Source organism: Microvirga puerhi (assembly GCF_020089865.1).
Taxonomy (GTDB): domain Bacteria; phylum Pseudomonadota; class Alphaproteobacteria; order Rhizobiales; family Beijerinckiaceae; genus Microvirga; species Microvirga puerhi.
Genome location: NZ_JAIRBM010000004.1, coordinates 281,809 through 337,323, shown reverse-complemented (window position 1 = coordinate 337,323; position 55,515 = coordinate 281,809). Strand labels below are relative to the sequence as shown.

General features: G+C 60.1%; 54 protein-coding genes, 2 tRNA genes and 1 pseudogene (1 of these 57 only partly in view). 27 read left to right on the top strand and 30 right to left on the bottom strand.

The window, feature by feature from the left end:
• From K9B37_RS07850 to K9B37_RS07840, 3 genes and pseudogenes are all read left to right on the top strand, one after another.
• A pseudogene (locus K9B37_RS07850) lies at positions 1–126 on the top strand (integrase core domain-containing protein); the annotation flags it as partial.
• 1,095 nt (positions 127–1,221) lie between these two features.
• Positions 1,222–1,620 (top strand): hypothetical protein, encoded by a 399-nt coding sequence (locus K9B37_RS07845; protein WP_224312504.1) that lies wholly within the window; start codon positions 1,222–1,224, stop codon positions 1,618–1,620.
• Between the two features lie 104 nt (positions 1,621–1,724).
• Entirely contained in the window at positions 1,725–2,039 is a 315-nt protein-coding gene (locus K9B37_RS07840; RefSeq protein WP_224312503.1) for a hypothetical protein, read from the top strand.
• Between the two features lie 160 nt (positions 2,040–2,199).
• Here K9B37_RS07840 and K9B37_RS07835 read toward each other — a convergent pair whose 3' ends face one another.
• Together K9B37_RS07835 and K9B37_RS07830 are read right to left on the bottom strand one after the other, a co-directional pair.
• Positions 2,200–2,487, bottom strand: coding sequence for a hypothetical protein (locus K9B37_RS07835; protein WP_224312502.1), 288 nt, complete (start codon positions 2,485–2,487; stop codon positions 2,200–2,202).
• A 194-nt stretch (positions 2,488–2,681) separates the two neighbouring features.
• A complete protein-coding gene (locus tag K9B37_RS07830) occupies positions 2,682–3,641 on the bottom strand; it encodes an IS1595 family transposase (RefSeq protein ID WP_224312501.1) in 960 nt (319 codons plus the stop codon).
• 1,574 nt (positions 3,642–5,215) lie between these two features.
• Here K9B37_RS07830 and K9B37_RS07825 point away from each other — a divergent pair.
• The gene (locus tag K9B37_RS07825; protein WP_224312535.1) at positions 5,216–6,874 is read left to right on the top strand and encodes a SulP family inorganic anion transporter; all 1,659 of its coding nucleotides are present in this window, start codon (positions 5,216–5,218) and stop codon (positions 6,872–6,874) included.
• A 97-nt stretch (positions 6,875–6,971) separates the two neighbouring features.
• On the opposite strand, the gene K9B37_RS07820 is transcribed toward K9B37_RS07825, so the two are convergent.
• Both K9B37_RS07820 and cax read right to left on the bottom strand, forming a co-directional pair.
• The gene (locus K9B37_RS07820; protein ID WP_369414248.1) at positions 6,972–7,397 is read right to left on the bottom strand and encodes a potassium channel family protein; all 426 of its coding nucleotides are present in this window, start codon (positions 7,395–7,397) and stop codon (positions 6,972–6,974) included.
• A gap of 6 nt (positions 7,398–7,403) precedes the next feature.
• Positions 7,404–8,552 (bottom strand): calcium/proton exchanger, encoded by a 1,149-nt coding sequence (cax, locus tag K9B37_RS07815; RefSeq protein WP_224312500.1) that lies wholly within the window; start codon positions 8,550–8,552, stop codon positions 7,404–7,406.
• Positions 8,553–8,868: 316 nt separating this feature from the next.
• Here cax and K9B37_RS07810 point away from each other — a divergent pair, with 316 nt between their 5' ends.
• Positions 8,869–9,276, top strand: a complete 408-nt coding sequence (locus tag K9B37_RS07810; protein ID WP_224312499.1) for a translation initiation factor 2 — start codon at positions 8,869–8,871, stop codon at positions 9,274–9,276.
• 105 nt (positions 9,277–9,381) lie between these two features.
• Here the strand turns inward: K9B37_RS07810 and map are convergent, their stop codons facing one another.
• The 3 genes from map to hemA form a co-directional block, all read right to left on the bottom strand.
• Positions 9,382–10,131, bottom strand: a complete 750-nt coding sequence (gene map / locus K9B37_RS07805) for a type I methionyl aminopeptidase (RefSeq protein ID WP_224312498.1) — start codon at positions 10,129–10,131, stop codon at positions 9,382–9,384.
• 365 nt (positions 10,132–10,496) lie between these two features.
• A tRNA-Thr gene (locus K9B37_RS07800) sits at positions 10,497–10,571 on the bottom strand.
• Between the two features lie 63 nt (positions 10,572–10,634).
• Positions 10,635–11,861 (bottom strand): 5-aminolevulinate synthase, encoded by a 1,227-nt coding sequence (gene hemA / locus K9B37_RS07795; protein ID WP_224312533.1) that lies wholly within the window; start codon positions 11,859–11,861, stop codon positions 10,635–10,637.
• Positions 11,862–12,236: 375 nt separating this feature from the next.
• On the opposite strand from hemA, the gene murA reads away from it, so the two are divergent.
• The 5 genes from murA (at position 12,237) to K9B37_RS07770 (ending at position 16,353) form a co-directional block, all read left to right on the top strand.
• The gene (gene murA, locus K9B37_RS07790) at positions 12,237–13,526 is read left to right on the top strand and encodes a UDP-N-acetylglucosamine 1-carboxyvinyltransferase (RefSeq protein ID WP_224312497.1); all 1,290 of its coding nucleotides are present in this window, start codon (positions 12,237–12,239) and stop codon (positions 13,524–13,526) included.
• 102 nt (positions 13,527–13,628) lie between these two features.
• Positions 13,629–14,072, top strand: coding sequence for a DUF2948 family protein (locus K9B37_RS07785; RefSeq protein WP_224312496.1), 444 nt, complete (start codon positions 13,629–13,631; stop codon positions 14,070–14,072).
• The gene (gene hisD, locus K9B37_RS07780) at positions 14,072–15,364 is read left to right on the top strand and encodes a histidinol dehydrogenase (protein ID WP_224312495.1); all 1,293 of its coding nucleotides are present in this window, start codon (positions 14,072–14,074) and stop codon (positions 15,362–15,364) included. Before K9B37_RS07785 ends, hisD begins: the two co-directional genes overlap by 1 nt.
• Before the next feature lie 15 nt (positions 15,365–15,379).
• Complete coding sequence (locus tag K9B37_RS07775; RefSeq protein ID WP_224312494.1) at positions 15,380–15,865, top strand: UPF0262 family protein; 486 nt, start codon at positions 15,380–15,382, stop codon at positions 15,863–15,865.
• A gap of 26 nt (positions 15,866–15,891) precedes the next feature.
• Positions 15,892–16,353 (top strand): arsenate-mycothiol transferase ArsC, encoded by a 462-nt coding sequence (locus K9B37_RS07770; RefSeq protein WP_224312532.1) that lies wholly within the window; start codon positions 15,892–15,894, stop codon positions 16,351–16,353.
• Here K9B37_RS07770 and K9B37_RS07765 read toward each other — a convergent pair.
• The 3 genes from K9B37_RS07765 to K9B37_RS07755 form a co-directional block, all read right to left on the bottom strand.
• Positions 16,315–16,641, bottom strand: a complete 327-nt coding sequence (locus K9B37_RS07765) for an AzlD family protein (protein ID WP_224312493.1) — start codon at positions 16,639–16,641, stop codon at positions 16,315–16,317. The genes K9B37_RS07770 and K9B37_RS07765 overlap by 39 nt on opposite strands.
• Positions 16,638–17,336, bottom strand: coding sequence for an AzlC family ABC transporter permease (locus K9B37_RS07760; RefSeq protein WP_224312492.1), 699 nt, complete (start codon positions 17,334–17,336; stop codon positions 16,638–16,640). The genes K9B37_RS07765 and K9B37_RS07760 overlap by 4 nt, the downstream gene beginning before the upstream one ends.
• A gap of 79 nt (positions 17,337–17,415) precedes the next feature.
• Positions 17,416–18,159, bottom strand: a complete 744-nt coding sequence (locus K9B37_RS07755) for a TerC family protein (RefSeq protein ID WP_224312491.1) — start codon at positions 18,157–18,159, stop codon at positions 17,416–17,418.
• A gap of 278 nt (positions 18,160–18,437) precedes the next feature.
• Between K9B37_RS07755 and K9B37_RS07750 the strand changes: the two genes are divergently transcribed.
• From K9B37_RS07750 to K9B37_RS07730, 5 genes are all read left to right on the top strand, one after another.
• Positions 18,438–19,100 (top strand): tripartite tricarboxylate transporter TctB family protein, encoded by a 663-nt coding sequence (locus K9B37_RS07750; RefSeq protein ID WP_224312490.1) that lies wholly within the window; start codon positions 18,438–18,440, stop codon positions 19,098–19,100.
• Positions 19,101–20,603, top strand: a complete 1,503-nt coding sequence (locus K9B37_RS07745; protein WP_224312489.1) for a tripartite tricarboxylate transporter permease — start codon at positions 19,101–19,103, stop codon at positions 20,601–20,603.
• A gap of 57 nt (positions 20,604–20,660) precedes the next feature.
• On the top strand, positions 20,661–21,641 hold the full coding sequence (locus tag K9B37_RS07740; RefSeq protein ID WP_224312488.1) for a tripartite tricarboxylate transporter substrate binding protein BugD: 981 nt from the start codon (positions 20,661–20,663) through the stop codon (positions 21,639–21,641).
• 205 nt (positions 21,642–21,846) lie between these two features.
• Positions 21,847–21,923: transfer RNA gene (locus K9B37_RS07735), tRNA-His, on the top strand.
• Between the two features lie 142 nt (positions 21,924–22,065).
• Positions 22,066–22,287 carry a hypothetical protein gene (locus K9B37_RS07730; RefSeq protein WP_224312487.1) on the top strand — a complete coding sequence of 74 codons (222 nt, stop codon included), beginning with the start codon at positions 22,066–22,068 and terminating at the stop codon, positions 22,285–22,287.
• Positions 22,288–22,290: 3 nt separating this feature from the next.
• On the opposite strand, the gene K9B37_RS07725 is transcribed toward K9B37_RS07730, so the two are convergent.
• A complete protein-coding gene (locus K9B37_RS07725) occupies positions 22,291–22,560 on the bottom strand; it encodes a hypothetical protein (protein ID WP_224312486.1) in 270 nt (89 codons plus the stop codon).
• A gap of 488 nt (positions 22,561–23,048) precedes the next feature.
• On the opposite strand from K9B37_RS07725, the gene K9B37_RS07720 reads away from it, so the two are divergent.
• The gene (locus tag K9B37_RS07720) at positions 23,049–24,197 is read left to right on the top strand and encodes a GGDEF domain-containing protein (protein WP_224312485.1); all 1,149 of its coding nucleotides are present in this window, start codon (positions 23,049–23,051) and stop codon (positions 24,195–24,197) included.
• Between the two features lie 86 nt (positions 24,198–24,283).
• On the opposite strand, the gene K9B37_RS07715 is transcribed toward K9B37_RS07720, so the two are convergent.
• From K9B37_RS07715 to K9B37_RS07690, 6 genes are all read right to left on the bottom strand, one after another.
• Entirely contained in the window at positions 24,284–24,637 is a 354-nt protein-coding gene (locus tag K9B37_RS07715; RefSeq protein ID WP_224312484.1) for a hypothetical protein, read from the bottom strand.
• Positions 24,638–24,774: 137 nt separating this feature from the next.
• Positions 24,775–25,143, bottom strand: a complete 369-nt coding sequence (locus K9B37_RS07710; protein WP_224312483.1) for a hypothetical protein — start codon at positions 25,141–25,143, stop codon at positions 24,775–24,777.
• A gap of 197 nt (positions 25,144–25,340) precedes the next feature.
• Complete coding sequence (locus K9B37_RS07705; RefSeq protein ID WP_224312482.1) at positions 25,341–26,048, bottom strand: outer membrane protein; 708 nt, start codon at positions 26,046–26,048, stop codon at positions 25,341–25,343.
• Positions 26,049–26,348: 300 nt separating this feature from the next.
• Positions 26,349–26,789 carry an NUDIX hydrolase gene (locus tag K9B37_RS07700; protein ID WP_224312481.1) on the bottom strand — a complete coding sequence of 147 codons (441 nt, stop codon included), beginning with the start codon at positions 26,787–26,789 and terminating at the stop codon, positions 26,349–26,351.
• Between the two features lie 73 nt (positions 26,790–26,862).
• The gene (locus K9B37_RS07695) at positions 26,863–27,354 is read right to left on the bottom strand and encodes a phasin family protein (protein WP_224312480.1); all 492 of its coding nucleotides are present in this window, start codon (positions 27,352–27,354) and stop codon (positions 26,863–26,865) included.
• Positions 27,355–27,381: 27 nt separating this feature from the next.
• Positions 27,382–27,762 (bottom strand): phasin, encoded by a 381-nt coding sequence (locus tag K9B37_RS07690; protein WP_224312479.1) that lies wholly within the window; start codon positions 27,760–27,762, stop codon positions 27,382–27,384.
• A gap of 194 nt (positions 27,763–27,956) precedes the next feature.
• Here K9B37_RS07690 and K9B37_RS07685 point away from each other — a divergent pair, with 194 nt between their 5' ends.
• The 3 genes from K9B37_RS07685 to K9B37_RS07675 all read left to right on the top strand — a co-directional run bounded on the left by K9B37_RS07685 (position 27,957) and on the right by K9B37_RS07675 (position 34,082).
• Positions 27,957–30,671, top strand: coding sequence for an ATP-binding protein (locus tag K9B37_RS07685; protein ID WP_224312478.1), 2,715 nt, complete (start codon positions 27,957–27,959; stop codon positions 30,669–30,671).
• Positions 30,672–30,725: 54 nt separating this feature from the next.
• Positions 30,726–31,256, top strand: coding sequence for a GNAT family N-acetyltransferase (locus K9B37_RS07680; protein WP_224312477.1), 531 nt, complete (start codon positions 30,726–30,728; stop codon positions 31,254–31,256).
• 108 nt (positions 31,257–31,364) lie between these two features.
• Positions 31,365–34,082: a bifunctional acetate--CoA ligase family protein/GNAT family N-acetyltransferase gene (locus tag K9B37_RS07675; RefSeq protein WP_224312476.1), complete on the top strand. Its 2,718-nt coding sequence runs from the start codon at positions 31,365–31,367 to the stop codon at positions 34,080–34,082.
• Between the two features lie 40 nt (positions 34,083–34,122).
• Here K9B37_RS07675 and K9B37_RS07670 read toward each other — a convergent pair whose 3' ends face one another.
• From K9B37_RS07670 to K9B37_RS07630, 9 genes are all read right to left on the bottom strand, one after another.
• Complete coding sequence (locus K9B37_RS07670) at positions 34,123–34,635, bottom strand: YqhG/Tai3 family protein (RefSeq protein WP_224312475.1); 513 nt, start codon at positions 34,633–34,635, stop codon at positions 34,123–34,125.
• Between the two features lie 94 nt (positions 34,636–34,729).
• The gene (gene bfr, locus K9B37_RS07665; protein WP_224312474.1) at positions 34,730–35,218 is read right to left on the bottom strand and encodes a bacterioferritin; all 489 of its coding nucleotides are present in this window, start codon (positions 35,216–35,218) and stop codon (positions 34,730–34,732) included.
• Between the two features lie 82 nt (positions 35,219–35,300).
• A complete protein-coding gene (locus K9B37_RS07660; protein WP_224312473.1) occupies positions 35,301–35,552 on the bottom strand; it encodes a (2Fe-2S)-binding protein in 252 nt (83 codons plus the stop codon).
• A gap of 109 nt (positions 35,553–35,661) precedes the next feature.
• Complete coding sequence (locus K9B37_RS07655) at positions 35,662–36,228, bottom strand: putative glycolipid-binding domain-containing protein (RefSeq protein ID WP_224312472.1); 567 nt, start codon at positions 36,226–36,228, stop codon at positions 35,662–35,664.
• Between the two features lie 50 nt (positions 36,229–36,278).
• The gene (locus tag K9B37_RS07650; protein WP_224312471.1) at positions 36,279–36,839 is read right to left on the bottom strand and encodes a hypothetical protein; all 561 of its coding nucleotides are present in this window, start codon (positions 36,837–36,839) and stop codon (positions 36,279–36,281) included.
• Positions 36,840–36,924: 85 nt separating this feature from the next.
• Entirely contained in the window at positions 36,925–37,596 is a 672-nt protein-coding gene (locus K9B37_RS07645) for a LutC/YkgG family protein (RefSeq protein WP_224312470.1), read from the bottom strand.
• Entirely contained in the window at positions 37,593–39,026 is a 1,434-nt protein-coding gene (locus K9B37_RS07640) for a LutB/LldF family L-lactate oxidation iron-sulfur protein (protein WP_224312531.1), read from the bottom strand. The genes K9B37_RS07645 and K9B37_RS07640 overlap by 4 nt, the downstream gene beginning before the upstream one ends.
• Before the next feature lie 76 nt (positions 39,027–39,102).
• Positions 39,103–40,335: an anion transporter gene (locus K9B37_RS07635; protein WP_224312469.1), complete on the bottom strand. Its 1,233-nt coding sequence runs from the start codon at positions 40,333–40,335 to the stop codon at positions 39,103–39,105.
• A gap of 186 nt (positions 40,336–40,521) precedes the next feature.
• A complete protein-coding gene (locus tag K9B37_RS07630) occupies positions 40,522–41,394 on the bottom strand; it encodes a LysR family transcriptional regulator (protein WP_224312468.1) in 873 nt (290 codons plus the stop codon).
• A gap of 183 nt (positions 41,395–41,577) precedes the next feature.
• Here K9B37_RS07630 and ampC point away from each other — a divergent pair, with 183 nt between their 5' ends.
• Positions 41,578–42,756 carry a class C beta-lactamase gene (gene ampC / locus K9B37_RS07625; RefSeq protein ID WP_224312467.1) on the top strand — a complete coding sequence of 393 codons (1,179 nt, stop codon included), beginning with the start codon at positions 41,578–41,580 and terminating at the stop codon, positions 42,754–42,756.
• A gap of 20 nt (positions 42,757–42,776) precedes the next feature.
• On the opposite strand, the gene K9B37_RS07620 is transcribed toward ampC, so the two are convergent.
• Positions 42,777–45,932: an efflux RND transporter permease subunit gene (locus tag K9B37_RS07620; RefSeq protein WP_224312530.1), complete on the bottom strand. Its 3,156-nt coding sequence runs from the start codon at positions 45,930–45,932 to the stop codon at positions 42,777–42,779.
• On the bottom strand, positions 45,932–47,140 hold the full coding sequence (locus tag K9B37_RS07615) for an efflux RND transporter periplasmic adaptor subunit (RefSeq protein WP_224312466.1): 1,209 nt from the start codon (positions 47,138–47,140) through the stop codon (positions 45,932–45,934). Before K9B37_RS07615 ends, K9B37_RS07620 begins: the two co-directional genes overlap by 1 nt.
• Before the next feature lie 255 nt (positions 47,141–47,395).
• Between K9B37_RS07615 and K9B37_RS07610 the strand changes: the two genes are divergently transcribed.
• Both K9B37_RS07610 and K9B37_RS07605 read left to right on the top strand, forming a co-directional pair.
• Positions 47,396–47,551, top strand: a complete 156-nt coding sequence (locus K9B37_RS07610) for a DUF1127 domain-containing protein (protein WP_224312465.1) — start codon at positions 47,396–47,398, stop codon at positions 47,549–47,551.
• Positions 47,552–47,670: 119 nt separating this feature from the next.
• Positions 47,671–48,666, top strand: coding sequence for a bile acid:sodium symporter family protein (locus K9B37_RS07605; RefSeq protein ID WP_224312464.1), 996 nt, complete (start codon positions 47,671–47,673; stop codon positions 48,664–48,666).
• A gap of 45 nt (positions 48,667–48,711) precedes the next feature.
• Here the strand turns inward: K9B37_RS07605 and K9B37_RS07600 are convergent, their stop codons facing one another.
• The gene (locus tag K9B37_RS07600) at positions 48,712–49,503 is read right to left on the bottom strand and encodes a (Fe-S)-binding protein (RefSeq protein ID WP_224312463.1); all 792 of its coding nucleotides are present in this window, start codon (positions 49,501–49,503) and stop codon (positions 48,712–48,714) included.
• Positions 49,500–49,919 carry a c-type cytochrome gene (locus K9B37_RS07595; protein ID WP_224312462.1) on the bottom strand — a complete coding sequence of 140 codons (420 nt, stop codon included), beginning with the start codon at positions 49,917–49,919 and terminating at the stop codon, positions 49,500–49,502. Before K9B37_RS07595 ends, K9B37_RS07600 begins: the two co-directional genes overlap by 4 nt.
• Positions 49,920–50,080: 161 nt before the next feature.
• On the opposite strand from K9B37_RS07595, the gene K9B37_RS07590 reads away from it, so the two are divergent.
• From K9B37_RS07590 to K9B37_RS07570, 5 genes are all read left to right on the top strand, one after another.
• Positions 50,081–51,514, top strand: a complete 1,434-nt coding sequence (locus tag K9B37_RS07590; protein ID WP_224312461.1) for an FAD-linked oxidase C-terminal domain-containing protein — start codon at positions 50,081–50,083, stop codon at positions 51,512–51,514.
• On the top strand, positions 51,511–52,695 hold the full coding sequence (glcE, locus tag K9B37_RS07585; RefSeq protein WP_224312460.1) for a glycolate oxidase subunit GlcE: 1,185 nt from the start codon (positions 51,511–51,513) through the stop codon (positions 52,693–52,695). Before K9B37_RS07590 ends, glcE begins: the two co-directional genes overlap by 4 nt.
• A 1-nt stretch (position 52,696) precedes the next feature.
• Positions 52,697–53,314: a DUF2585 domain-containing protein gene (locus tag K9B37_RS07580; protein ID WP_224312459.1), complete on the top strand. Its 618-nt coding sequence runs from the start codon at positions 52,697–52,699 to the stop codon at positions 53,312–53,314.
• A gap of 9 nt (positions 53,315–53,323) precedes the next feature.
• Positions 53,324–54,676, top strand: a complete 1,353-nt coding sequence (glcF, locus tag K9B37_RS07575) for a glycolate oxidase subunit GlcF (protein WP_224312458.1) — start codon at positions 53,324–53,326, stop codon at positions 54,674–54,676.
• Positions 54,677–54,773: 97 nt separating this feature from the next.
• Positions 54,774–55,515, top strand: the beginning of a protein-coding gene (locus K9B37_RS07570) for a hypothetical protein (protein ID WP_224312457.1). Its footprint extends 767 nt past the window's final position; only the first 742 of its 1,509 coding nucleotides appear in the window; the start codon lies at positions 54,774–54,776; its stop codon lies beyond the right edge, outside the window.

Here is a 55,515-nt window from a genome sequence, read left to right as displayed (position 1 = left end):
CTGCAGATGCTTGGGATCCGACACATTCGAACGAGGCCTTACACGCCGAAAACCAATGGCAAGGCCGAGCGCTTCATCCAAACGCTCCTGCGCGAGTGGGCTTACGCGATCCCGTTCAGCTCAGCGGTGCTTCATACCGAAGCTCCTCTCAGGCGATTGGGCGTCGTCGGCGTTGCCCAGTCGATGGAGAACCTGTCGGAGCTAACCATTCTGACTCGGGAGTACATGCCTGATTTCGAGCGAGAGTTCGAAAGGTTTGCGCCCCTTTTGGAAAGAAAGGGCGCTTCCTTACGTCAGTGGGTAACTGGGCGCATAGTCTCCGCCGCGAGGCCGGCATGCGGAGGAGACAGTCTCGGTGAGGGAGCATCATCCGGCCATACGGGCACATTCGGTTGTTTGGTTGAAAATGTGATCGGGGATCGTTTTATCTTAAGCTGCAATCACGTGATTGCTTGTGTGAACGGCGGAGTCCGGAACATTGATTCCATTTGGTCCCCCGGACCCAATAATGGCGGTACGAACTCGGACAAGATTGGAATTCTTCATGACTTTGCGGCGATAGTGCTTGGTGGAAACACAGCGAACTATTTCGATGCCGCTATCGCAAAGCCGGTCAATTTATCGGATGTTGATGAGAAAATTCGTACAATCGGGAAGCTCAGCGGGAGCTACGGTTATTCCTCGTTTGCACCTCTCGCCGTAGAAAAGCACGGTAGTGAGACGGCCTACACGAGCGGCAGCTTATTATATCGTGCAAACTTTCTGACTTCGTATCCCGGCAAGGGAGACGCTCTCTTCTTCGATCAATTCGGGATCGTCGGCAGTGTCGCTGAGTTCGCGAAACAGGGAGATTCCGGCGCTGTTGTTGTCGACTCTGCCAATCAATCGGCGGTCGGAATGGTGTTTGCCGTTGCTGAAGGCGTAGATTTAGCCTTTGCGAATCCGATCGAACCGATCTTGAACCACTTTGGGATGGCTATCGCGACGTGAAGCGATCGACGACGGAATTCATACGGGCTCTCGAAGAAGCAACACGTCGATTTCTTGGACACGGTCCAGTGCTCGGCGTTGCGCTGAAGGGGCCACTGGGGCCCTTAGTCTTCTTCCTCCATACCGCATCCGCGGAGAGCGAAAATTGTATCAGGGCGTGGGCCTCTGATCGGCAGCTTCAGGTTGAGTTTGTCATAACGGGGCGAATTTCATGAGAAGAGGGAGTCAGCCATGGCGCGGCCAAATCGTCTTCAGAAACTGATCAATAGGCCGATATCGATCCAACCTTCGCCTCCTCGCGGTGCTCCGCAGCCGGCAGCAGCAGCAACGTCTTCAGTCACGCCGGTTTTCGTAACGAAGGAAACAATTCGAACTTTCGCCGGAGCTACGACGGCCGTTTGGGGGATATGGATCGGTCTCTCCCTGTTGCTCCATGTACGGGCAAGTGAAGTTCTCTGGCTCGGATATCTTGTGTCGCTGGCAATCTCGCTATTCTTATGCTGGCAGGCCATTGCGGATCCGCGGCTGGATGAAAACGCAGCGACGCGCCTGTCGCCCTATGACAAGCGTGTGGCCTTCGGTTTGGCGATCATCAACTCCTTTCAAATTTTCTTCGCATTAATCCCCTGACGTAGATAGCCACAACATCTTGTGTTCCACCAAGGCGGGAATATTCCGAGTTAATGCCCGCTGTGGTAGTGGATTGCCTGTAGCAACCAGCCATAGAGGGGCACATGTACAACTACTGCCTTACATTCCGTATTGCTGAACAGACCGTTGGTGGGAAGACACCTTCAGAGCGGCGTCAAAGACTCATCGATAATGTCTACTCTACCAATGGGTTTTGGGCCGAACCGACCTCTTTCATGCTTGTTAATTCTGGTCTCAGCACGTCTGAATTAGCCAAAAAGGCATGTGCTGGACTAAGCGCCAGTCATGATCTGGTTTTCGTATTTGATCCAGAAGACATGTCGGCTTGTTACTTCGGACCAGTGAAGGAAGTGGACGTATTGAAATCCTTCTTTCCAAAAGCAAAGAAGGTTGAATAATTAGTATACTATATAGAACAGAGGGAAATTCCCTCTGTTCATTTAATAAGAAGGAGTATAATCATGATAAATTTGCGAGCAGGCGACGTATATTACACAGATGGCAAGAAGATTATTATCCTTAAGGTTTATGAAGATAAGCAGGAAATTGCAGAGTTTGTTAAGAGATTGAAATTGCAATAACTATACATTCATATTCGACATCATCAACATTAATATTGCTAGCCTTTCCTTTTCCAGATTCGAGAATTGCAGCTATACCTAATTGCAATTCTTCCTCTGAAGCAGATTTATTATAGGTTTTACGATATAAATCTCGTATAAAATCTCTAGGTATGCCCCTTAGAGTATTGTCTATATTGAAGCCTAGATGTTTATTTTTCTGAATAATCTGCCACAACCTTCGAAAAGCAATTTCTTTTGGCGTAAGCTTTTGGTTGCGCGTCATTGTGAGCCCTTACAAAGCAAGAAAAGAAGAGAATGGCCATTCTCAGTTGATGTTCGGCGGGGGCGAACCCTACGAACACCGGCCTTCTAGCTCTGATTCGTATTATGCGCAAGAATATAATTACATTGAACTTTATGAATACTATTTACTTACTTTGAAACTTTCAAACTATCAAAGTTTGTAACTATCATCGTCTATGCAGCACATAGCTCTGGTTCAGTCGAATGAACGACAACCTTCTTCATCACGCACTGGCCTAGAAGCGTATCGAACATGTTTTCGTTCTTCCGATTGTTGTGCCGAAAGCAGAATTCATCGATGTAGCTCTGAAGGTAGTGCTTCGACACCTGATGATAAATGCCGATGATGCCACGCTTCACGTTGCCCCAAAAGTTCTCGACGTTGTTGGTATGCACGAAGCCATCCGCAAATGCCTTCGTGTGATCGATGCGGAAGTGCAGATGCTCTGTCTTCGCCAGAATTTTATAGCCGCTGAATTCATCAGTCATAACGGTGCTCTTGCCCTTGACGACCTGATGCAGCACATCAAGAAGCTGCTTGCCTGTTAGCATTTGGCCGTTCTTATTAGGCACGGCCACGCGAGCATGAATCTTCTTCGTGGTACGATCTAGAACACCAACAACAGGCGTCTTGGACGTGCCGCGACCACGTTTGCTCTTGGCAGTAGGATTGCCGTCATCATCCTTGCGACGATTCTCCTTGCGCGGCTTGCCGCCGACATAGGTTTCGTCAATCTCAATGATGGTTTGAGCGAATTCAGGTTTGTCTACATTGCCCATGGCAATGCGAATTTGCTTCAGCATACGCCACGCTGTTTTATAGGTGACAGGAACCTCTCGCTTCAATTGATAAGCGGAAATGCCCTTCTTCCCGTTCAGGAAGAGGTGAATAGCAAACATCCAATCGCGCAGGTCCGTGGACGACTTTTCAAAGATCGTGTCCTTGAAAACCGAAAAACTTGAATTGCAGTCGTTGCAATGGAAGAACTTTGGTCGGCCTCTTTCAGGCACAACACGGTTCACGCCACCGCAAAGATGGCAATGAGGAACGGAAGAACCGTACCTAATCTGGATGAAGTGATTGATGACCGTTTGTTCGGTTGGAAATTTCTTCTGATACTCAACATAATTCATAGTCTTCTGCCCCCCTGGATGGGAAAAATGAGGTCGGAAGCTCGGCATTACAAGAGTCTGGAATGAAAATTTATATCAAATCAAAGTTGTTTGCTACGATGAGCCGTGTTATATATTTTGGATGGGTGCTATCCCCCTACCTGAAATGAAGCGAATGCCGTCTGATATGATCCTAGATCGCTTTTATATTAAAGATGTACTGCCACTACATATAGTGGTTATCTAGGTCAGGGGATTAATGCGATTTTCTTTTCTGCTTTGGGCTTGGTGACGGCTGGAAAGTTGGTCACCGGCGCAACGACATAAATTCTAGTGAAGACTTCGAAATCCATTGAAACACAGGATCACCCATCGCTTGGTTGCCATGCAGGTTTTGCGTTCTCAGTCGGGAAGGAGTTGCGCCTTGAACCTTCAGCAGCCTTTGCCCGATGGAACTCTCCAGATCGTCACTTATGACGAGCGGAGGGACGCCTGAGCGACGTGCGTGGTGCGCTTAGTGCCGGAGGGCGACTTTTCGATTCTCCTGCCGAAATTCTCGGAGAACTGTATATGGCGTCTATGGGTCACCATGAATCTCACGTCCGCTGACAGCAAAGGGCGTCCTAACGAGATTGGTAGCATTCGGGGGCAAGATTGCGCATTGAGTGACTTGGAATGACCGACCATCGTGCGCTTGGTAAGTTCGGCCGCACCAATGGCCGCCTCCGGTCTCGCCAGAATCCCCGACTAATGCCCGATACTGGATCACGTGGTCCGGAACGTCGATCCACTCTCCATTGACGAACATTTGCACACCGCCTGGGCTCAGACGGTAGGGAGCTGGCCGGCAATCCTGGTCATTGCAACAGCTGTTCCCCCAGAGGTCCTTCAGATGTGAGTAGGTGTCGTGGGCCTCGCTTGGCGCCCCGAAAGTGACCAGGAGAATAGCAGCATAGAAATCAAGCTTAAGAGGCATAGCCGCTTTCCCGGATGGGCTGGCGGCGCTCGTTAGAGCGTCGGGGGAACGCTACATAAGTCATTCTACTCCCAAGCAATGATCCTGTCGCGGCACTTGATGAAGGTCAGGCCGTGCCAAATCCGGACGTTGTCGCCCTATGCATCATGCCAACTGGCGGGATCACCCACGTCACGGCCAGACGCACCAAAGCATCCGTAGCCTTGGGTGACAATTGAGCTCGACGCGCGGACTGAATCGGCGCTTTCCCGCTGTCCCAACCAGGCAACGGCCTGTCCCAAAGCGTCAAGCCGATCAGTCCAATTGGCGCGATGATGAGCGCTCCTGCGGAAGCATGAGGGAATGCAGCTCCTCAATGCAACCGTAGAAAACAAGTTCGGGAGAAGCCCACGATGGATCGGCGATTTCGGCCGGGATGGGTTGCGCAGCCGATACGCACTGGCCCTGGTACATCATGCCCGCACGATACCGAGCCCATGTGGGAGAAGTTCGGAGCGTGGTCATGGCCAGTACGAGCCCCCTGAATCCGCCTCCTCTCGATCCGTTGGAAGCTTCAACGGCGCCGGCTGCGGAAAGCGGCATTGCGGCAGGCCGGCATGGGGCCGAATGGTTGCGCTGGATGCCCGGCCTCGGCACTCTTCTTCGGTATGAGGTCGCATGGCTCGGACACGACGTCGTCGCCGGTCTAGTGCTGGCGACCATGCTCGTTCCGGTCGGGATCGCCTATGCCGTGGCATCCGGCCTACCGGGCATCTGCGGCCTCTATGCCACCATTGTCCCGCTCCTGGTCTACGCGGTGTTCGGACCAAGTCGCATTCTCGTCCTGGGGCCGGACTCGGCCCTCGCAGCCGTCATTCTCGGCATTGTGCTCCCGCTATCCGGCGGAGATCCGCAGCGTGCCGTCGCCCTGGGCGGCATGATGGCGCTCGTGTCGGGGGCGGTCTTGGTCCTGGCTGGGTTCGCGCATCTGGGTTTCGTGACCGAGCTCCTGTCCAAGCCGATCCGCTATGGCTACATGAATGGTATTGCCTTGACGGTCCTGATCAGCCAGCTCCCCAAGCTTTTCGGCTTCTCGGTTGAGAGCACGGGGCCGTTGCGCGACCTCTCGGCGATCGGCGGAGCCATCCTAGCCGGCAGAACGAATTGGGTCGCCCTTGCGATTGGCTTGGGAACGCTGGCGACCATCCTATTGCTGCGGGGCAGACGCGTGCCCGGAATCCTGGTCGCCGTCGTCGGTGCCGCCGTCGTCGTCGGCATATTCGACCTCGCGGAGCGCCATCACGTCTCGATCCTCGGCTCCCTGCCTGAGGGCCTGCCCGGTTTCACGATCCCCAGGATCGGAATGGGAGACATCGTTCCCGTACTGATCGGGGGCTGCGCCGTCGCCATGGTGTCGTTCGCCGACACCAGCGTTCTCTCCCGCGCCTATGCCGCACGGACCCGCACCAATGTCGATCCCAACCAGGAGATGGTGGGGCTTGGGGCCGCCAATCTCGCCACCGGGTTCTTCCAAGGCTTCCCGATCAGCAGCAGCAGCTCACGCACGCCTGTGGCCGAGGCTGCCGGGGCGCGTACGCAATTGACCGGCATCGTCGGTGCGCTCGCCATCGCGGTGCTGCTACTGGTGGCCCCTAACCTTTTACGGAACCTTCCAAGCGCCGCACTCGCGGCTGTCGTGATCGCATCGGCCATCGGTCTGTTCGAGATAGCCGACCTCAAGCGAATCTATCGCATCCAACGCTGGGAATTCTGGCTGTCGATCGCGTGCTTCGCCGGCGTGGCCGTGTTCGGCGCTATTCCTGGAATCGGCTTGGCGATCGTGATCGCGGTGATCGAGTTCCTGTGGGACGGATGGCGTCCATACTCTGCGGTCCTGGGACGTCCAGCCGGCGTCGAAGGCTACCATGACGTCACGCGATATCCGGAGGCTCATCGGATTCCCGGCTTGGTTCTGTTCCGCTGGGATGCACCGCTGTTTTTCGCCAACGCGGAGTTGTTCCGCGAGCGGGTTCTCGGTGCGGTGGCGGAATCGCCGACGCCGGTGCGGTGCGTCGTTGTTGCGGCGGCACCGGTCACAAGCGTCGACGTCACTGCTGCCGATTCCCTGATGGAGCTTGACGAGACCCTGACGGCGCGAGACATCGAGCTTCGGTTCGCTGAGCTGAAGGATCCGGTCAAGGACAAGCTGCGACGCTTCGGGCTGTTCGACCGGTTCGGCGAGGCACGCTTCTATCCCACGATTGACGCGGCCGTGTCGCGATACCAGGGGACAACGTGAAAGGACTTCACCATGCTTGCCGAGATCAAGTGCACGTTTCTAGTGAAGCACGATGGAGCTCACTGAGCAGTTGGCTCACAGCATTGCCTTTCGACGTTCATGGCTCGCGGCGGCGCATAGCCTGTCTCAACACCTCGAAGATCACCGCGGTGGACCAGCCGAACAGCAGCACGCCATTCATCGCGGCCATCGGCCCAAGCAGCCGCCAGCGCTCGACCGGCACGACGTCGCCGTAACCGAGCGTCGTGTAATTGACGAAGGCGAAGTACAGAGCGTTCGTTCCGGCGGGCACCACATCCAGGATCGCATAGGCAAACGCCCACGTAACGACCTCCGCGATGTGCGCAACCATCAGAACTCCGACCGTCACGACCATGACAGCGGCGAGCCAAACGTGAGATTGGTGGCGATTCCACTTCGAGGCATTACGGGCAGTGCCTACGACTGTCGTCATGACGACCGCATGGATGGCGATGTTGCCCAGGCTGACGGCTCCGCCGAGGAGGAGTTGTCGCAGCATCATCGCGTCCTACGGCGAGTTGGCCGGGATCAGATAGAGGATGGCGGCGATGATGAGGTAGAGCGCGAGCAGTTGCGCCCCTCTGAACCAGGTGGAGTGGCCCGTCGTGGTGACGGTCGCGCCAAGGAGCACCGCCCCGAACAGCATCCACATCTCGGCCTGCGAGAACACCAGCTGGAACTGTGGCTGGCCCAGGGCCGGTGCGACTAGCAACAGGATCGGTGCCACGAACAATGCGATCTGCACGCAGCTCCCGAGCGCGATGCCGATGCTGAGATCCGGACGGTTGGCGCGCGCCATGGCGATGGCCGATCCGGACTCGGCCGCACCGCCGACGAGCGCAAGCACGATCAGCCCCATGAACATCTGCGACATGCCCAGCGCGTGCCCGGCCTGCTCGGCCGCGCCGACAAGAATCTCACTCATCCATGCGGCTCCGAGAGATGCGACGAGCAGAGTCACGATCCCCCTTGCGAGACTCGGATGCTCTCCCGCCTCCTCGTCCGATGGAGGGGCGTTGAGCTCGGCGAAGATCTCCGGGTGGGTCCGCAGCGAATAGAGCAGGAAGAGCCCATAGAGACCGAGCAGAATGATCGCCACGACCAGATCCAGGGTGTCGTGCACGCCTAGGTGGGGTTCGGTCTCGAGGGCGCGGTGGAACGCGCTCGGCAGCGCCAGACTGATCCAGGCTAGCACCATCGTCGACGAGTAGGTCCGTACCCCATCCACGTTGTACGCCTGGTCGTGGTGACGCCGGCCACCGAGTAGGAAGGAGAGACCGAGCGCAACGAGCAGGTTGGCGAGCAGTGCTCCGACGATGGAGGCGCGCACCATGTCCAGCAGACCGGCCCGCAGGGCAACCATGGCGATAATCAGTTCCGGCAGGTTGCCGAAGGTGGCGTTGAGAAGACCGCCGATCGTGGCGCCCGTGTGGGCGGCAACCTGTTCAGTCCCCTGCACGATGAGCTTGGCGAACGGCACGATGGCGAGGGCGGCGCAGAAGAAGACGACGCCGGCCGGGACGGTACCGGCGCGGTCGAAAATGGCGGCAACTGGCGCGAGGACCAGGAGCCATAGGACCGATGGCCTCAGCAGGGATGACCTAGGCTGAGGCGCAGCAGCCAGCGGGTGTGCATCGGGATATGGCTTGTCCGTCATGACCTCGTCCCTGCTCCCAGCGCGGGCCCAGCGAGGTATTACCCTAGCGCGGGCTGCGCGCGGTGCTTGATCGACAGGGACAGTCAATTGACGGTTTGGGTCACTCACACCACGGAACAGCCTCGGTCCCGCCGCCTGAATGCGAGATCTGCAAGAACTCAGGATATCGGTCCCGGCTCATCCGCTGCCGTTTCCCTACCCTTTACGAGCGCCCGCTGACGTTGGGCTTGCTGCCTTCTCTGGCTAACTTGGCCGCGAGCGCTACCTGCTGATGATGGTGAGCTCGTAGGAACTCATCCAAGCGAGAGGGCAATCCATGCGAATGAGCGTTCTGGGATATGCAGCGGCCTCGGTCCTGTCATTGGCCGCCTGCAATACAGTCACGCGTGGGACCAACGAGATAGTGACCATCACCACCAGCCCAGCATCCGCCCGGATCTGGACGTCTCTCGGGCACGAATGCCCCCGCTCCCCGTGCGCCGTGAAGGTCGACCGGAAGGTGGAGTTCACCGCCTACGCGCAAGCGCGAGGATATCGACAAGGCTCCGTGCTCGTGAAAGCGGTGCTCACCGAGCAGGCCGCTCCGGGGGTCCTTGGAAACGCGATCCTTCCAGGAGGATCGGTTGGTCTCGTCCTGGATGCTGCAGACGGGGCGATGTTGGATCACAGGCCCAACCCCGCTCAAATTGACCTTGTGCCGGTTCGTCGTGCCGGGCCCTCCTGATCTACGGTTGCCCGATCCTGCGAAGCTCAAGGTTCACGGATTCACAATGGCAGGTAAGGACATTTGTGAAACAGAGAGAAGTCTCAGACCCCGGCGGAGAAGACCTCAGCCGGCCATTGTCACGATCAAAGGTCCGCTTCGGGTTGCGACAACGGTATGTTCGTACTGAACGGTAGGAGCCTTGGGGCTGCTGTAGAGCGTCCATGGATCGTCACCATCCTCGGCCCACTCTGCGCCCAAGGACAGGAATGGCTCGACCGTGAACACCAGGCCGTCGCTCATGATGCGACGTTCAGAGGCATCGGGCCATGTGGCGATCTCTGTCGGCTCCTCATGGAGCGACAAGCCGACACCGTGACTGGCAAGGTTTCTGACGAGACTGTAGCCGTTTTTTCGTGCGAAGGCCCCGACGGCTTGACCGATACCGGCAATCGGTTTGCCGGCTCCCACTTGGCGCAGCCCCGTCCACATGGCCCGTCGGCCATCCTTGCAAAGACGTTCGATCGCGCGGGTGACAGGTGGAACGGCGAACGAGGCGCCCGTATCCGCATAAAAGCCGTTCTTCTCGGCGGAAACGTCGATATTGACCAGGTCGCCACGCTCGATCCGTCGGGCGCCGGGAATACCGTGAGCGATTTCCTCGTTCACGCTGATGCAGGTCGCCCCTGGAAAAGCGTAGGCCAACTCCGGAGCCGGACGCGCGCCTTCAGCCTCCAGGAGGTTTCGCCCAATCTGGTCGAGTTCAGCGGTGGTCATGCCCGGCTCAAGGGCCTTCCCCATCGCCTCAAGGGTATTGGCGACGATCCGCCCGATCTCCTTCAGGAGGGCGAGGTCGTTGTCATTCGAGATTGTCATATCAGGCTCTTCCGAAAGCCGGGACATAGCGCTTGTGAACGCGACGCACAAACGGGAATGTGCCAAAAATTCGCGGAAGACCGACTGCGAGGTCGGATCAAGTTGCGTTCAGGCGCGGCGTGGCCATTGCGTTTTTCAAAGCGGGCGCAGGCTGGAGGACCGTATTAATTGTGCTCGGCGCAGCATCCCAATTGTGCGCCTATTGGCTCTGACGCAATGCGGCGACGACTATCGGCGCAGCGAGCACCACTTACGATGAACAAACCGAGATTCGGCATGTCAGAGTTGATGCAGGAACATGCATCGATTTCAATCTGCGAAAAGCACCCATAAAATCAAAAAACCTTGGTTTTCCAAGGGGAAAATGGTGCTGCCAGAGAGGATTGAACTCTCGACCTCTCCCTTACCAAGGGAGTGCTCTACCACTGAGCTACGGCAGCATGCGTTGGGCGCGCCGGGTTACTGCCACAGGGGAGCGCCCGGCGCAAGTTTGAAGTTCAAATTTATTCCGCCGCAGCGATCTTGGAAGCCAGAGGCAGGTTCAGGGCGGTCCAGACCTCGACCAGGGCTCGGGCGAGCGAGTCCACGTGGGCGTCGGTGTGGAAGGGGCCAGGAGTGATCCGCAGGCGCTCGGTTCCCCGAGGGACCGTCGGATAGTTGATCGGCTGGATATAGATGCCGTGCTTGTCCAGCAGGCGGTCCGAGGCGGCCTTGCAGGCTTCCGCATCGCCCACCATCACCGGGACGATGTGCGTGACCGTGTCCAGGAGTGGCAGACCGGCCGCTGAGAGGACCGATTTCGTCCGGGCCACCTGACGCTGCTGCTTCTGCCGCTCGGCAGCGGAAGCTTTCAGATGGCGCACGGAGGCCGTCGCGGCCGCGGCAACGGCTGGGGGGAGAGCGGTCGTGAAGATGAAGCCAGGCGCGAAGCTGCGCACGGCATCGATGATCGCCCTGGTTGCGGCGATATAGCCGCCCATGACCCCGAAGGCCTTGCCGAGGGTGCCTTCGATCACATCGATTCGGTGCATGGCGCCCTCGCGCTCGGCGATGCCGCCACCTCGCGGGCCATACATTCCGACCGCATGGACTTCGTCCAGATAGGTCATGGCGCCATAGCGTTCGGCAAGATCGCAGATCGCGTGGATCGGCGAGATGTCCCCGTCCATGGAATAGACGCTCTCGAAGGCGATCAGCTTTGGCCGGTCGCCTGCGGCTCGGAGCAATTCCTCCAGATGGTCGAGGTCGTTATGGCGGAAAATCGCCTTCTCGCAGCCGGATTGGCGCACGCCCTCGATCATCGAGTTGTGGTTGAGGGCATCGGACAGAATCAGGCAGTTCGGAATCAGCTTGGCCAGGGTCGAGATGCCGGTCTGGTTCGACACGTAGCCGGAGGTGAACACGAGGGCCGCCTCCTTGCCATGGAGATCGGCCAGCTCGATTTCGAGACCGACAATAGCGTGGCTGTTGCCGGAAATGTTGCGGGTGCCCCCGGCGCCGGTGCCGATTCGCCAAGCGGTTTCCACCATGGCACGGGTCACGTCCCGATTCTGTCCCATGCCGAGATAATCGTTGGAGCACCAGACGGTGATGGGCCTCGGCCCCGCTGGACTATGCCAGATCGCGTCCGGGTAGCGACCTGCCAGGCGCTCGATGTCGGCAAAGACCCGGTAGCGGCGCTCCGACTGGAGACGCTCGAGGGCCGACGTAAAGAACTCTTGGTAATCCATCATCTCACCGGATGCAGCCATGCGACGCGGACATCATGTCGGTGCATGAACCAGACGACATTGATCCCCGTCAATGCCGGAGTCATGAGATATTCTGGTTGAGGCAGCGTTGCGAAGCCATTATTGGGTCGCGGCGACGATGGGTCGCGTGAAGCATGGCCGAGGATAAATCGCAGGACAGGGCCGACCGTCTGAAGGCGGCCTTGAAAGAGAATTTGAAAAGGCGCAAGGCCCAGGCCCGGGGACGAAAGGTTGCCAGCGGCCCTGGAACCGACAATTCTGCGCCCAATGTTACAGGCGACCGCGACAAGCCGTCCGACTAGGCTGGCAGGCCATAGAACGGCATAGCGCATGAGACGCAGCAAGGGGATTTTCATGGACCGCATTCGAATCCGGGGCGGCGCGCCTCTCACAGGCTCGATTCCGATCTCAGGTGCCAAGAACGCGGCCCTGCCTCTCATGATTGCCAGCCTTCTGACGGAGGAAACCCTGGAGCTCGGCAACGTGCCGCGCCTGGCGGACATCTCCTCGCTCCTGCGCATCATGAGCAATTTCGGCGTCGATCATATGATCGCCGGTCGCCGTCCGGGACAGACGATCGAGACCGGTCAGACGATTCGACTGACTGCACGGTCAGTCATTGATACCTGTGCGCCCTACGAACTCGTTTCGACCATGCGGGCGAGTTTTTGGGTCATTGCCCCGCTTCTGGCCCGTTTCGGCCATGCCAAAGTGTCCATGCCCGGCGGATGTGCCATCGGGACGAGACCGGTCGACCTGCTCATCATGGCCTTGGCCAAGCTTGGCGCGGCCATCGAAATCGACGGCGGATATGTGGTGGCGACCGCTGCCAAGGGTCTCAAGGGCGCGGAAATCGATTTTCCGAAGGTGACGGTTGGGGGCACCCATGTCGCTCTGATGGCGGCGACGCTGGCCGAGGGCACCACGGTGATCCGCAATGCGGCCCGGGAGCCTGAGGTTGTCGATCTCGCGGAATGCCTCATCAAGATGGGTGCAAAGATCCAGGGAGCCGGGACGTCGGAAATCGTGATCGAGGGCGTCTCACGCCTCGGTGGCGCGACCCATGAGGTGCTGCCTGACCGAATCGAGACGGGGACCTATGCCATGGCCGTCGCCATGACCGGCGGCGACATCGTGCTTGAGAACACCCGTTCCGAGCTCCTGCAATTCGCCCTGGACGTGCTCGGTCAGGCCGGAGCCGACGTGACTCCGACCCTTGGCGGCATCCGGGTGCGTCGCAACGGCAATGGAATCCAGCCCGTCGATGTGACGACGGATCCATTCCCCGGCTTCCCGACCGATCTACAGGCCCAGTTCATGGCCCTGATGACCCGGGCGGGCGGCACGTCCCGCATCCGCGAGACCATTTTCGAGAATCGCTTCATGCACGTGCAGGAGCTTGCCCGCCTCGGCGCCAAGATCCGACTTGATGGCGACAGCGCCTATGTGGAAGGCGTCCCGACCCTCAAAGGGGCTCCTGTTATGGCGACGGATCTGCGGGCTTCCGTGTCCCTCGTTATTGGCGGACTGGTGGCCGAGGGGGAAACGACGATCAACCGGGTCTACCATCTCGACCGGGGTTTCGAGGCTCTGGAGACCAAGCTCGCCCGCTGCGGCGCGGAAATCGAGCGGCTGAGAGGCTAATCGGCGACGTGGCGCTAGCCGGGTTCCACCCGGCAGGAGGTTGCGCTTGGCGCATGGGCTCTCTACCTAGCTGTCAAAGCTTCAAGAATAGGTTCTCGGCCCATGGATCTCCTGAAACTCGTCGCTCTCGATCAGGACGACCTCACGGTCATTTCGATGCATCTGCAGGACGCCATCGTGCGCGTTGGCGATATCGCCTATCTGCCCAAGGAGCGCTGCTTCGCCATCGTGGCCCGGCGCTTTGATTGGGAGGCCGGCTCCGCCGTGCCGCCCCAACGACGTCTGACAGGCATGCATCTTCAGCAGGTGAAGGCCGTACGGGTTCGAGGCATCGATCAGTCCGACAAGGATGCCGTGCTCGATCTCCTGGCGATTTCCTTTGAGGAGCATGATGCACCGTCAGGTACGGTGAGCTTGATCTTTGCCGACGGCGGAGCCATTCAGGTCGATGTGGATTGCATCGAGATGCAGATGAAAGATTTAGGACCTGTTTGGGCGGCTGAGAGCCGACCCTCTCACGGCGAGACTTCGGCGGAGTCCATCTGATGGCGCAAAGGCTGAATGCGCGGGACCCCGATTTCCCGCAGGCTTTCGCCGCGCTTCTCGCCACCAAGCGCGAAATCTCGGAGGATGTCGATCAGGCTGTCCGCGTGATTATCGATGATGTGGTGGCGCGCGGGGATGCCGCGCTTATCGACTATACGAGCCGTTTCGACCAGCTTGATCTCACGCCTGAAACGCTGCGGATCTCCGATGCTGAAATCGATGCTGCCGAGACGCAATGTTCGAGAGATGCGCTCGAAGCGCTCGCTCTCGCGAAGGCGCGTATCGAGACCTATCACCGCGCTCAGCGTCCGCAGGATGCCATGACCACGGACGCGGTCGGCGTCACTCTGGGCTGGCGCTGGACTGCTATCGAATCCGTAGGACTCTACGTTCCCGGAGGCCGCGCGAGCTATCCGTCCTCGGTCCTGATGAATGCTGTCCCGGCGAAAGTGGCGGGCGTGCCTCGTATTGCGATGGTCGTACCGACGCCGCGAGGCGAGACCAATCCGCTCGTGCTGGCCGCAGCGCGCCTTGCCGGTGTTGATGAGGTCCTCCGCATCGGGGGCGCCCAGGCCGTTGCAGCGCTTGCTTATGGAACCGCCACCATTCAGCCGGTCGCCAAGATCGTGGGGCCCGGAAATGCCTATGTGGCGGCGGCCAAACGTAGGGTCTTCGGCCAGGTGGGTATCGATATGATCGCCGGCCCTTCGGAAGTCCTGATCCTGGCCGACGCCCATGCCAATCCAGATTGGGTCGCGGCGGATCTCCTGGCGCAGGCCGAGCACGATCCCGTCGCTCAGTCGATTCTCGTGACGGACAGCCCGGCGCTTGCCGATGCCGTAGAGGTAGCTGTCGAGCACCAGCTCCAGACGCTTCCCAAGGCCGAGATCGCTGGTGCAAGCTGGCGCGACTTCGGGGCGATTATTCTTGTCGAGAGCCTTGTCGACGCCGTACCACTTGTCGATCGGCTGGCTCCTGAACATCTGGAGATCGAAACCGAAGATGCGGAAGCCTTGGCCGCCAAGGTCCGCAATGCAGGCTCGATTTTTCTCGGCAGTCACACGCCGGAGGCCATCGGTGACTATGTGGGCGGGCCGAACCATGTCCTGCCGACTGCACGCTCGGCTCGGTTCTCGTCAGGCCTTGGGGTGCTTGACTTCATGAAGCGGACCTCGATTCTGAAATGCGATCCGGGAGCGTTGCGGGCTCTCGGGCCGGCGGCCATCGCACTCGGGCGGTCGGAAGGGCTTGAGGGGCATGCGCGATCGGTGGCGATCCGCCTGAACCTGTGACGGATCGGAGGTCGCATGGCGAGCGAAGCGAACGAGCGATGCCGACTGGTCGCCGTCACGCTCGATGAGACCTCCATCGGCCGGGGCAATCCGGACCAGGAACATGAGCGGGCCATCGCCATCTACGACATTCTCGAAGAGAACTATTTCGCGTTGCCGCAATACGAGGGTGGCCCTTATCTCCTCCATATCGGCCTGATCGAGAAGAAGCTCTGTTTCGAGGTGAAAAGTCAGGATGGCGCGGTGCTCGTCACGCATCACCTGTCGCTGACGCCGTTCCGCAGAACGATCCGCGACTACGAACTCATCTGCGATAGCTATTACAGAGCCATTCGCGAGGCTTCGGCTGCCCAGATCGAGGCGATCGATATGGGGCGGCGCGGCCTTCACAACGAGGCTGCCGAACTGTTGATGAAGCGATTGGACGGCAAGCTTGTTCTCGATTTCGACACGGCTCGGCGCATCTTCACGCTGATCTTCGCACTGCACTGGAAGGGCTGAGTACGGTGGAGGCGCAATCCAGGCGGATCCATTCCGTGCTTTTCGTCTGCGCTATGAACGCGGTGCGTTCCCCCATGGCGGAGGCGATCGCGCGGCATTATTTCGGCCGGTCGATCTATGTGCAGTCTGCCGGCGTCCGGAAGGGAGAGCCCAACAGCTTCATGGTAACGGCGCTGGACGAGATCGGCATCGATGGCAGCAAGCATAAGCCGCGTACCCTGACGGAGCTCGAGGAATGGGAGGGGCTCAACTTCGATCTGATCATTACGCTTTCGCCGGAAGCGCATCATACGGCACTCGAGCTGACCCGAACTCTCGCCGCGGACGTCGAATATTGGCCGACGCCGGATCCGACACTGACGCAGGGCACGCGCGAGCAGGTGCTTGATGCCTATCGTAACGTTAGGGATGGGTTGTCTTATCGCATTCGTCTTCGTTTGAAACAGGGCTCAGAAGCCGAGCGCCCGGATCAGGCTGAGAGTCCCTAATCCGGCGGCAAGGCCGGCGAGTTCGAAACGCGTCACGGTCATCACGACGATTCCGGCTGCAATGCTCACGAATGCCGGAACTCCAGCATCGAGAATCATTGGCAGGACGGTTGCGAGGATGATGGAGCCAGGCAGGGCGCGCAGGCCGCGCTCCATCCGCGGTGTGATCGCGACCCGGCTCATCACGACCGCTCCTGCGATGCGACAGAGGTAAGTTGCAAGCGCCATGGCCGCGATGGCCAGAGCCGAGCCCCAGGGGCCAGCGGCGAGGGTGGCAAAATCGCTCATTCCATCACCATCCCGGCGATAACACCTGCGAGCGCTCCGGCGATGATGAAGACATAGCCGGGCATGAGCGCATGAACGATGAGGGAAACAAGACCTGCCACGAGCCAGGGGAGGGCGGGTTTCGCGCCTTTCCACAATGGCACGAGCATCACGCTGAAGAAGATCGGCATCACCAGATCGAGGCCGAAGCGCTTCGGCTCGGGAACCAGCGCTCCGGCGAAATAGCCCAGGAAGGTCGAGGCCTGCCAAAGGAGCCAGAGAGCTAGCCCGCAACCGAGCAGCATTCCCGTGTTGCGTCCGCCCTCGCTATGATAGCGCGTTCCGATCAGCCAGCCGGCGTCGGTCAGGAGGAAGAGATTGAGAGCGCTGCGCGCTTTCGGCTCATGCTTCAGCCAGGGCTGCAACGTGGCGCCGAGCAGGATCATGCGGGCGTTGACCACGGCAGTGACGGTCATAATCGTGAGGATGGTCGCGGGCGACCAGACCTTCTGCCAGATTTCGAGACCGACCATCTGCGAAGAGCCCGCATACACGAAGGCGCTCAGCCCCATAGTCTCCCCGAGCGACAGCCCTTTTTGAGCTGCGGCCGCCCCGAAAGCCATCGCAAACACGATGAAGCCCGGAAAGGCCGGAAGGGCCGCCCGGGCGCCATGGACAAGGCCGGATAAGGAAAAATGCGGGCGAAGGGTGGACATGGATCGCACGGTGTTGACGCTGCTCCATGCCTTCCGGCTCCGCCTACGTCAACACCAGCCTTCGCCAGAGTTGGATGATTTAGGTCTCTGCTTCCTTCCGGTGGCCGTTGCGGCTGAGCAGCCAGCCGCCGGCGATGACGATCAGGGCGCCCGCGGCTGCGGCGCTGTAGAGCACCAAGCCCACGGGCTTGAGATCGAGCGGCGGGTGTCCCGGATCCGGCAGCACGAGTTGAGGGTAGGTGGCGAGCCAACCGAGGATGACGGGGTCCGTTACGATCATCTCGGCGGCGATGTAGCCCAGCAGTGCCGCACCGGCCCATACGAAGATGGGGAAACGGGTCAGGAGGTTGGTGATCAGCGATGCGCCGACCATGATCAGCGGGATCGACAGGAGAAGACCGAAGATGAACAGCTCCGGGTGGCCACGCGACGCTGCCGCAATCGCGACCACGTTGTCCAGGCTCATCACCGCATCTGCGATCGCGATCGTGCGGACGGCCTTCCATAGCGATTCGCTTGCCTTGACCTCATGGCCGCCGTCCTCTTCTCCCTGGATCAGCTTGAGGGCGATCCAGAACAGGAGAAGGCCGCCGACGATGCGCAGATAGGGAACGCCGAGCAGATAGGAAATGGCCAGGGCGAAGAGGATCCGGAGTCCGACGGCGACGCTGGCACCGAGGAAAATGCCGAGCTTGCGCTGATGCGGCGGAAGCGAGCGGCATGCCATGGCAATAACGACTGCATTGTCGCCCGATAGCAGAATGTCGATCCAGACGACCTGGAGCAGGGATAGAAGAAATGTGCTTGAGAGAAAATAGTCCATGCGCCTGGCTCTGGAGATCCTTGAGACGTGTCGAGAGATAAGGCTGCTTAGGTATATATGAAAGACCGGGTTTCAAAGGTCTAATCTGCCCAAAAATCCGGCAACTTCATCGTTCTAGGGTAGTGGATCAGCCGAAGGTCTTACGCTCTTCAGCCCGTCCTTTGGGCGGCAGGTCTTGAAAACTGAGCCGATTTGGGTGATCCCGAAAGTGATTTGAACACAAATCGATCGTGAAAAACAAAGGAGTGCGCGTCAGACGCGCTCTGCCGGGAGGCTGAATGTCCATGTCTCAAGAGCGCGTGCGGGAACGCCGCGGGCTTGTCCGCTCGTCTCAAAATCTCGCCGCAGGGTTGTTTCTGGTGTTCATCGCAGCGCTGGCGCTGTGGCTGACGGGGGACCTGCCGCAGGGGCGTCTCGGCGCCATGGGGCCCGGCATGCTTCCGGATTGGCTCGCCTATGCGGTAGGGCTTTGTGGCTTGGCCCTCGCGGGTTCCGGCCTCCTCAAGGAGGGCGATTCCCTCGAGGCTTGGGGTCTGCGTGGCCCATTCTTTGTGATTTTGGCCGTTGTGGCTTTTGCGGTGACCATCCGGCCGTTCAGTCTGGGGCCGCTGGTCATTCCTGGGCTTGGAATGATCGTTGCTGGGCCGCTCGCCATCGTGATCGGCGGTTATGCGACGTCGGAAGCTCAGTTCCGGCCACTCCTTGTCCTGGCGCTCGGCCTGACACCATTCTGCATGGTGCTCTTCGGAGACCTGCTCAACCTGCCTATCCCTATCTTTCCGCAGGCGCTTGCCGATCTTCTGCCGGCGACGTGGTCGCAGAAGGCCATTCTCAGGCTCCTTGCCGCGCTCATGGTGCTGGCAGCGGCCGCGATGCATCTCTCGGATCGAGGGCGTAAGAGCCGCAAGATCGACGTCGTCAGGCAGCCTGAGGAGATCTAAATGAACGAGCTGATCTCCAACCTGAGCCTCGGTTTCGGCGTTGCGGCGTCTATGCAGAATCTCGGCCTCGCCTTCATGGGATGCCTCGTCGGCACCCTGATCGGGGTGCTGCCCGGCGTCGGCCCCATCGCCACCATCGCGATGCTTCTGCCCATCACCTTCGGACTTGATCCCGTCGGCGCACTCATCATGCTGGCCGGGATCTATTACGGTGCGCAGTATGGCGGGTCGACCACCGCGATCCTGGTCAACATTCCGGGCGAGGCGACGTCTGTCGTCACGACGCTCGATGGCCACCAGATGGCGCGTCAGGGCCGTGCCGGCGTGGCGCTCGGTATCGCCGCTATCGGATCGTTTTTTGCCGGCACGGTGGCGACGGTCATCATCGCCGCCCTCGGGGCGCCGTTGACAAAGCTCGCCCTGATCTTCGGGCCGGCGGAGTATTTCTCGCTTATGGTGATGGGCCTGGTCTTCGCGGTCGTTCTAGCGCGGGGGTCGATCCTCAAGGCCGTGTCGATGATCTTCCTCGGCGTCCTGCTCTCCACCGTCGGAACGGACCTGGAGACCGGCCAGGAGCGCATGACCTTCGGGCTGCAGTTCCTGACGGACGGCATCGATTTCGCGGTGCTCGCCATGGGTGTGTTCGGTGTCGCGGAAATCCTGCGCAATCTCGAGAATACCGAAACACGCGATGTGGTTCGCCAGGCGATCGGCCGCCTTCTGCCGAACCGGGACGACTTCAGGCAGGCGGGACCGTCCGTGGTGCGCGGCACCTTCATCGGTGCCATCCTCGGCATTCTTCCAGGCAACGGAGCGGTATTGGGGCCCTTCGCGTCCTATACGATCGAAAAGAAGATCGCCAAGGATCCGAGCCGGTTCGGCCGTGGCGCCATCGAGGGCGTGGCGGGACCCGAATCCGCCAACAATGCCGGCGCGCAGACGTCGTTCATTCCTCTCCTGACCCTGGGCATTCCTCCGAATGCCGTCATGGCCCTGATGGTCGGTGCCATGACGATCCACGGCATCGTTCCCGGGCCGCAGGTGATGACACGCAACCCGGATCTGTTCTGGGGCATGATCGCCTCCATGTGGATCGGCAACCTGATGCTGCTGATCATCAATTTGCCGATGGTGGGCATGTGGGTACGCCTGCTCAAGGTACCCTATCACCTCATGTTCCCGGCGATCCTGATGTTCTGCTGCATCGGTATCTACTCGATCAATTCGCTGCCGACGGACGTGATGTTCATCGGGGTGTTCGGTCTCCTGGGATACCTGCTCATCAAGTTCGGCTTCGAGCCTGCGCCTCTGCTGCTCGGTTTCGTGCTCGGCAAACTTCTGGAGGAAAATCTCCGGCGGGCGCTCATCCTGTCGCGCGGATCCCTTGAGACGTTCATTGACCGGCCGGTGAGTGCCGGCCTGCTGCTCGTCGCAATCGTGCTGCTTGCCCTTGCCCTGCTGCCGTCGATCCGGAAAGGCAGAGATGAGGTCTTCACCGAGTAGCTTGTCCAAACGAGCCTTTCCCCACAATGTAAGACAATAATCTTCCAGGAGGAGCCCATGAAGAAAATCGCCATTGCTCTAGCCGCCGGCCTCGGCCTCGCTGTCGCTGCGGATGCTCAGGCCCAAGGGAATTATCCCCAGCGCCCGATCACCATGGTCGTGCCTTTCGCAGCCGGCGGCCCGACCGACGTGATCGCCCGGATTGTCGGTGAGCACATGTCGCACACGCTCGGCCAGCAGATCGTGGTCGAGAACGTGGCCGGTGCCGGAGGCACGACGGGCATCACGCGGGCTTCTCAGGCCCAGCCGGACGGCTACACCATCATGATGGGCCACATGGGAACCCATGGCGCCGCTCCGGCCCTCTATCCGAATCTGAAATATGATCCGGCGAAAGATTTCGCCCCGGTCGGCCTCGCCGCTGGAACGCCGATCCTGATCGTTGCGCGGAAAGATTTCCCGGCCAACGATCTGAAGGGTTTCGTCGAGTATATGAAGACGAACGGGGACAAGGTGAACATGGCCCATGCGGGCGTCGGTTCGGTGTCCCACATGACCGGCATCTTCTTCAATTCGGTCATCAAGGCCAAGCCGACCATGGTGAGCTACAGCGGCACGGGCCCGGCCCTTAACGATCTCATGGGCAATACCGTGGACTTCATGACAGACCAGATCGTCAACGTGGCGCCACAAATCCAGGGCGGGAACATCAAGGCCTTTGCGATCGCAACGCCGGTCCGCTCGCCGGTTCTCCCGAATGTTCCGACCACGAAGGAAGCGGGGCTGGACGGCTATGAGGTGAGCGCCTGGAACGCGGTCTTTGCCCCGAAGGGAACCTCGCCCGAGATCGTCAAGAAGCTCAACGACGCGCTCGTGAAGGCTCTCGCCGACGAGAATACCAAGAAGCGTCTCCTCGACCTCGGCGGCGTCATCCCGAGTGACGCGGAGCGCTCGCCCGAGGCGCTGCAGAAGCTGGTTGAAACCGAAGTCGCCCGCTGGACGCCGGTCCTCAAGGCTGCCGGAACAAAGGCGCAGTAAGTACGATTGAGGCACCCTAAGGGAAATCCCTAAGGGTGCCGACCGTTCTTGAAACGGAAATTGACATGCTGCTGCGAAAATCCGCCCGATGCGGTCGCCCGCGGCAGATCTCATGGGTTCTCGGCGGGCCTCTGCCATTTGTCCTGATGTCGCGCTAATCGGGCCTTGAAATCCGTCTCAGACGCGATTACACCCTGCCCCGTGTGCAGCCGTAGCTCAGTTGGTTAGAGCACCAGATTGTGGATCTGGGGGTCCCCCGTTCGAGCCGGGGCGGCTGTACCATTAGAATCAGAGCGCCGATGATCCGCGCCGAAGCCCGCTTCCCTCACCGTAAATTCGGGTAGTGCGGCCGTTAAATTACCTCAATCACGGGCAGATTAACGCGGGCCCTTTTCGGGCATCCCGTCGTTTGAACCCAGACCGCATGACCGATCCTGACGAGGCCGAAGGAAGCCGCGTGTTCGCGAGCGCTCTCGACCAGCTTCATGAAGCCCGCGTGCTCCATGCCCAAATCAAAGGTTTGAAGGCTCTCTTGCAGCTTCAGCGAAATCAGGTCGCGAGGCTGAACGATCGCCTTTATGCGAATACGCCGGGTGGCCACGCGGCAAGACGCCTTCTCGACCTCAAGAGATCCGAGAAGCCTTGAAGATCAATCGTCATTGGACGAGTTGAGCTCGTCCGGCTTCAGCCCCTCATCCGCATCCCGCATCCGGGACAGCCAGTCGAGCTGTTCCTGCACGAATTGCGGGTCGCTATGGAATCGCATGGCGCAGGCGACCAGAAAGGTAGGGATTTCGGGAAGTTCCTCGTCATCAAGGTCCGGCAAGACGAGTTCCAACTCCGTCATATTGCTGGCTGTCACGATGGCGGCCTCGTTCGGAGGAATGGAGATGGCGGCGGTCTTGGTCTGTCTGCTCATGCTAAAACTTCACCGGATACAGGAGATCGTCGGCAGCAGGTTACGGTCAAATCGTCTTGTCATCATCATAACGACCAAGCTTGTCCCCGGTTCTCTCCAAGGATGCTGTTCTGACGGCCTTTGGGAGAATACTCGCCGGACGAAGGGGCTGAAGAGAAGGTCGAGTTCAAATGAAGAGCGATCAGAGAATAGTAGATTTATAATCAAATGGAATAACGTCTCAATGAAATAGCGTATTGTGCTCAGATACGGAGACGTGAGTTGCCTCGACTCCATTTTCCGTGCGAATGATACAAAATCAAAACATCGAACATTGTTCGATAGGCAGGCCCTTCGGTAGGGCCCGTGATGTTGGAAAGATCTATGGGTGCGACGATAAGAACCGGACGAGCTCGTTCGACGGATGACCTTTCATGCACCGAGGGGCCCTCATTATCTGAGAGGGGTAGCTTTCCTTTTGATCAGACCAGGGCCGCTGAACGGATCCCATGAGGCTCGATCCCATCACTTTGGGTTTGGCCTTCCTGCTGCTGTCTGGCGTCCTGGGCCTCCTGCTCCTCTTTTCATGGATCCTGAACCGTAACGTGCAGGCACTCGCCTGGTGGGGGGCAGCTTATTGTCTCGTTCCGTTCGGAATGGGCATGATTACCCTGAGTCTGGCGCCGCCTAGCCTTGTGATCCTCCTCGGCTCGAACGCGGTGATGGCTCTCGTCAACGGGATCGTCTATGCGGGCTGCAGAGTATTCAACGAACGCCCCAGGCCTCTTGTAGCAAGTCTCTTGGGAGTGACGGTCTGGATCATTCTCTTCCCGATCATCAAGGATTCCTTTCCTGCAAGACTTCTCGTCGCCTGTCTTATCGCCGGGAGCTATACATTTCTCTCTGCCTGGGAACTTTGGCGACACGCTCGTTATCGGCTTGTCTCGCAGCGGCTGGCGATCATTCTCTTGTTGTTGCTGACGGCTTTCTATGTCCTCCGCAGCACCTTAGGGTTTGTTTCGACTGGCGTTGGATTGGTCGATGCTCTGGCTTTGCGATGGTCTTCCAATCTGGGACTGCTTCTCCTCTTGTTCATCCCGGCTCTGGCCTTCGTGTTCTTGTCGATGGCCAAGGAGAAGGTGGAGTACGAGCACAAGCAGGCGGCCCTTGTAGACCCACTCACCGGGATTCCGAACCGGCGGGCCTTTCTGCGCAACGCCTCAGAGCTTCTTCGGCGACAGGGAGGCGGCAGGCCCGCTGCATGTCTCCTGTTCGATCTCGACAACTTCAAGCAGATCAACGACAGCCATGGCCATGACATCGGCGATCATATTCTGACCGTGTTCGGCAAAGTGCTTGCCGCTCATCTGCCGGAGGGGTCTTTTGGTCGGATGGGTGGTGAGGAGTTCGCTGCCGTTGTCCCTCTGGCGAGACGTCAGGTCGAGGAGCTTGCCGAGGAGATCAGACAAAGCTTCGCGGCCGATGCGAAGATGGCGCTCGGGCAGCAGGTAGCAGCAACGGTCAGCATCGGATGTGCTGCGGCCGCGGACGCAACCGTGCATCAACTCATCCAAGATGCCGATCGGGCCCTCTACCGAGCGAAAGCTGCCGGCCGAGACGCGGTTGTCGTCGCTGACGCGAGATCCTGCCCCGCTTAGAGCTGTTTCCACGCCCGTGGAGTTGGTTCTTTTGTTGGGTGGGCCGTATTTTGACGACGAATCGAACCCATCTCGCCGAGAATGCTCTAACGGGCAGGCGCTTCCTCGACAGGGGATAGCCTCGATGCCAGGCAAGGGTCGAGGAGGACATAATCGGCGCTGAGCTTGCTGTAGCCTCCGGTGACGATCACCTCGTCACCGACCTGCAGACCATTGGTTTGATAAGTGATGCACATCACCTTCGGCTCGGGTGGTTCGCCGCACAGGCCGAGATAGGCGAGGGTGCCGTCGTGATGCACGAGCGCCAGCTTGCCGACGACACTGAAATCTCTGCGTTCGAAGCCTGTTTCCTGATCTTTTGTCCATTGTGCGACCTCGCTGCAGCGAGCTTGCCGATGTGGAGGCACCTCTGCATCGGCAAAGGGACTATCGTCAGCCACTCCTTGCGCCCGTGCCGGATCAAAAGGGCATGTGATAGCGGTCATGAGAAGAAGCACGGCCGCCGCACGGATGCAGGTATGCGACGGCAAAAGGAGAAACGAGTTCGTCATGATTGGGAAGCGTTTTCGCTCGCTTCTCAGAGGACGTCGACAATGATGCGCTGCTCAACCGGAATCGCATCGGACGGAGCGCGGGTCACGAAGGTGCCGCGGCACGTGGTTGTCGTGGCATAGACGGGAGTCCGGTGGGCGTCTGAGCCGACCATGTAATTCGTTGTGTAATAGACATCGCCGCCGGAATACGTGGTCGTCTTTGCCACGAACGTATAGCCGACTTCCGTGGGGCTGAGCCGCACCACTGTCTGAGGGGCTCCATACGCGGCAATGCGTTCGGAAATTGGTCGGCCGATATAGTCGCTGCAGGCCATGGCCAGGGCGCCCCGCGGTTCGTAGGCGCATCCCGCGAGCAACGTTGTCAGTCCGGCGACCGTAGCCAGATTCCTCACGCAAACCTCCTTCAAGATGCTCGCCTTCAGGCGACATGGGTGATGAGCCGAGTGCGAACTGCATTGCTCGGGTTGGGCGAGATGCTGCATCCGATGAGGATAGAGCACACTCATTACCGGACAATTGTCTTCGGACGAACTCCAAAGAAAAAGGCCCGACATTGCTGCCGGGCCTTTTGGAGCCATCGCGTCTGTGGCTAGTTGAACTTGTAGTTCACTCCGGCCCGAACGACACCGAACTCGGTATCGCGGCGAACGGTTCCGTAGGAACTTCCCGCGTAGTTGCTGCGGGTATCCAGATTCACGTAGAGGCCCTCGACCTTGGCGGTGATGTTGCCGGTCACCGCGTATTCCACGCCGGCGCCGACTGTCCATCCGCCGTTGGTGTTGTCGTCCCGGCGATAGCCGAGCAGCGGATCATAGGCATTGTTGCCGCCGACATCGCCATAGGCAAAGCCGCCGGTGCCGTAAATCAATGCGCGATCGAAGGCGACGCCGGCGCGGGCACGGATCGTGCCGAAGAAGCCGTCCGAGCTGCCCGGATAATAGATCCGGCCATAGGACGCGCCCTTATTGCCGACGGCGGCATACTGGATATCGGTCTCGGCGCCGATGACGAACATGCCGAATTGATAATTGTAGCCGATCTGGCCACCGCCGACGAAGCCGCCGGACTTGCCGCTTCCGACATATCCGAAAGCGGGGTCGTAGTAGCGGCTGGTTCCGGTGCTCCAGCCGTAGCCGATATTGGCGCCCGCATAGAAACCGGTCCAGGTAAAGGCCGGTACGGCGCTATAGACCGGAGCGGGGGAATAGCGCGAGGGCAGGTCGGCAGCCTGAGCGGTTGCAGCAGCGAGAGCCAGGGCGGCGGTTCCGGCGAACAGTCCGAGAAGAGAGGTACGCATTACTTTTTTCCTTGCTTGAGGGACCAAAAGCGCAAGGCTTGAAGTGCCTGTCTTGCGTCAATAACCCTTCAGCGAAGAATGTTGCAATACTCTATCAATTGAGAACTGATGTAATGCTTTCCAGTTCGTAAACATTCACTTTTCGTCAACTATGTTCTGACAGCGCGACTTGATCTCAGGACCTCTGTCGTGCGCAGATCACGTTGACCCAAGGGTTGAACGCCCGAAGCAAGACATCGAGACCTTGGCCCTGTCGATCAGACGACAGGGCCTTTTCATTTTATCTCGAGGGTCGTCTGTTTATGTCCGGTCAAGCCGATCGAGAGCCAAGTGCGCGATTTTCGCTACGTCGGCACTCATGGGCAATATCTCTGGGTCAAGGTCCGCGATAGGAAGCCACCGCGCTTCAAGCGCATCGTCGCCGGCCGAAGGCTCGCCTGACATGTAAGTGCAACGTACGGCGATAAGAACATAGTGATGTCGCAGTGTGCCGTCCGGGTCGTGATCGAAGATGTCCAGGCTTGTGAGGATCTCGGCGGCCGTTGCTTCGATGGCGGTCTCCTCGCGCAATTCGCGCAAAGCCGCAGCTGAGACGGTCTCGCCATAACCGATCTTGCCGCCGGGAAAACCCCATAAGCCCGCATCCGGCGGATTGGCGCGTCGCACCAGGAGAGCTTGTTGGTCGCGGATGACGACGGCGATGACGGCAGGGATGGGAAAACGAGTGACTTGGCCAGACATGGCCAAGTCCTAATCTAAACAGAGTAAGCAGGGAACCGGCGCAGTCGGCGCCGGTCTTCGGAAGCTGAAAGGCTCAACGAGCCCGATCAGCCATCGCGGCCTGAAGCGGTTCCATGCTCTTGTGGAACCAACGAGCGGTCGCTTCGGCGATGTCCTGCCATTGCGCCGATGCTGTTTCGTATGCCTGCCGGGTTCCATTGGCGTGGAGGCGCAGGGCATCCGTCAGATGAGGCGTATTGAACGTGGTACGCCACAGGTCGATTGCGGCATCGCTCTGGGACTGTACGGCGGCGATGATCTTGTCATTGATCTCGAGGGCGCCGTTTGCCGTCGCCAGGGCTGCCTGGCTCAGGGCTTGCCGTACCGCGTCAGCGCGATCCGCGCCGAAGCGAGAAAACTGCATCGGCTCCGCCATCGGTGCCTTGATGGCAGCCGACGGAGGGGAGGGTGGAGTATCGGGAGCGACTACGCTCTGCACTGACTCGAGGGCAAGTTCCGGTCCGATCTTCGGCGCAGAGGCTTGCTTACGGGCACGGGTGGTGCCTGTCTTCTTCGCTTCGGCCATGGCCACGTCCTTGGTTGGCAGCGGGTCTTACTTCTTGGTGGGAGCCTGTTTCATGGCCGCCTGGGCCACGGATCCGAGGTCTTTCATCTGCGTCTGCATGGCTTCCACCTGCGAGCGCACGAACTCGGCTTGGTATTGCATCGCCTCCTGCACGTTCTTGGCGCGCACCATCTTCTGGGCGAGATCGAATGCGGCTGCGATGTTCTGTTCGGCGTAGGAGAGGGTCTTGCGGGTTACGTCCTTGACGCTTGCCTGGGCCGTGTTCGCTGATCCTTCGAAGGTGTCGACCGTCTTCTGTGCGGCGCCGAGGAAGCCATCCATGGCCTTGCGCGCCTGCTCGACGCTCTTTTCCGCGAAATCACGCATTTCTTCCGGAATCTCGTAACCCGTCGTTTGGTTTGTCGCCATGGATCGCTCCTGTTTGAGGCTCTTGTGCAGTGCAATATCACATTGTGCAATGCAAAATCAATCCCGAGCCTATTCGTTAAGGTTATCACGAAGTAAAGATATTTAGGAGTTCTGGCAGAAAAGCCATTCGCCGATAATGGATCCGAAGCCACACTTGTGGCGTATGGACAGAGCGCGAGGGGTAGAAACCGCTCATGACGGACGCTCCTAACCGATACGAGACGATGCTGGCGCGGCTTGCCGCGGATCCGGCTTCAAGGCTGTTTGCCAAGCCGGAGACGGGTGTTCTCGTTTGGGATACATCGGTCGAACATCTTCTCTGGACCTCGCCGGCGGCGGTCGGACTGTGTTCCGTCCTTGCCGACAATGATGGCAGGGTCTTTCCCGATCTGCGGGCGCGGGATCGGCTTAGAGCACTCGCGAACGGAGGAGCACCCCTCGACGGCACGAGGCTGGAACGCCTTTGGCTCGACCCTCGGCATCTGTCTCCTCCCGTTACCTTTGCCTGTCGCCTCGCACGAATGGAGGATGGGCAAACCGTGCTGATCACCGCCATCGTCGGGGTGGTGCCACGCCTGTCCGGGCGGCCGCGTTCGGCAACGCCAGCGAGTGTCCTGGAGCGGAGTGTTTCGGGTACTGACGCGAGGTCCGAGGACCCTCCCGCATCGGCAAAGACGCGAGGCCCTATCCGTTTCATCTGGCAAGCCGATCCGGAGGTGCGCTTCCTTCAGGTGTCATCCGGCCTTGCCGAAGCTGTTGGCCCTCAGGCGTCAAACATCATCGGCAGGACCTGGGATCAGGTCACCCGATCCGCTGCAGAGGATCCGGATGGCGTCGTCGCACGCCTGTTTGCTCAAAGGGAAACCTGGAGCGGACAAACCGTCGTCTGGACCATGGACGGCTCCGACCGGCGGGTCCCCATCGATTGGGCAGGGATGCCCGTCTTTGATGCGCAGCGGGAGCTCGTCGGCTTTCGTGGCTTCGGTCTGGTTCGCATGGATGCCATTCGCGAGCCGGCTATTCCTGACGACGTAAAGGCCGAAGCAGGCTCCGGAGCGGCTGAAGAAGGCACCTTCGACGAGAGTGCTCAGGGTCACGTCATAGGAGACGATCCGCAGGGACGGGATGAAACCTTGATCGAGGGCCCCGGAGAGACATTGCCGGAAACTCTGGATGGGCGCCCTGACAACGCAGAGCCGCGAGACGATGGAGGGCTTTCCCCTGAAGCGAGCCCCAGCGGCGCTCGTGCCCTGCCGGATGCATCCGGCCTGTCCAATGCCGAGCGCAATGCATTCCGGGAGATTGCCCGAGCCCTGGGTGCACGTCTGGAGCCGGATCCGTCTGCGACGGCGTTGGCCAGACCCGATGTCGCCGAGCCGACACCGGAGCCGGACCGGGCGGAGGAACCTCTGCCCGCAATCTCTCCTGTCCCGTCCGATGGCGAACGCGTCCTCGACCGGCTCCCTGTTGGTGTGCTTGTTCACCGGGGCGAGGAGATCCTGTTCGTCAACCGCTACCTGCTCGACCTTGCAGGCTATGGCACTCTGTCAGAACTCGTGACGGAGGGTGGCTTCGTCCATCTTTTCCGGACATCGCCTGCTCTGCATGAGGCAGCCGCGGACGGCTCACCGCTATCGCTGACCTCCCGACAGGGAGAGAGCATCCCGATCGACGTGCGCCTTGCCCATGCCGAGTGGGACGGCGCGCCGGCCGATCTCATGGCGATCCGGCCGATCCCTCAAACCGATGCCAGCCAGCGCCTGCCGCTCGTCGAGGCGGAAATGCGCCAGCGCGAGAGCCGGGTCCACGAGCTCGAATCCATCCTCGACACGGCGACGGATGGGGTGATCGTCCTTGACGAGACCGGTCGTATCATTTCGCTCAACCGTTCGGCGGAGGCTCTGTTCGGCTATGATCAGCGCGAGGTGGTTGATGATGCCATTACGGTCCTCCTCGCGCCGGAAAGCCATATCGTCGCGCTCGACTACCTGGAGGGCCTGCGTTCACCGGGCGTCCAGAGCCTGCTCAACGATGGCCGGGAAGTTCAGGGGCGCGTGCGCCAGGGAGGCACGATCCCGCTTTTCATGACCATGGGGCGGGTCCATGACGGGCCGGGCCGGAAGTTCTGTGCGGTGCTCCGGGACATCACGGCCTTCAAGAAGGCGGAAGGCGAATTGGTCGGCGCCAAGCGGGCGGCCGAGGAAGCAAGCGCCCAGAAATCCGATCTGCTGGCCAAGATCAGTCACGAGATCCGTACACCGCTGAATGCCATTCTTGGCTTCGCCGAGGTCATGCTGGAGGAGCGGTTCGGATCGATCAGCAATGATCGCTACAAGGAATATCTCAAGGACATTCACGCCTCCGGCGCCCATGTGATCAGCCTCGTGAACGATCTGCTCGATCTCGCCAAGGTCGAGGCTGGGCGCATGGAGCTTGCTTTCACGAGTGTCAGCCTCAACGATTTGGTTCTGGCTTGCGTCACGCTCCTGCAGCCGCAGGCGGCCCGGGAGCGGATCGTCATGCGCACCAGTTTCCCGGCAAAACTCCCGCCCGTCGTGGCCGATGAACGCTCCATGCGCCAAATCGTGCTCAATCTCGTCTCCAATGCCATCAAGTTTACCGACGCAGGTGGGCAGGTGATCGTGTCCACGGCTCTCACGGACCGGGGCGAGATCGCGTTCAGAGTTCGCGATACGGGCATTGGCATGACCGAGAAGGAGGTTCAGGCGGCCCTCGAACCCTTCCGCCAACTTGCCACCTCGCGGAGACGGGGTGGCACCGGGCTGGGGCTTCCGCTCACCAAGGCTCTGGTCGAGGCCAATCGTGGCGCTCTGCAGATATCGAGCAGCCCCAACGAGGGAACCCTCGTCGAAGTCATCTTTCCGCCGACGCGGGTCCTTGCGGAGTGAGCGCCTCCAGCGATGAGGCGGCGCGGCCCCAGGATGAGCAGTTGAGACCCTACCATGTCCTCTGAGGATCCTTCATCGTTCGTTCTGCGTGACCTGATGCCTGCGGACGCTGATGCATATCGGGAATTGCGGCTGGAGGCGCTCGCAAGCGCTCCGGCAGCCTTCGGATCGAGCTACGAGGAGGAAATCCGTCTATCCCTTGACGAGTTTCGCGCACGTATCCCTGACACCGGTCCCAATCGGATCTTTGCGGCATTCTCCCGTGATCGCCTCGTAGGGATGGCAGGCTTCGTTGTCCAGGATCGACTGAAGGCGCGCCATAAGGGAATATTGTGGGGCGTCTATGTGCGACCGGAGGCGCGGGGCCGTGGTCTCGGTGACGCCCTAGTCCGGCAGGTTGTCGATCATGCGGCGCGCCATGTCGTCGTGATCGAGGCAGCTGTCGGGCTCTTCAATGAAAGTGCCCGCCGCACCTACCATAAGCTCGGCTTCAAACCCTACGGCATTGAACGCAAAGCTATCCGTATCGACGATATCTTCTACGACGAAGAACTCCTGTTCATCGATTTCTCGGAACACGCATGATCGACGGCCGTGATTGCAAGGGCGCAGTTCTGATCATTTTGAGCCTCGGACATTTCAACAAAATGCCCTAGGTGTTGTGACGATCCCCTCACGAGACGAAGGATTCTCATGTCCACCTATCGCCTCGACAGACTTTTTGCGCCGCGTTCCGTTGCGGTGATTGGTGCGAGTCCTCGCGCTGGATCGCTGGGTCTCACCTTCCTGCACAATCTGATAGAGGGTGGCTTCGTTGGGCCAATCCACCCCGTGAACCCGCATCACCGCGAGATCGAAGGCCGGAAGTGCTTTCCGTCGATCTCGAAGCTCCCTGAGATTCCGGATCTTGTCGTGGTTGCCGTGCCGCCTCCAAATGTGGTCGGTGTCATCGAGGAGGCTGGCCGCAGCGGGGTTGCCGCGGCTGTGATCGCGACGTCAGGCCTTGGCCATGGAGCAGGTTCTTTCTCCGAGCAGACCTGCCTGGCGGCGCGTCGACATGGGCTGCGCCTCGTCGGCCCCAACTGTATCGGCGTCATCGCACCGCGTGCCAAACTCAATGCTAGCTTTGCCGCACGCAACGCCTTGCGGGGCGATCTGGCGCTGATCTCGCAATCCGGTGCTGTGGCGGCCGGGCTCGTGGAATGGGCCGCACAGCGTAAGGTGGGATTTTCCGCAATCGTGTCGCTGGGCGATAAGATCGATGTGGATTTCAGCGACTGCCTAGATTTCTTCTCGGGCGATGCCGGCACCCGGGCGATCCTTCTCTATATCGAGTCGATCGACAACGCTCAGAAGTTCATGTCGGCGGCCAGGGCCGCCGCTCGCACCAAGCCGGTCGTAGCCATCAAGGCGGGCCGCCATCTCCAGGGTGCGCAGGCTGCCGCGACCCACACCGGGGCCATGGCGGGTTCCGACGCGGTCTACGAGGCTGCCTTCCGTCGCGCGGGTCTTCTGCGGGTGCTCGATCTCGATCAGCTCTTTGCCGCCGCCGAGACTCTGGGGCGGCAGAAACCCTTTCCCGGCAAGCGCCTTGCCATTCTAACCAATGGTGGCGGTGTGGGCGTTCTTGCGGTCGATCGCCTGATCGACCAGGGCGGGACCCTGGCAGGACTTTCGCAGGAGACACGTCGCAGGCTCGATGCGGTCCTTCCACCCACCTGGTCACGTTCGAACCCGGTCGATATCATCGGCGATGCCGATCCAGCGCGCTATACGGCGGCGCTCGAAGCCTTGCTGGTGGATCCCGACAATGACGCGATCCTCATTCTCAACGTGCCGACGGCAGTGACGAATGCGCCTACGGCCGCCGCCGCCGTGACCGCAACGATCAAGAAGGCTCGCGCGACGGAATATATCCAGAAGCCCGTTTTTGCCGCCTGGATCGGAGAGGACCCGGAGTCCGCTCGGATTTTCGAGGAGGTGCGCATTCCGCATTTCGCAACGGAGGCCGATGCGGTTCGCGGATTCATGCAGTTGGTCCGCTATCGCGAGGCGCAGACCGAACTCATGGAGACGCCGGACAGTCTGCCGCACGATTTCGTGCCGGATACGGAGGCGGCTCAAGTTGTCGTCCAAGGCGCGCTGGCCGAGAACCGCCATTGGCTCGATCCCCTCGAGGTCAATGCCTTGCTACGGGCCTACGATATTCCGACGGCGCCCGTCACCTTAGCGAAAACCCCCGATGAAGCCGCCGCTGCGGCCCGTCCCATCCTGGCAGAGGGCGGGACCGTCGCGGTGAAGATCCTCTCGCCCGACATCGTGCACAAGTCCGATATCGGTGGCGTGAAACTCGACCTCACGACCGAGGAAGCTGTGCGGAAGGCGGCGGCCGATATTTTCGAACGGGCTGCGCGGCTTCGCCCGAATGCCGTAGTGAAGGGCGTGACGGTACAGCCGATGGTTCGACGGACCAAGGCACGCGAACTGATCGTCGGCCTTGCAGATGACCCATCCTTTGGGCCGATCGTCCTGTTCGGTCGGGGTGGAACGGCGGTCGAGGTCATCAACGACAAGGCCTTGGCCTTGCCACCCCTCGATCTCAAGCTTGCCCATGATCTGATCTCCCGGACCCGCGTGTCGCGGATTCTCAAGGCCTATCGCGACGTGCCAGCGGCGGACGAGCGGGCCATCGCTCTCGTGTTAGTCAAGTTGGCGCAACTCGCCGCCGACCTGCCGGACATCCGCGAAATCGACATCAATCCGCTGCTGGCGGACCAGGACGGCGTCATCGCCGTGGATGCACGCGTGGCGATCGCCCCGGAGGCGCGGAAGGGCAGGGAGCATCCGCGCTTTGCGGTGCGGCCTTATCCCAAGGAATGGGAGCGCACGATGCTCCTGCGCAACGGGCGCGAGGCCTTCGTGCGGCCAGTAAGGCCGGACGATGAAGAGGAGTTTCGTCGCTTCTTCCAGCAAGTCACGCCGGAAGATTTGCGCCTGCGTTTCTTCGCGCCGGTGCGCGATTTCAGCCACACGTTCCTCGCTCGCCTCACGCAGATCGACTACGCTCGCGCCATCGCGTTCGTGGCTTTTGACAAGGGGACGGGAGAAATGATGGGCGCTGTGCGCTTGCACGCCGATGCCAATCACGAGACCGGAGAATATGCGATCCTGCTGCGCTCTGATCTCAAGGGCCTCGGTCTCGGCTGGGGTCTGATGCGGATGATGATCGAATGGGCGAAGGTCGAGGGGCTACGTGTCATCGAGGGGCAGGTTCTGCGCGAGAACACGACGATGCTCGACATGTGTCGCCAGCTCGGTTTCGCGGTCCGTCCTGATCCGAACGATCCGGAGCTTCGCGTGGTGACGCTGCCGGTGGCGGAGTTCACGGATATGGATCTCCTCCCGACCTAACTGTGTGTGCCATCAGATGAAATTGATCGAGGCGAGACGCCTAGAGGGGGCGAGACAGCACCGACCGAAGATCCTCGTTACCGCTGTCGGGGCGCTTCCAGGTTATGTTGGCAACCCGCCATCCTTTCGGCGTCTTAGCGAGATCGTAGGTAATCTCTGCCGGTTGGCCTAAATTCCGGAATGATGCAACGACCTTCGCAGCATTGGCATCCTGAGACAAAACCTTGATCTCGAGATTCTCAATTTCGAAATCCTGGGCATCAACGAACGGATCGAATTCGATGCGGCCGATCTCACCTTTGGATTCCTTGAGATCCTTCTGGATCAGCTTGGTCAAGGCAGGGTCGAAATATTGCGCCGTTCTGCTGCCACGCCAACGAAGCCCTGAAGCGTCGCTACCCATATAATTCTTATAGATCGATGTTAGAAACGCCTGGGGCGTGCTCTCCACAGCATGTGATCCGTTCAGCATCATGGTGGAGAGGAGAGCAAATGCCATGGTCCACCATCCGAGATAGGCCGGTAGCCGAAGGCGGGAGGCGATGGAAAGCATTGGATCGTCCGGTAAGCTTTGCGAGCAGAAGAACGTGCACACAAGAGCAGCTTGTGCGCGCGTTGAGAAGCAGTGACCGTCACAATGCTTTGGATTAGTGATCGTCGCCTTTTACGCCGCCCACATGTTTCTGAGCATAGAGCTGGAGACCGAGCTGCTCGACGAGATTGAGCTGAGTTTCAAGGAAGTCGATATGGCCTTCCTCGTCCTTCATCAGATCCTCGAACAGGTTCTTCGAGACGCGGTCGCCCACACTTTCGCAATAGCCGGCCGCTTCGCCATAGAGATTGCGAGCGTCGTATTCGGCGGCGAGATCGCATTCGAGAATCTCGCGGATGTTCTGGCCGATCCGAAGCGGATCGAGAACCTGGAGATTGGCGAAGCCGTCGAGAAAGATGATGCGCTCGATGAAGCGGTCGGCGTGATGCATCTCTTCGATGGATTCCTCACGCCACGCCTTGGCGAGTTCCTTGTAGCCCCAATCGTCGAGAAGGCGATAGTGTAGCCAATACTGGTTGACTGCCGTCAGCTCGCTCCGCAGACCGCGATTGAGATACTCGATAACTCGTTGATCGCCCTTCATCCTGACCCTCATTCGAACAGGCGCTCATGCGCCGCGCCCCTCTATTTAGAGGAATTCCGAACGAGGAAAAGGATCTTGATGGTCATACCGCGGGCTCCGCTGCCGCCTGCTCCGGCAAGGCGGGACAGCAGCCGCGCTGACATGTCGGTTCCAGGCCGGCATCGGCCAGTGCCTTGTCCATGATGGCTCTGATCGTCCGGACGCAGCGTCCGCAGTTCGGGCTGCATCCGAGACAGCGATAGACCTGCGCCGGAGTCCGCGGGCATCCTGGTCCCGGCGTCAGGCACGCTTTGACATCACCGTCGGAAAGGACATTGCAGGAGCAAACGATCATGATGTTTAGTTTAGAATTACTAAAAACTAGAGGTTTATCAAGTACTTAACCTGAATAAAGCTCCAAGGCAAAGCGTTCCGGCTGCGCCCCGTTGTCACGGCGCCGCTTTTTAAGGAAGGCGTTTGAAAAGGCTTGGATAGTCAAGAACGAAGCCGTCCCCGTCGACAGGCAGATCCGCCTCGAACCCGCTGTCGAGGCTCTTGAAGCGGTAACGTCGCCCAGGTGTGAGCGCCGTGTAACGCTGGTCGCGCGGGGTCACGTCGAGGGTGGGTACGGCGATATAACAAAGCCTGATCTCAAGGGACTCGTCGGTTTTGAGGGAAAGCCGCCGGATGGGCAGCGTATTCGTGACGGGGGAGGCCTGGATATCGATATCGAGACAGCCCTGAAGAGCAGGCTGATCGGCTCCGTTCGCCTGCCACGAGCCCTGGCCGTTGCTCTTCAAATGCAGCCGTCGTCCCGAGGCTGTCCTGAGCCACGCCTCCCGCGTCCGCCAATGGGAATCGGTCCTGACGCGGTAGGTCAGGCCGAAGCGGATACCCTCATCCTGTCCGACCACTACTCCGGAGAACTCGACTCCGCCCTCGATCGGGCTGACCTCCACATGCTCCAACCCAGCTTCGCCGCCATCCCAGGCCGACCAGCGGATCGTGCGGGCAATGAGATGGGAGATCATGTTTCAAGTTTCACAGCTAATATCATGCAATGCGGAAGCATATGGAGCGGTCAGTGCTTTTGGCGATCTGAGTCGAACAAGTTCTCAGTTTTCTGAATGATTGCAACGCTTGCGACCATAGAAACGAGTGAAGAGACAATGATAACTGTTATAGCGAAGTGATCAAAATGAAGAACTCGCGTCACCAGCTCGATGAAAAGTCCGAGCATGGCTCCTTTCTGCAAGGGACTGTTCAAGTAGATATAGCGCACTAATCCAGCGACGTTTACTAGGATCATGAATAGGAAATAGTTTGCAATTGCGCCGAGTACTCCAAAGATGATTGCTTTGGTATGTGTCGGCGCGTGCAAGACGTATTTCGGGATAGTTGCAGCGCCGATCATAAGAGAAGCAATGTAAAATATTGGCAGCGTAATCAGCAAAAATTCGTCTAGCTTATTCTGAGTGATACCCCCAGTGGCCGCCCAGGTATCGAGCGCGAGCGAGCTCGAGAGGATCCCTGCATTCAGCCCGGCAAAAAGCGTTGCGGAACGACAGGGTATATTGCTGCATAGGAGCGGAATCACAAAGATCAAGACGCCCCAGATGACGATACCTAGGACAGTCAGCATTTCGCTTGCACTGAAGAAAACGATTTATCTCTCCCGGCATAGCCGGGAGAGATAAATGTGTCTGTATATCATTATATCTAGAGGCTCAGTCTCGCACGATCACCACGTGGAGGCGGCGGGGGCCATGGGCACCGAGCAGCAGGGTCTGCTCGATATCGCCCGAACGAGAGGGACCGGTGATCCAGTTCACCGTTCGCGGCATGCCGCCCTTGCCGAAGGCGAACCGGACCTTGTTCCAGACCGTCTCGTAATCACCGGCTACATCCTTGGCGGACACGATCACGATGTGGTTGTCGGGGAGAAAATTGAGCGTGGAGGGATTTTCCGGTCCGGAAACCGTGACGAGCGTTCCAGTCTCAGCGACCGCACCAAAGGCGTGGCTGACTGCATTCAGGTCGGCGCCTTGGCTCGGACCATGGGAAATCTCCAGGGAGGTCTCGGCCCAGGGCATGGCCGTCAGGCGCAGATCGTTCCCCATGCGCAAGGTTGCCGGCAGATTATGATCGCGCAGGAAGGTGGCGATGGCTTGCGGAACATCGGCAGCGGAATTGAGTTCCGTCACGGTTGCAAGAGCTGCCTCGGCCTGCACGCGAAACATGGCGAGCCGGTCTTCCGCCGGGAGCTGACCGCGGGCTGGGATCAGACCCTTCGGCGCGCGTTCCAGCCGCTCGGCCGCGATCTGCCGGCGAATGGTTTCGTTGCCTGATACGCCGAGCGAGCGGCGGATATTGGCGAAGACCTCGTCGCGGGCGCTCATGCGCGTCTTCCTTTGCGTTCACGCCGCCAGCGGGCTTGGAAGGTCTCCCCCTGCGGCGTCGGGAAGTCGCGATATTTCGTCCATCCGCGCGCGAAGGGAAGCCACGTGAAGCGGCCCTTGCGGCGTCCGGCGAACCCAAGCGTGACCATCGCCGCGCGGGTTGCCATGCGATAAAGGGCAGGCCGCTTGGCGAAGAAGCCCCAGAAGGCTAGGCCGGAGCGGAAGGTTGCCGGCATCAGGTGCCGTTCGAATTCGCGCTCGCGCCAATGGCGCATCAGCTTCGGCAGTGGAATGCGCACGGGGCAAACACTCTCGCAGCGTCCGCAGAATGTCGATGCATTGGGCAGGTGCCCAGCCTTGTCGACGCCGATCAGGCTCGGCGTGAGCACCGCTCCCATAGGGCCGGGATAGACCCACCCGTAAGCATGTCCGCCGACAGCATGATAAACCGGGCAATGGTTCATGCAGGCGCCGCATCTTATGCAACGCAGCATTTCCTCGAAATCGGTGCCGAGCATGGCGGACCGCCCGTTGTCGAGGAGCACGACATGGTAGTTCTGCGGCCCATCGGCATCGGCGGAGCGTCTGGGACCGGTCGAGAACGTGGTGTAGACCGACATTTCCTGGCCGGTTGCCGAACGGGCGAGCACGCGCAGGATCTGACTGACATCCTCGAGGGTCGGCACCAGCTTCTCGATGGAGGCGAGCACGATATGGGTCTTCGGCAGGATCTGGGTCAGATCGCCATTACCCTCGTTGGTGACGATCACGGAGGTTCCCGTTTCGGCGACCAGGAAGTTCGCACCGGTAATGCCCACATCCGCCGCAAGGAACCGCTCCCGCAGAACCGCGCGCGCCTCGGTGAGCAGCTGCACCGGTTCGGACAGGTCGCGCTTGGGGTCGAGATTGGTGTGGACGCGTCGGAAATCCTGCTCCACCTGGGTAGCGTTCAGATGGACAGCCGGCGCGATGATGTGACTCGGCATCTCGTGGCGGAGTTGAATGATGTACTCGCCGAGGTCGGTTTCCACGGGCGTGATGCCGTTCGCCTCGAGATGGGCGTTGATCTCGATCTCCTCTGAGATCATCGACTTGCCCTTGGTAACCGTTCGAGCGCCGGCCTCGCGACAGATCGACAGGATGATCGCACGGGCTTCCTCGGCATCGCGGGCGAAGTGCACGTGCCCGCCCGAGCCCTTCACCTTTTCCTCATAGGCTTCGAGATAGAGATCCAGGTGCTGGAGCGTGTGGTTCTTGATATCCCGCGCAGCATCGCGAAGAGCCTCGAATTCGGGCAGCTTGTCGGCCGCCTTCTGGCGCTTGTCGATGAAGCCCTGTTTCACGTTGCCGAGGGCCCGCTGCAACTGGGCGTCGGCCAGGGCCCGAGCCGCATTCTGCTTGAACTGGGGGGAGGTGGCATGAACGGTCATGGCCATTGTTTAGCCCGAAATCCGCAAAAGCGCGAGAGAGCAACGGCCGCAGCCGAGCTGAGGGGCGGCCTTCCAGCTACGGCCCAGGGAGGCCCGATAGCCACCATGCGCCGGCCACAAGGGTCGTAAGGGTCACCGGCACTCCGACCCGCAGATAGTGCCAAAATCCTATTTCGACGCCCGCGGCACGCGCCTTTTCCGCAACGATCAGGTTGGCGACTGAGCCTATCAGGGTGAGATTGCCCGCCAATGTCGAGGCCATGGCGATCACGAGCCAGACCCGTTCCTGGTCAGGAAGTCCATGGACGAAGGGCCTGAGTATGAGCACGGCCGGTACGTTGCTGACCAGGTTCGAGAGAGCGGCGGTCACGCCGGTGAGAATCCAGACATTGGTCAACTGCCATGTGCGGACCGTTTCAATCACGTCCGGGGACAGCAGAGTCTTCTCTGCCCCGGCCACGACGATAAACAGTCCTGCAAACATGAGCAGCAATGGGCCGTCGATTTCACGATACACTTTTCCTGGTTTGACCTGACGCGTCACAAGCAGGAGCGCCGCACCGGAAATGGCCGCCTTCGCGACCGGTACGCTGGCGAAGAACGCGGTCATCACGCCTCCCGTGACCAGAAGCGCCTTAGCCATTTGCTGCATATGGATCCGTGAGGGTCCAGGGGCGACCGCGAGGACCTTCGGTGTCCGAAACTCAGTTCGGCATAAGAACCTGATTGCTATGAAGACGAGGATCACGCCGATGATCGCCACGGGCGCGAGCGCGACTGCAAAGGCGGCATAGGGGATCTGCGAGAAGACCCCGATGATCATGTTTTGAGGATTACCCGTAATCGTCGCGACGCTACCGGCATTCGATCCCATTGCGGCTGCCAAAAGATATGGCACCGGGTCGCGCCCGAGGCGGCGGGTCACATCCAACACGAGCGGGGCCATCACCAGACACACGGCGTCGTTGACAAGGAAGGCGGAGAAGACGCCTGTGGTCAGAGCCGTCACACCAAGGAGCACGGTTGGAGAATGGGCGTGGGTGACGGCCCAACCATTCACGAGGCGGAAGAAGCCGGAGAGCCGGAGGTGGGCCACGATGACCATCATGGCGAGCAGCAGGGTGATCGTATCGAGGTCGATGGCGCGATAAGCTTCCTCGGGGGTGAGTACACCGGCTGCGAGCATGGATGCCGCACCGAGCAATGCAATGCCTGCGCGGTCGAGACGGAGCCCCGGAATGCGTCCGAGCGCGATGCCGCCATAGGTCAGAGCGAAGATGGTCGCGCTCGTGAGGCTCGTGGTGCCCATTGTCCGGCCCTGCTCGGGAAGGTTCTTGCATTAAGATAAGCCGGCGTTGCGGTGAGATAATGGGCGAATTACGCGGGTGTTCGATTCTCGACGTCGACGATGACAGCTGCCCGAGACAGGAGAATGTGCCGTACACACAAGTGTCAGGATACCAAGAGACCGTGGCGGTTCCGGCTTTCTGTCTGATCACCGTCCAGTAATCGTGGCCGAGATCCACTTTCGGAAGGCCGTCATGGACGGCGTTTCCGCTCGCGATTTGAGATGCGTCAGCCAATAGCTTCCCGCTGGAACAGAAATGTCGAAGGGCTGGACAACACGTCCTTCTTCGATTTCCCGAGCGAACATCGCAACAGGCACAAGAGCGACCCCGGCTCCCTGGGCCGCTGCTTCCATAAGAGTCAGCGAGGAGTCGAACATCCATCCACGAAGACTTGGCGGCTCTACACCCGTGGATTTGAACCATAGAGACCATTCATCCCGTCGATAGGACCGCAGCAGCTCTTCGTTCGCCAAGTCTGCCGGAGTGCGAAGGCGCTTGCCGATTGATGGCGCACAAACAGGGGAAAGTGGTGCCTCCATCAGATGAATCGCATCCGTCCCATGCCATGCGCCGTCACCGAAACGGATGAAGAAATCCAGCCCATCGAGAAGGATGTCAGCGCCGTTATTATTCGTCTTGAGACGAAGATCCACGTGGGGATGCTGCTCCTTGAAAGTCTGCAATCGCGGAAGGAGCCAGCCGATTGCAAAGGTTCCAACCACGCCGATCGTGAGGATCTCCCGGAAGTTGCCTTCCGCGAATTGGCTGAGCGTGGCGCTCATGCGACGAAACCCGTCCGTAAGCACCGGCAGCAAGGCGTGCCCTTCGTCGGTCAGTGCCACCCCCCGAGGAAGGCGCTTGAACAATGTTACTCCCAACGTTTCTTCAAGCGTCTTCACCTGATGGCTGATTGCTGTCTGGGTGACCCGCAGTTCGAGACCAGCGCGCGTAAAGCTTCCGAGCCGTGCGGAGGCTTCGAATGCTCGCAAGGCGTTGAGCGGCAGTTGTGAAACTTCCATCCGACGGCTGTCTCCATGAGGCCAAGATTTTCTCATGTCTAAGCGAAAAATTCATCGTTTGGCGAGGGGTGAGTTTCCACGTATCCCCTTCGAGAAGGTGAGCGATGGGACGCCGCTTGGAAGGTCGACAATCCCAATCTCTCGGAACGCCAAGCAAAAATGGGGACAGAAATGAGTTTATTGATGTCGCGCCGACAAGGGCATGTTTGGTCCTCGTTTGCGATCTGCGGGCTCGCGACAACTTCCTTTTTCTTCAGCGTATCCGCTCACGCGACTGAGGGAGGCGGCCTGGGCCAGCTCGACCGCGTCGTCAATGAGACGATCGGGGCTGTCATGAAAGAGCATGATATTCCGGGAATGGCCGTCGCGGTCACGGTCGGAGGAAAGCGGTATGTCTTCAACTACGGCGTCGCCTCAAAGGAGAGCGGGCAAGGGGTGAACGACGGGACGCTTTTCGAGATCGGCTCAGTCAGCAAAACGTTCACTGCAACGCTCGCATCCTATGCGCAGGTGCGTGGAATGCTTTCCCTCATCGACAGTGCCAGCAAATACCTACCGGCGCTCGCTGGCAGCAGCTTCGACCGAATTAGCCTTCTCGATCTTGGTACCTATACGGCTGGCGGCCTGCCGTTGCAGTTTCCGGATCAGGTCGACAATCACGAAAAGATGGTCGCCTATTACAGAGGCTGGCGTCCGGTCTATGCCGCCGGCACCACACGGCTCTATTCCAATCCGAGCATCGGTCTGTTCGGCTATCTCGCCGCCCGGAGCATGGGCAAGCCCTTCGACGATCTGATGGAGCAAATGCTCTTCCCGGCGCTCGGATTGACGCACACCTACATGAGAGTTCCAAAAAGCCAACTGGCTAACTACGCCTATGGCTATTCGAGAAATAACAAGCCTATTCGGGTGACACCTGGGGTATTAGATTCAGAAGCCTATGGCGTGAAGACGACGGCAACCGACATGCTGCGGTTCATCGAGGTCAACATGAACAGCTCGGGCCTCGATGACGCCTTCCAACGCGCGATCGCAACGACGCATGCCGGATACTACAAGGTCGGCCCTATGACACAGGGGCTCGGTTGGGAGATCTATCCCTATCCGACGAATCTCGACCGGCTGCTTGAGGGAAGCTCCTCGATGGCTCTCAAAGCCAATAGCGTCAACAAATTCGCATCGCCGCTGCCCCCGCAGAAGGACGTACTGATCAACAAGACCGGCTCTACGAACGGTTTCGGTGCATATGCCGCCTTCATTCCCGCGAAGAGCATCGGCATCGTGATGCTGGCGAACAGGAACTATCCCATCCCGGCGCGCATAAAGGCCGCATATCGGATATTGACGGCGCTCGACCATTAATTAGGCCTCGCGGCCGCAACTTAGGAAAGAGCGGTCGGCCGCGTGCCAGTTTGTGCCTTCTCGTCGATTGGCCGCATCTCTTTGGCCAGCGATGGTCCACGCGTCACAAGCCGGAAGAACAGTGGAACGAACAGAATCGCCAGGAAGGTGGCTGCGAGCATGCCGCCGATCACGCCGGTACCGATCGAGTGCCGGCTGGCCGAACTGGCGCCGGTTGCGATGGCGAGCGGCACGACGCCGAGGACGAAGGCGAGAGAGGTCATGACGATGGGACGGAACCGCAGACGCGCCGCATCGAGCGCTGCTTCAATCGCTGGCATGCCGGCCCGGTAGCGCTCGGCCGCAAATTCGACGATCAGGATCGCATTCTTGGCGGCCAAGCCGATGAGCGTGACGAGACCGACCTGGAAGTAGATGTCGTTTTCGATCCCACGCAGCCAGATTGCCAGAACGGCTCCGAACACCGCGAACGGCACCGCAGTGATGACTGCCAGAGGCAGAGACCAACGTTCGTACTGCGCGGCGAGAATGAGGAAGACCATTACCAAGCCGAACAGAAAGCCCTGCGCCCCGGTGCCGGCGGATTGCAGTTCCTGATAGGCCGATCCCGTCCAACCGATGGCATAGTCAGAGGACAGAGTCTGCGCGACGACCTGTTCCATCACCGCGATCGCCTGCCCCGATGAGAAACCAGGAGCCGGATTCCCTTGAATTTTTGCCGCTGGGAAAACATTGAACCGATCAACCACGTCGGCCCCCACGGTCCGTTGTGCAGAGACCAGGACATTCAACGGCACCATATTGCCACTGGTAGAGCGGACGAAGACGTGTCGCATATCCGCTGGCGATTGACGAAACTCCGCCTCTGACGAAAGGCTGACCCGATAAGTGCGTCCGAACAGACTGAAGTCATTGACATAGAGGCTGCCGAACGTGCTCTGCATGGTGTCGAAGATCGCGGCGATCGGCACATTGAGAGCCTTCGCCTTTTCGCGATCGACGTCGAGGCTGTATTGAGGCACGTTGGTGTTGAACGTTGTGGAAATGCCTGTGATCTCGGGGCGTTGGCTCGCGACTTGAATCACCTGTTGTGCTGCCTGGGCGAGGCTCTCCAGGCTGCCTCCCGATCGGTCTTGGAGATAGAACTCAAACCCGCCGGTGGTGCTCAGTCCGGGTATTGGAGGCGGATTGAACCCGATGACGATGCCGTCGCGGAAGTCGGCATTGAGCGATCGGAAGGCGGGAGCGAGGTTGCGTGCGTCGAGCCGCGGATCCGTGCGTTCGCTCCAATCCTTGAGGGACACGAAGGACACACCGGCATTGGTTTTCTGAGCTCCAGAGAGCAGGTCGAATCCGGCAACCGTCACGACGTCCGCGACGGCCGGATTGCGCATGGCTCCCGCCGTCACCTTGTCGGTGATCTCGCGGGTGCGGTCGAGCGATGCGGCGGGCGGCAGCGTAGTCACGAGAAAGATGCTGCCCTGGTCCTCGGCAGGCACGAGGCCGCCGGGCACACGCTGGAACAGCCACCATGTGGCGCCGAGCATCACCGCGATGAGGATGAGCGCGACGGCGGCATGGCGCAAAAAGAAGTCGGTCCCGCCGATAAATCGCTCTGTGACCCAGTCGAATCCGCGATTGAAGACGCGGAATGGCAGCCAAGGCTCGCTGTGTCCCTCCTTGAGCAGGAGTGCGCACAGGGCCGGCGTCAGCGTCAGCGCTACGATGCCCGAGACAACGACCGAGACCGCGATGGTCACTGCGAACTGACGATAGAGCTCGCCCGCCAAACCGCCAAGAAAGGATACGGGGATGAACACGGCGCAGAGCACGAGAACCACGGCAATCACTGGCCCGCTGACTTCCTGCATGGCCTGGACCGATGCCTCGTAGGGTGTCTTGCCCTCCGTCGACATGATGCGCTCCACGTTCTCCAGAACGATGATGGCGTCATCGACGACAATGCCGATTGCCAGGATCAGGCCGAACAATGTGAGAAGATTGATCGAAAAGCCGAGCAGATACATGCCTGCGAAGGTGCCGATGATCGATACCGGCACGGCCAAGACCGGAATGATTGTCGCCCTGACGCTCTGCAGAAAGAGAAACACCACGAGCACGACGAGGACGATGGCTTCGATGAACGTCTTGACGACCTCGTGAATCGAAACCTCGATGAAGCGGGTGGTATTGTACGGCACGTCGTAGCGCAGCCCGTCCGGGAAACGCTGGGCGAGCCGCTTCATCGTGGTGGCGATATCGGCCGAGACCTGTAACGCATTCGCGCCGGGCTGCAAATAGATGCCGATAGGTACGGCCGGTGCGCCGTTGAGAGTCGCGACGGTTGAGTAGTTCTGGGAGCCGAGTTCTACCCGGGCGACGTCCCGCAGACGCAGGGCGCCGCCGTTTTCGTCGGAGCGCAGGATGATCCGCTCGAACTCCCTGGGGTCGGCGAAGCGTCCCTGGGTCGTGGCGGTGTAGGTGAAGGCCTGCCGACCCGGCATAGGTTCCTCGCCGAAGCGTCCAGCGGCGAACTGAGCATTCTGTTCGCGAATGGCGGTGGCAATGTCGCTCGGCGTGAGGTTAACCTGAGCGACCTTATCGGGCTTCAGCCAGATGCGCATGGAATAATCGGAGGGGCTGAACAGCGATGCGTCGCCGACGCCCGGCGTGCGCCGCAACTCGTCGATGATGTTCACCAGGGCGTAGTTGGAAATGTAGATCGGATCAAAGCGCCGGTCGGGCGACGAGAGAGTCACGATCTGTAGGATCGAGGAGGATCGCTTGGCGACCGTAATACCTTGCCGCCGTACTTCTTCGGGCAGAACCGGGGTGGCGCGCTGAACCCGGTTATTGACGTTGATCGTCGCCTGATCGGCATCGGCGCCGGTCTTGAAGAAGACCGATAAGCTCAAAGTGCCTGATCCCGTCGAGGTGGACTGCATGTAGATCATGTCCTCGACGCCGTTGATCTGCTGCTCGAGCGGCGCCGCAACCGTCTCGGCGATGGTCTGGGCGCTTGCGCCCGGATAGGTAGCGGAGACCACGACCTGCGGTGGGACGATTTCGGGATATTGCGCCACGGGCAGGATCCGCATGGCGAGCAGCCCCGCGAGCACGATGACGATGGAGAGTACGGAGGCGAAGATCGGACGATCGATGAAGAATTTCGAGATCATGGCCGGGCTCCCGGCGCCGGCTGCCCCGAATTGTCCTGGGTCTGCGCTTCCTGTGGATTCGTCTTCATCGGTACGGGTTTGACGACAGCGCCGGGGCGAACCCGGATCACGCCGTCGACGATGACCCGGTCGCCGCTCCTCAGACCTTCGCGCACTACCCAGCCGCCGGCAACCGCCGGCCCAAGCCGTATCGGTCTGACCTGTGCAACATCCTTTTCGCCGATGACATAGACAGTTGGTCCCTGCGGTCCCTGGCTGACGGCCTCCTGGGGGATCACAATCGCATCGGGAAGAGTGATCCCGAGTACGCGAATGCGCACGAACAGGCCCGGGAGCAGAACGCCATCCGGATTAGGAAAGACGCCGCGGGCTTGGATCGTACCCGTCTGCGGGTCGACGCGCTGAGCGGCCATGTCGACCCGGCCGTCCTGCGGATAGGTCGTCCCCGGAGCGTATTGGAGCTTGAGCACGAGATCTCTCTCGGAAATGGGCTTCTCGCGTCGCGCGTTCAGTTCGCGGAAGGCCTGCGCCTCCTCGTCCGAGAACGAGAAGTTCACATAGGCCGGATCGAGGGGCGTAATCGTCGTCAGGAGGGTCTGCTGCGCCTGGACGAGCGTGCCGACAGGCGGCGACTGAAGCGCCGTGACACCGGCAATCGGCGCCATGATCGTCGTATAGCTGAGATTGAGTTTTGCGCCCTGAAGCTCAGCCTCCGCCAGTTGGACGCTGGCCCTGGCCTGGTCGCGCTGACCGCGGGCTTCCTCGAGCTGGCGTTCCGCCGCCACCTGGCGGCGCGAGAGTTCCTCTATGCGTGCGAAGTTGTCGTCGGCTTGGCGGAGGGCGGCCTGGGCTTGGGCGAGCTGTGCCTCCGAGCGGCTCTGTGCGACCTGGTAGGTTGCAGGATCGATCTGGAAAAGGACCTGATCCTGTTTGACCAGGGTTCCCTCCTCATAGTCGCGCTTGAGCAGAAGGCCACTCACTCGCGACCGGACCTCAACTTCGCGAACGCTTGCAATGCGGCCGGCGAACTCCACCGGGAACGGCACCTCGGCCGGCTGGGCAACCACGACACCAACCTCGGGCGGTGGTGCACCGGATGCCGTTTGGGCCGGGCTTGGCCGTTCGCCTCTGCGAATTACGAGGAAATACGCGCCCGCCGCCAAGGCCAAGCCGATGAGGGCGAGAACGATGATGCGCCTGACCACGACGTCCTCCCGGACGGGACGGCCCTTCGCATTGAATATCAGGTCCCCGTCAGAAGCATGAACAACGTGGCTGCGAAGCAGGTTCCGCCGTTAGGAGAAGGCAATCGATGCGCCGCTCTCGCGAGACGCTATGCTGCCGGAGCATAACTGCCTTCTGCGGTTACCGCTCCTCATGAGGCGCCACTCTCCTTATATGTTGCATTGCAGCAAGAGGGGGTCGCCGGTCGGGACGACACGAGGCTGCTGGGGCTTTCTATGTTCGTTTCATATATTCTGTCGAAAATTCGTGCGTATCAACTCTACCGGAAGACCGTGCGGGAGCTGGCTCAGCTCTCCGATCGGGAGCTTGCCGATCTGGGCATCGCTCGCTTCGATATTCCTCGCGTGGCGCGCGAGGCGGTTTCCGCTTAGGCGATCAGGGCCAGACCTGAAGGGGGCGCCCGCATCATGGCGGGCGTTCGTTTTTTAAATGACATCGGGCGGTCGGAGATACAACACTGCTCCGCCTTCCCGCAAATGCAACGGTATCCATGACAGCCATCATCAAACGAGAATGGTACACGATTGCCATCTTCGGCATGGTCGTGATTGCATCGATCCTCCCGATCAGCGGCACGCCTGCAGAGCTGTTTTCGACCACGACCAAACTGGCGGTCGCGCTTCTCTTCTTTCTTCACGGAGCACGGCTGTCCCGCGACGTTGTGATCGCTGGCATGATCCATTGGCGGCTACATCTTTTCGTGCTGGCCACCACCTTCGTGATCTTTCCACTACTGGGCTTGGTAATCCTTGCGCTGCCGAACCTGATGGCGCCTGCTCTTGCCACCGGTGTTCTTTTTCTCTGTGTCCTTCCATCCACGGTCCAGTCGTCAATCGCCTTCACGTCAATCGCAGAAGGCAATGTCCCCGCAGCGATCTGTTCCGCTTCGGCCTCGAACATCCTGGGCATGTTCCTGACGCCGCTGCTGGTCGGACTTCTTTTTCACACCCAGGGCGGCGGAGGTTTCTCCATCGACGCGCTGGAAGGCATTCTGCTTCAGCTTCTGGCCCCATTCGTCCTCGGGCAGTTGGTTCAACCGTTTCTCGGCCGCTGGCTTGGACGCCATAAGACACTGACTCAGATCGTCGATCGGGGCTCCATTCTCATGGTTGTCTATGGCGCCTTCAGCGAGGCGGTGATTGGTGGAATCTGGCACAAGCTTTCATCGACGGATCTCATCGCCGTGGTGGTCGTCGACATCGCGCTGCTGGTCGCAGTTCTGTGTTTCACGTTCTTCGTCAGCGGCTGGTTCGGCTTCAAGCGCGAGGACCGGATCACGATCACCTTCTGTGGCTCCAAGAAGAGCCTGGCTTCCGGCGCTCCCATGGCCAATGTGATCTTCGCCGGTCAAGATGTCGGCGCCATCGTGCTGCCGCTCATGATCTTTCACCAGATCCAGCTCATGGCGTGCGCTGTGCTCGCCCGCCGGTTCGCCAGGAGCGGGAAGCGCCTCGCGGCGGAAGAGCGAGAGGTAAAGGTCGCATAAGGCCCCTCCGGTTCAGAAGGACCTCTTTCCGGATCGAGGAGAGAATCAGTCTTCCTTCGTTTCGCCGATCGGCGGCTCGTCGGTCATGCCGGCCAGAACCTCCGCAACGTGGCGCACGGCAACCGGCCTGCCGTCGCGGGACAGCTTGCCCGCCATGTTCATTAAGCATCCGAGATCCCCGGCGAGCAGGGTCGGAGCATGGGTCGCGTCGATGTTTTTGACCTTCGCGTCCACAATGGCGCCAGAGATGTCGCTGTATTTGACCGCAAAGGTGCCGCCGAAGCCGCAACAAACGTCACTGTCCGTCATTTCGACCAGGGTCAGGCCGTCCACCGTTGCAAGGAGTTTGCGTGGCTGGGCCTTCACTTTGAGCTCGCGCAGGCCCGAGCAGGAATCGTGATAGGTAACGGCGCCGTCGTAGCGCGCGTCCACCGAGGCCACCCCCATCACGTCGACGAGGAAGCTCGTGAGTTCATAGGTGCGAGCGGCGAGTTCATTGGCTTTCGGAAGCCAGTTCGGGTCGTCGGCGAAGATTTCAGGATAATGCACCTTGATCGTGCCGGCGCAGGAGCCGGAGGGCGCCACGACGTAGTCGTACCCACGAAAGGCCGTGATCACCTGCTCGGCGAGGTCGCGAGCGGTGCCGCGATCGCCGGAGTTGAAGGCGGGCTGGCCGCAGCACGTCTGAACCGGAACATCGACAACACAGCCTGCGTCCTCGAGGAGCTTGACAGCCGCGAATCCCACGGACGGCCGCATTAGATCGACCAGGCACGTCACGAACAGACTGACACGAGGCTTTCTTGGGCCCTTGCCGGAAACGGCAGTCCCGCTCATTGCGTAACCTTCTTGCCGCTCGCGTCGAACTGCTTGAGATAGGCTAGGAGATCATCGATTCGCTTGTCGTCCTTGACGCCGGCGAAGATCATCTTGGTGCCGGGAATCTTGGCCTTGGGATCCTTGATGTATTCCCTAAAGGTAGTTTCGTCCCAGGTGATGCCGGAATTCTTGTTGGCGGCAGAGTAGTTATAACCTTCGTAGGTTCCGGAGTGCCGGCCGATGATGCCGTTCAACACCGGGCCAACGGCATTCTTGGCGCCTTCCCCGATCTGATGGCAGGCCTTGCACTGGGCAAAAATCTTCTCGCCGGCTGCCGGGTCTCCGGTTTTTGCCGCGGCTTCCTGGGCGAGGGTAGGGGCGGCTCCGAGGACGGATCCGAGGAGGAAGGCAGCGGTCAGGGACAGCAGGCGCATCAAAAACTCCTTTGCGTACATGGCGGAGCCATTTTAGAGAGGTTCCACATTATTGGAAAAATTGCCGAAGGGCAGCTACCATTCCAGGCAGAACCGCATGCGCCCGGCGCAGCCCATGCCATGGAGCCCACGCCGCCTCTTGAACGCCAGGGAGAGCCGCCATGTCGATCGCATTCCCCACGCCTGACGAGGCCGTCCTGTCGCGGCGGAGCGAGATCCTCGCCGGTCTCGGCCGCCTCGTCGCCCCCGAGGCCCTGATCGTCTCGGAGGATGAGCGCCGCGCCTTCGAGACCGACGGTCTCACGGCCTATCGCCAGCTGCCGCTCGCCGTCGTCCTGCCATCTTCCACGGAGGAGGTTGCAGCTGTCCTGCGCTTTTGCCGCGACCATCGGGTGAAGGTCGTGCCACGGGGGGCTGGCACATCGCTTTCCGGCGGTGCGATTCCACAGGCCGATGCAATCGTCCTCGGCGTCGCCAAGATGAACCGCGTACTCGACGTCGATTTCAAGAATCGCACCGCCCGTGTGCAGTCCGGCATCACCAACCTCGGAATCAGCCAGGCAGTGGCTCATGAAGGCTTCTTCTATGCGCCCGATCCGTCGAGCCAGCTCGCCTGCACCATTGCGGGCAACATCGCCATGAACTCCGGCGGCGCTCATTGTCTGAAGTACGGTGTAACCACCAATAATCTTCTGGGCGTCACCATGGTGCTTCTCGACGGCACTGTCGTGGAGATTGGCGGCGACTATCTGGACAGCGGCGGTTACGATCTTCTCGGCCTTATCACCGGTTCGGAAGGGCAGCTCGGCGTCGTGACCGAGGCAACCGTGCGTATCCTTCGTGCCGCAGAGGGGGCCCGCCCCGCATTGCTCGGCTTCGAGCGCGTCGAGGATGCGGGAGCCTGCGTTGCGGCGATCATTGCGGCGGGCATCATTCCGGTCGCGCTCGAGTACATGGACCGCCCTGCAATTCAGATCTGCGAAGCTTTCGCTCATGCCGGCTATCCGCTCGACGTCGAGGCGATGCTGATCGTCGAGGTGGAAGGCTCCGACGCCGAGATCGACGATATGCTCCGGCGCATCGTGGCGATTGCCGAGCCCTTCCGCCCGAAGACCGCGAAGGTGTCGCAATCGGAGGCCGAGAGCGCAGCGATCTGGAAGGGGCGGAAATCCGCCTTCGGCGCGACCGGACGCGTGGCGGACTATATCTGCATGGACGGCACCATTCCGACAGGGCAGCTGCCTCACGTACTCAAGCGCATCGATGAGATCGCGAAATCCTATGGGCTCGGCGTCGCCAACGTATTCCATGCCGGCGACGGCAATCTCCATCCTCTCGTCATGTTCGACACGAACAAGCCGGGCGAGATGGAGAAGGCGGAGGCCGCCGGCGAGGATATCCTCAAACTCTGCGTCGAAGTCGGAGGCTGCCTGACCGGTGAACATGGGGTCGGTATCGAGAAGCGGGATCTGATGACCTATCAATTCAACCGCGTCGATCTCGAGCAGCAGATGCGGGTCCGCGGCGTGTTCGATCCTGGTTGGCTGCTCAATCCTGCCAAGGTCTTTCCTCTCGAAGAAAGGTTCGCTGCGTGAACACGTTCATTCCGCGCGACGAGCAGGATGTCGCGACGATCGTTTCAGACGCGGCTGCGAAGGGCACTCTGCTGAACCTTGCAGGCAGCGGCAGCAAGGCCGCGATGGGGCGCCCGAATCAGACGGATGCGTCTGTGACCTCGGCCGCCTTGAGCGGCATCACTCTCTACGAGCCCGCTGAAATGGTGATCGCTGCACGCAGCGGCACGCCCCTGTCGGAGGTCGTGACGACATTGGCCGAGAAAGGCCAGCAGTTGTCTTTCGAGCCGATGGACTATCGTCCGCTGCTCGGGACGACGGGAGAGCCGACCATTGGGGCCGTGGCGGCCATGAACATTTCCGGTCCACGCCGGATCATGGTGGGCGCCGCGCGCGACAGCTTGATCGGCGTGCGTTTCGTCAATGGGCGCGGCGAGATGGTGAAATCCGGCGGGCGGGTCATGAAGAACGTGACCGGGCTCGATCTCGTCAAGCTCATGGCCGGATCCTGGGGCACCCTTGGCTTCCTGACCGAAGTGACGTTCAAGGTTCTGCCGAGGCCCGAGCGTACGTCCACCCTGCTGATCCGGGGCCTCGATGACGGCGTGGCCATCGAGGCCTTGGCGGCGGCGCTGGGCTCACCTTTCGACGTGACCGGGGCAGCGCATCTCCCGGCACCGGATCGCCTCGGGGCCCGGACGCTGATCCGCCTCGAAGGTTTCTCCGTTTCGGTGGATTACCGTCTCAACGAGTTGCGCCGCCTCCTCAAGCGGTTCGGGCCAGCCGACATTCTTGAGGGACGTGGGGCCGACGCGGTTTGGCAATCCGTCCGCGACGCCACCGTTCTGCCGGAGCGCGGAGAGCGCGCGATCTGGCGGGTCTCGACTGCGCCGACGAACGGGCCGATCCTCACGGCACGGATCGCTGCGGCAATCGACGCGCAGTGGTTCTATGATTGGGGTGGTGGCCTCGTCTGGATTGCGTCGCCGCTCGACGGCGATCTCGGCGCATCCGTGATCCGCGAGGCGACGAGAGCGCTCGGCGGCCATGCGACCCTTGTGAGCGCGCCAGATTCTGAGCGCTCCCGTGTCGACGTGTTCGAGCCGCAGACGGAGGCGGTGATGGCGCTCACGCGCAGCATCAAGGCGTCGTTCGATCCGGTCGGCATCCTCAATCCAGGCCGCATGTATGCGGGAATCTGACATGACGGACAGTGCCGTCCTTACGTCGCGAAAGGTCCTCCAGGATTCCAGGCAGGTTTGGATCTATGCGGCTCTTGGCCTTGTGCTCGTTGCTGCTACGGCTGCGATCCTGCTCGCCATGGGGCGTACGCCCATTTGCAAATGCGGCACCGTCGAGCTGTGGCACGGAACCGTGATGGATTCGGGCAATTCCCAGCACTTGACCGACTGGTATTCCTTCTCGCACGTCATTCACGGCTTCCTATTCTACATGGGCGCATGGCTTATCGGTATCGTGCGCGGCAAGCCGCTTCCTCTCGGTGTCGCTTTCCTCATCGCTCTCGGGCTTGAGTGCGCCTGGGAGATCCTCGAGAACACCAACATGGTCATCGAACGCTATCGCGCGACCAACATTGCCTTGGATTACTACGGCGACAGCGTCATCAATTCCGTATCCGACATCCTGATGATGTCGATGGGGTTTTGGCTGGCCAGAATCTGGCCCGTATGGCTGACCGTGACTGTGGCGATTCTCATGGAAGTGATTGTCGGCTACTGGATTCGCGACAATCTCACCCTCAATATCATCATGCTGATCTATCCCATCGAGGCCATTAACCAATGGCAGGCGGGCAGTTGAGTTGAACCTATGCAGACCAATTTTACACCCGATCAGCTTAAAGACCCGGCAATGGCGAGTTCGGAGAAGATTCTTCGAACTTGCGTCCATTGCGGCTTCTGTACCGCGACCTGTCCGACCTATCTGCTTCTTGGCGACGAGCTCGATTCGCCCCGTGGACGCATCTATCTCATCAAGGACATGCTTGAGGGAGGAAAGCCCGCAACGCCCGAGGTGGTGAAGCACATCGACCGCTGCCTGTCGTGCCTGTCCTGCATGACCACCTGCCCCTCGGGCGTGCATTACATGCATCTCGTCGATCACGCCCGCGCTTATATCGAGGCGACCTATACACGGCCCTGGCACGACCGGCTTCTGCGTTCGGTCCTGGCGGCGATCCTGCCTTATCCGCATCGTTTCCGCATGGCGATCGGCGTGGCGCTCCTTGCCAAGCCGTTCCAGAGTCTGATCGGCTCGCTTCCGCTGTTCGGCCACCGTCTGCGGGCGATGATCGATCTGGCCCCGGCGCATGTTCCGGCCCGCTCGCCTTTTGACGGACCGGGTGTCTTCAAGCCGCAGGGACAGCGGAGCGCCCGCGTGGCGATCCTTGCCGGATGTGCCCAGCCTGTCTTAAAGCCCGGCTTCAATGAAGCTGCGGTACGGCTCCTCAACCGGCACGGCGTCGAGGTCATTCAGCCCAAGGGGGAGGGGTGCTGCGGCGCGCTCGTTCACCACATGGGACGCGAGGAGGAGGGGCATGCCTTCGCCAAGCGCAATATCGATACTTGGATCGCCGAGATGGACGGAGAGGGGCTCGATGCGATCATCATCACTGCGTCCGGCTGCGGAACGACGATCAAGGATTACGGCTTCATGTTCCGGAACGATCCGGACTATGCGGAGAAGGCTGCACGGGTTTCCGGAATCGCCAAGGACATTACGGAATATGTGACGAACCTGAAGCTCATGGCGCCAACCCGCGAGACAAATCTCGTGGTCGCTTATCATTCCGCCTGCTCGATGCAGCACGGACAGCAGATCCGCACAGAGCCCAAGACCCTTCTGAAACAGGCGGGCTTCACGGTGAAGGACGTGCCGGAAGGGCATATCTGCTGCGGATCCGCTGGCACCTACAACCTGCTCCAGCCGGAAATCGCCGCCCAGTTGCGGGCTCGAAAGGTCGCCAATATCCAGCGTACGCAGCCGGACCTCATTGCGACCGGCAATATCGGCTGCATGACCCAAATCGGGAAAGGCACGGCCATCCCAATCGTCCATACGGTCGAGCTTCTCGATTGGGCGACCGGTGGACCAATGCCGGAAGCGCTTGAGGCATCCGGTTTCGCCAAGCGCCCGGCGCTCGTCGCTACAGCAGCGGAATGAGCATGAGACAATATTCCGTCATGAAATTCCGTTTCCGTTCTCGCCGCCTCTGAGGTAAAAGGGCCCAAAGGGAAGTCCTGGATCAGAGGAGGCGGCCGTGTCGTCCGGTTGGATGCCTTTCAAGAACCGTTTCGGAAAAAAGCCGGAAGAGGCCGTCTTGGCACTGTCGCAGGAGCCTGACGTATCGTCAGGTTCTGCCGTTGCGGCGCCTGCGATCAAGGACGAGCCGATCATCGTCCGTCCGAACGGAGCTCTCGATTCCGTCGGGCAGAAAAACGAGCTGATCCGTGTCCGTTTTGCCAACATGATCGACCGGCTCGAGGAAATTCGCAGCCTCAAGGACGATTTTGCACTCCTCAGCGAGCCGGTGAGCGACCTGATCCGCAGTTATCCGCAGCTCCAGTCCCGCCTCCTGGAGACTGAAGCCGTTTTGCGCCAGGAAACCGACACGACCGTGCAACTGCGCCGGGAACTGTCCGAGCTCTCCAGCTCTCACGCCCGTATGACGGACGATCTCTCGGCGACTGTCTCGCAGTTGCGTAAGGCCGAGGCCAAGACCCGGGAACAGGAATCGCTCCTCGAAGACCTTCGCCTCAATGTGAAGGACAAGGAGGCGATCGTCGCGGATCTTGAGAACCAGCTCACCATCGAGACGGAGCGCGCGCGCAACATCACGGAAGAGAACCAGGCGCTGCGGCTCGAGGCTCAAGAGGCGGACCAGACCGTCGCCCGTGCGGAGCGGGAGCTCATCGAGACCCGTGAGCGCAACGGCCTCCTCGATCATGAGGTGAAGCGGCTTCAGAAGGTTGCTGAAGAGCAGAATTACCGCCTTTCGAGCC

Excerpts from the sequence above, each read along its gene's own strand:
- K9B37_RS07835 (WP_224312502.1), bottom strand. The coding sequence starts at position 2,487 with ATGACGCGCAACCAAAAGCTTACGCCAAAAGAAATTGCTTTTCGAAGG.
- K9B37_RS07705 (WP_224312482.1), bottom strand. The coding sequence starts at position 26,048 with ATGCGTACCTCTCTTCTCGGACTGTTCGCCGGAACCGCCGCCCTGGCT.
- K9B37_RS07690 (WP_224312479.1), bottom strand. The coding sequence starts at position 27,762 with ATGGCGACAAACCAAACGACGGGTTACGAGATTCCGGAAGAAATGCGT.
- glcF (WP_224312458.1), top strand. The coding sequence starts at position 53,324 with ATGCAGACCAATTTTACACCCGATCAGCTTAAAGACCCGGCAATGGCG.
- K9B37_RS07655 (WP_224312472.1), bottom strand. The coding sequence starts at position 36,228 with ATGATCTCCCATCTCATTGCCCGCACGATCCGCTGGTCGGCCTGGGAT.
- K9B37_RS07730 (WP_224312487.1), top strand. The coding sequence starts at position 22,066 with ATGACCGATCCTGACGAGGCCGAAGGAAGCCGCGTGTTCGCGAGCGCT.
- K9B37_RS07685 (WP_224312478.1), top strand. The coding sequence starts at position 27,957 with ATGACGGACGCTCCTAACCGATACGAGACGATGCTGGCGCGGCTTGCC.
- K9B37_RS07840 (WP_224312503.1), top strand. The coding sequence starts at position 1,725 with ATGTACAACTACTGCCTTACATTCCGTATTGCTGAACAGACCGTTGGT.
- murA (WP_224312497.1), top strand. The coding sequence starts at position 12,237 with ATGGACCGCATTCGAATCCGGGGCGGCGCGCCTCTCACAGGCTCGATT.
- K9B37_RS07765 (WP_224312493.1), bottom strand. The coding sequence starts at position 16,641 with ATGAGCGATTTTGCCACCCTCGCCGCTGGCCCCTGGGGCTCGGCTCTG.
- K9B37_RS07830 (WP_224312501.1), bottom strand. The coding sequence starts at position 3,641 with ATGAATTATGTTGAGTATCAGAAGAAATTTCCAACCGAACAAACGGTC.
- K9B37_RS07845 (WP_224312504.1), top strand. The coding sequence starts at position 1,222 with ATGGCGCGGCCAAATCGTCTTCAGAAACTGATCAATAGGCCGATATCG.
- K9B37_RS07675 (WP_224312476.1), top strand. The coding sequence starts at position 31,365 with ATGTCCACCTATCGCCTCGACAGACTTTTTGCGCCGCGTTCCGTTGCG.
- hemA (WP_224312533.1), bottom strand. The coding sequence starts at position 11,861 with ATGGATTACCAAGAGTTCTTTACGTCGGCCCTCGAGCGTCTCCAGTCG.
- K9B37_RS07650 (WP_224312471.1), bottom strand. The coding sequence starts at position 36,839 with ATGCTGACTGTCCTAGGTATCGTCATCTGGGGCGTCTTGATCTTTGTG.
- hisD (WP_224312495.1), top strand. The coding sequence starts at position 14,072 with ATGGCGCAAAGGCTGAATGCGCGGGACCCCGATTTCCCGCAGGCTTTC.
- K9B37_RS07760 (WP_224312492.1), bottom strand. The coding sequence starts at position 17,336 with ATGTCCACCCTTCGCCCGCATTTTTCCTTATCCGGCCTTGTCCATGGC.
- K9B37_RS07590 (WP_224312461.1), top strand. The coding sequence starts at position 50,081 with ATGTCGATCGCATTCCCCACGCCTGACGAGGCCGTCCTGTCGCGGCGG.
- K9B37_RS07695 (WP_224312480.1), bottom strand. The coding sequence starts at position 27,354 with ATGGCCGAAGCGAAGAAGACAGGCACCACCCGTGCCCGTAAGCAAGCC.
- K9B37_RS07725 (WP_224312486.1), bottom strand. The coding sequence starts at position 22,560 with ATGAGCAGACAGACCAAGACCGCCGCCATCTCCATTCCTCCGAACGAG.
- bfr (WP_224312474.1), bottom strand. The coding sequence starts at position 35,218 with ATGAAGGGCGATCAACGAGTTATCGAGTATCTCAATCGCGGTCTGCGG.
- K9B37_RS07700 (WP_224312481.1), bottom strand. The coding sequence starts at position 26,789 with ATGTCTGGCCAAGTCACTCGTTTTCCCATCCCTGCCGTCATCGCCGTC.
- K9B37_RS07740 (WP_224312488.1), top strand. The coding sequence starts at position 20,661 with ATGAAGAAAATCGCCATTGCTCTAGCCGCCGGCCTCGGCCTCGCTGTC.
- K9B37_RS07720 (WP_224312485.1), top strand. The coding sequence starts at position 23,049 with ATGAGGCTCGATCCCATCACTTTGGGTTTGGCCTTCCTGCTGCTGTCT.
- K9B37_RS07660 (WP_224312473.1), bottom strand. The coding sequence starts at position 35,552 with ATGATCGTTTGCTCCTGCAATGTCCTTTCCGACGGTGATGTCAAAGCG.
- K9B37_RS07785 (WP_224312496.1), top strand. The coding sequence starts at position 13,629 with ATGGATCTCCTGAAACTCGTCGCTCTCGATCAGGACGACCTCACGGTC.
- K9B37_RS07635 (WP_224312469.1), bottom strand. The coding sequence starts at position 40,335 with ATGGGCACCACGAGCCTCACGAGCGCGACCATCTTCGCTCTGACCTAT.
- K9B37_RS07580 (WP_224312459.1), top strand. The coding sequence starts at position 52,697 with ATGACGGACAGTGCCGTCCTTACGTCGCGAAAGGTCCTCCAGGATTCC.
- K9B37_RS07595 (WP_224312462.1), bottom strand. The coding sequence starts at position 49,919 with ATGCGCCTGCTGTCCCTGACCGCTGCCTTCCTCCTCGGATCCGTCCTC.
- K9B37_RS07605 (WP_224312464.1), top strand. The coding sequence starts at position 47,671 with ATGACAGCCATCATCAAACGAGAATGGTACACGATTGCCATCTTCGGC.
- K9B37_RS07645 (WP_224312470.1), bottom strand. The coding sequence starts at position 37,596 with ATGAGCGCCCGCGACGAGGTCTTCGCCAATATCCGCCGCTCGCTCGGC.
- K9B37_RS07600 (WP_224312463.1), bottom strand. The coding sequence starts at position 49,503 with ATGAGCGGGACTGCCGTTTCCGGCAAGGGCCCAAGAAAGCCTCGTGTC.
- K9B37_RS07775 (WP_224312494.1), top strand. The coding sequence starts at position 15,380 with ATGGCGAGCGAAGCGAACGAGCGATGCCGACTGGTCGCCGTCACGCTC.
- K9B37_RS07630 (WP_224312468.1), bottom strand. The coding sequence starts at position 41,394 with ATGGAAGTTTCACAACTGCCGCTCAACGCCTTGCGAGCATTCGAAGCC.
- K9B37_RS07640 (WP_224312531.1), bottom strand. The coding sequence starts at position 39,026 with ATGACCGTTCATGCCACCTCCCCCCAGTTCAAGCAGAATGCGGCTCGG.
- K9B37_RS07755 (WP_224312491.1), bottom strand. The coding sequence starts at position 18,159 with ATGGACTATTTTCTCTCAAGCACATTTCTTCTATCCCTGCTCCAGGTC.
- ampC (WP_224312467.1), top strand. The coding sequence starts at position 41,578 with ATGTCGCGCCGACAAGGGCATGTTTGGTCCTCGTTTGCGATCTGCGGG.
- K9B37_RS07825 (WP_224312535.1), top strand. The coding sequence starts at position 5,216 with ATGCCCGGCCTCGGCACTCTTCTTCGGTATGAGGTCGCATGGCTCGGA.
- K9B37_RS07750 (WP_224312490.1), top strand. The coding sequence starts at position 18,438 with ATGTCCATGTCTCAAGAGCGCGTGCGGGAACGCCGCGGGCTTGTCCGC.
- K9B37_RS07810 (WP_224312499.1), top strand. The coding sequence starts at position 8,869 with ATGCGAATGAGCGTTCTGGGATATGCAGCGGCCTCGGTCCTGTCATTG.
- K9B37_RS07680 (WP_224312477.1), top strand. The coding sequence starts at position 30,726 with ATGTCCTCTGAGGATCCTTCATCGTTCGTTCTGCGTGACCTGATGCCT.
- K9B37_RS07670 (WP_224312475.1), bottom strand. The coding sequence starts at position 34,635 with ATGCTTTCCATCGCCTCCCGCCTTCGGCTACCGGCCTATCTCGGATGG.
- cax (WP_224312500.1), bottom strand. The coding sequence starts at position 8,552 with ATGACGGACAAGCCATATCCCGATGCACACCCGCTGGCTGCTGCGCCT.
- map (WP_224312498.1), bottom strand. The coding sequence starts at position 10,131 with ATGACAATCTCGAATGACAACGACCTCGCCCTCCTGAAGGAGATCGGG.
- K9B37_RS07745 (WP_224312489.1), top strand. The coding sequence starts at position 19,101 with ATGAACGAGCTGATCTCCAACCTGAGCCTCGGTTTCGGCGTTGCGGCG.
- K9B37_RS07610 (WP_224312465.1), top strand. The coding sequence starts at position 47,396 with ATGTTCGTTTCATATATTCTGTCGAAAATTCGTGCGTATCAACTCTAC.
- K9B37_RS07820 (WP_369414248.1), bottom strand. The coding sequence starts at position 7,397 with ATGATGCTGCGACAACTCCTCCTCGGCGGAGCCGTCAGCCTGGGCAAC.